This window comes from Agromyces sp. ISL-38 (genome assembly GCF_018613935.1).
GTDB lineage: Bacteria > Actinomycetota > Actinomycetes > Actinomycetales > Microbacteriaceae > Agromyces.
In genome coordinates this window covers 53,656-111,326 of the sequence record NZ_JAGGPF010000015.1, presented here as the reverse complement: position 1 = coordinate 111,326, position 57,671 = coordinate 53,656, and the positions used below count along the sequence as shown (strand labels likewise).

The 57,671-nt window shown below is 68.7% G+C and carries 50 protein-coding genes, 1 tRNA gene and 1 pseudogene (2 of these 52 only partly in view); 19 read left to right on the top strand and 33 right to left on the bottom strand.

The window, feature by feature from the left end:
* Together J7E25_RS16855 and J7E25_RS16850 are read right to left on the bottom strand one after the other, a co-directional pair.
* Window positions 1-459 carry the 5' portion of an inositol monophosphatase family protein gene (locus tag J7E25_RS16855; protein ID WP_214871316.1) on the bottom strand. It extends 375 nt beyond the left edge of the window, so the window shows 459 of its 834 coding nt (coding positions 1-459); it begins with the start codon at window positions 457-459; the stop codon falls past the left edge of the window.
* A 29-nt stretch (window positions 460-488) separates the two neighbouring features.
* Window positions 489-1,133, bottom strand: coding sequence for a TetR/AcrR family transcriptional regulator (locus J7E25_RS16850; RefSeq protein ID WP_214871315.1), 645 nt, complete (start codon window positions 1,131-1,133; stop codon window positions 489-491).
* A gap of 97 nt (window positions 1,134-1,230) precedes the next feature.
* Here J7E25_RS16850 and J7E25_RS16845 point away from each other — a divergent pair, with 97 nt between their 5' ends.
* Complete coding sequence (locus tag J7E25_RS16845) at window positions 1,231-1,965, top strand: DUF998 domain-containing protein (protein WP_214871314.1); 735 nt, start codon at window positions 1,231-1,233, stop codon at window positions 1,963-1,965.
* An 83-nt stretch (window positions 1,966-2,048) separates the two neighbouring features.
* On the opposite strand, the gene J7E25_RS16840 is transcribed toward J7E25_RS16845, so the two are convergent.
* From J7E25_RS16840 to J7E25_RS16825, 4 genes are all read right to left on the bottom strand, one after another.
* Window positions 2,049-2,130, bottom strand: a tRNA-Tyr gene (locus J7E25_RS16840).
* A gap of 72 nt (window positions 2,131-2,202) precedes the next feature.
* The gene (locus J7E25_RS16835; protein WP_214871313.1) at window positions 2,203-2,775 is read right to left on the bottom strand and encodes a PH domain-containing protein; all 573 of its coding nucleotides are present in this window, start codon (window positions 2,773-2,775) and stop codon (window positions 2,203-2,205) included.
* A gap of 11 nt (window positions 2,776-2,786) precedes the next feature.
* Complete coding sequence (locus J7E25_RS16830) at window positions 2,787-2,954, bottom strand: hypothetical protein (protein WP_214871332.1); 168 nt, start codon at window positions 2,952-2,954, stop codon at window positions 2,787-2,789.
* A gap of 178 nt (window positions 2,955-3,132) precedes the next feature.
* On the bottom strand, window positions 3,133-3,354 hold the full coding sequence (locus J7E25_RS16825) for an LPXTG cell wall anchor domain-containing protein (protein ID WP_214871312.1): 222 nt from the start codon (window positions 3,352-3,354) through the stop codon (window positions 3,133-3,135).
* A 118-nt stretch (window positions 3,355-3,472) separates the two neighbouring features.
* On the opposite strand from J7E25_RS16825, the gene J7E25_RS16820 reads away from it, so the two are divergent.
* The gene (locus J7E25_RS16820; RefSeq protein ID WP_214871311.1) at window positions 3,473-4,489 is read left to right on the top strand and encodes a LacI family DNA-binding transcriptional regulator; all 1,017 of its coding nucleotides are present in this window, start codon (window positions 3,473-3,475) and stop codon (window positions 4,487-4,489) included.
* A gap of 20 nt (window positions 4,490-4,509) precedes the next feature.
* Here J7E25_RS16820 and J7E25_RS16815 read toward each other — a convergent pair whose 3' ends face one another.
* Window positions 4,510-5,676: an ROK family transcriptional regulator gene (locus tag J7E25_RS16815; RefSeq protein WP_214871310.1), complete on the bottom strand. Its 1,167-nt coding sequence runs from the start codon at window positions 5,674-5,676 to the stop codon at window positions 4,510-4,512.
* 142 nt (window positions 5,677-5,818) lie between these two features.
* Here J7E25_RS16815 and J7E25_RS16810 point away from each other — a divergent pair, with 142 nt between their 5' ends.
* From J7E25_RS16810 to J7E25_RS16785, 6 genes are all read left to right on the top strand, one after another.
* The gene (locus tag J7E25_RS16810) at window positions 5,819-7,975 is read left to right on the top strand and encodes an alpha-galactosidase (protein ID WP_214871309.1); all 2,157 of its coding nucleotides are present in this window, start codon (window positions 5,819-5,821) and stop codon (window positions 7,973-7,975) included.
* A 78-nt stretch (window positions 7,976-8,053) separates the two neighbouring features.
* Window positions 8,054-9,370 (top strand): ABC transporter substrate-binding protein, encoded by a 1,317-nt coding sequence (locus J7E25_RS16805; protein WP_214871308.1) that lies wholly within the window; start codon window positions 8,054-8,056, stop codon window positions 9,368-9,370.
* A 2-nt stretch (window positions 9,371-9,372) separates the two neighbouring features.
* A complete protein-coding gene (locus J7E25_RS16800; protein ID WP_251039197.1) occupies window positions 9,373-10,317 on the top strand; it encodes a carbohydrate ABC transporter permease in 945 nt (314 codons plus the stop codon).
* Window positions 10,318-10,355: 38 nt separating this feature from the next.
* The gene (locus J7E25_RS16795; protein ID WP_214871330.1) at window positions 10,356-11,255 is read left to right on the top strand and encodes a carbohydrate ABC transporter permease; all 900 of its coding nucleotides are present in this window, start codon (window positions 10,356-10,358) and stop codon (window positions 11,253-11,255) included.
* 73 nt (window positions 11,256-11,328) lie between these two features.
* Window positions 11,329-12,996, top strand: a complete 1,668-nt coding sequence (locus J7E25_RS16790; RefSeq protein ID WP_214871307.1) for a glycoside hydrolase family 13 protein — start codon at window positions 11,329-11,331, stop codon at window positions 12,994-12,996.
* 69 nt (window positions 12,997-13,065) lie between these two features.
* Window positions 13,066-13,554: a YajQ family cyclic di-GMP-binding protein gene (locus J7E25_RS16785; protein WP_129519294.1), complete on the top strand. Its 489-nt coding sequence runs from the start codon at window positions 13,066-13,068 to the stop codon at window positions 13,552-13,554.
* Window positions 13,555-13,750: 196 nt separating this feature from the next.
* Here the strand turns inward: J7E25_RS16785 and J7E25_RS18035 are convergent.
* The 11 genes and pseudogenes from J7E25_RS18035 to J7E25_RS16730 form a co-directional block, all read right to left on the bottom strand.
* A pseudogene (locus J7E25_RS18035) lies at window positions 13,751-14,100 on the bottom strand (alpha/beta hydrolase); the annotation flags it as partial.
* Window positions 14,101-14,165: 65 nt separating this feature from the next.
* Window positions 14,166-15,032 (bottom strand): type II secretion system F family protein, encoded by an 867-nt coding sequence (locus J7E25_RS16775; RefSeq protein WP_214871305.1) that lies wholly within the window; start codon window positions 15,030-15,032, stop codon window positions 14,166-14,168.
* Between the two features lie 10 nt (window positions 15,033-15,042).
* The gene (locus tag J7E25_RS16770) at window positions 15,043-15,996 is read right to left on the bottom strand and encodes a type II secretion system F family protein (protein WP_251039195.1); all 954 of its coding nucleotides are present in this window, start codon (window positions 15,994-15,996) and stop codon (window positions 15,043-15,045) included.
* Complete coding sequence (locus tag J7E25_RS16765) at window positions 15,996-17,465, bottom strand: CpaF family protein (RefSeq protein ID WP_214871304.1); 1,470 nt, start codon at window positions 17,463-17,465, stop codon at window positions 15,996-15,998. The genes J7E25_RS16770 and J7E25_RS16765 overlap by 1 nt, the downstream gene beginning before the upstream one ends.
* Entirely contained in the window at window positions 17,462-18,811 is a 1,350-nt protein-coding gene (locus J7E25_RS16760) for an AAA family ATPase (protein ID WP_214871303.1), read from the bottom strand. The genes J7E25_RS16765 and J7E25_RS16760 overlap by 4 nt, the downstream gene beginning before the upstream one ends.
* Window positions 18,808-19,575, bottom strand: coding sequence for a Flp pilus assembly protein CpaB (locus J7E25_RS16755; protein ID WP_214871302.1), 768 nt, complete (start codon window positions 19,573-19,575; stop codon window positions 18,808-18,810). Before J7E25_RS16755 ends, J7E25_RS16760 begins: the two co-directional genes overlap by 4 nt.
* 59 nt (window positions 19,576-19,634) lie before the next feature.
* Window positions 19,635-20,627: a TadE/TadG family type IV pilus assembly protein gene (locus J7E25_RS16750; protein WP_214871301.1), complete on the bottom strand. Its 993-nt coding sequence runs from the start codon at window positions 20,625-20,627 to the stop codon at window positions 19,635-19,637.
* Entirely contained in the window at window positions 20,615-21,004 is a 390-nt protein-coding gene (locus J7E25_RS16745) for a TadE/TadG family type IV pilus assembly protein (RefSeq protein ID WP_251039194.1), read from the bottom strand. Before J7E25_RS16745 ends, J7E25_RS16750 begins: the two co-directional genes overlap by 13 nt.
* A 79-nt stretch (window positions 21,005-21,083) precedes the next feature.
* Complete coding sequence (locus J7E25_RS16740) at window positions 21,084-21,266, bottom strand: Flp family type IVb pilin (RefSeq protein ID WP_214871300.1); 183 nt, start codon at window positions 21,264-21,266, stop codon at window positions 21,084-21,086.
* Between the two features lie 201 nt (window positions 21,267-21,467).
* On the bottom strand, window positions 21,468-22,121 hold the full coding sequence (locus tag J7E25_RS16735; RefSeq protein ID WP_214871299.1) for a prepilin peptidase: 654 nt from the start codon (window positions 22,119-22,121) through the stop codon (window positions 21,468-21,470).
* Window positions 22,122-22,316: 195 nt separating this feature from the next.
* Entirely contained in the window at window positions 22,317-22,805 is a 489-nt protein-coding gene (locus J7E25_RS16730) for a nucleotidyltransferase family protein (RefSeq protein WP_214871298.1), read from the bottom strand.
* Between the two features lie 113 nt (window positions 22,806-22,918).
* Here J7E25_RS16730 and J7E25_RS16725 point away from each other — a divergent pair, with 113 nt between their 5' ends.
* A complete protein-coding gene (locus J7E25_RS16725) occupies window positions 22,919-23,995 on the top strand; it encodes an STAS-like domain-containing protein (RefSeq protein WP_214871297.1) in 1,077 nt (358 codons plus the stop codon).
* A 70-nt stretch (window positions 23,996-24,065) separates the two neighbouring features.
* Here J7E25_RS16725 and J7E25_RS16720 read toward each other — a convergent pair whose 3' ends face one another.
* The 3 genes from J7E25_RS16720 to J7E25_RS16710 are packed head-to-tail and all read right to left on the bottom strand — an operon-like array spanning window position 24,066 to window position 27,316.
* Entirely contained in the window at window positions 24,066-25,442 is a 1,377-nt protein-coding gene (locus tag J7E25_RS16720; RefSeq protein WP_214871296.1) for an FAD-dependent oxidoreductase, read from the bottom strand.
* Window positions 25,442-26,563: a polyprenyl synthetase family protein gene (locus J7E25_RS16715; RefSeq protein ID WP_308164632.1), complete on the bottom strand. Its 1,122-nt coding sequence runs from the start codon at window positions 26,561-26,563 to the stop codon at window positions 25,442-25,444. The genes J7E25_RS16720 and J7E25_RS16715 overlap by 1 nt, the downstream gene beginning before the upstream one ends.
* Window positions 26,564-26,608: 45 nt before the next feature.
* Window positions 26,609-27,316: a demethylmenaquinone methyltransferase gene (locus J7E25_RS16710; protein WP_214871295.1), complete on the bottom strand. Its 708-nt coding sequence runs from the start codon at window positions 27,314-27,316 to the stop codon at window positions 26,609-26,611.
* An 80-nt stretch (window positions 27,317-27,396) separates the two neighbouring features.
* Between J7E25_RS16710 and J7E25_RS16705 the strand changes: the two genes are divergently transcribed.
* The 7 genes from J7E25_RS16705 to J7E25_RS16675 all read left to right on the top strand — a co-directional run bounded on the left by J7E25_RS16705 (window position 27,397) and on the right by J7E25_RS16675 (window position 37,439).
* Complete coding sequence (locus tag J7E25_RS16705) at window positions 27,397-28,689, top strand: chorismate-binding protein (RefSeq protein WP_308164631.1); 1,293 nt, start codon at window positions 27,397-27,399, stop codon at window positions 28,687-28,689.
* 84 nt (window positions 28,690-28,773) lie between these two features.
* Window positions 28,774-29,826 carry a LacI family DNA-binding transcriptional regulator gene (locus J7E25_RS16700; protein ID WP_214871294.1) on the top strand — a complete coding sequence of 351 codons (1,053 nt, stop codon included), beginning with the start codon at window positions 28,774-28,776 and terminating at the stop codon, window positions 29,824-29,826.
* A gap of 117 nt (window positions 29,827-29,943) precedes the next feature.
* The gene (locus J7E25_RS16695) at window positions 29,944-32,046 is read left to right on the top strand and encodes a beta-galactosidase (protein ID WP_214871293.1); all 2,103 of its coding nucleotides are present in this window, start codon (window positions 29,944-29,946) and stop codon (window positions 32,044-32,046) included.
* 48 nt (window positions 32,047-32,094) lie between these two features.
* Window positions 32,095-33,444 carry an ABC transporter substrate-binding protein gene (locus J7E25_RS16690; RefSeq protein WP_215005987.1) on the top strand — a complete coding sequence of 450 codons (1,350 nt, stop codon included), beginning with the start codon at window positions 32,095-32,097 and terminating at the stop codon, window positions 33,442-33,444.
* A gap of 103 nt (window positions 33,445-33,547) precedes the next feature.
* The gene (locus tag J7E25_RS16685) at window positions 33,548-34,507 is read left to right on the top strand and encodes a sugar ABC transporter permease (protein ID WP_308164628.1); all 960 of its coding nucleotides are present in this window, start codon (window positions 33,548-33,550) and stop codon (window positions 34,505-34,507) included.
* Window positions 34,504-35,430 carry a carbohydrate ABC transporter permease gene (locus J7E25_RS16680; protein WP_214871292.1) on the top strand — a complete coding sequence of 309 codons (927 nt, stop codon included), beginning with the start codon at window positions 34,504-34,506 and terminating at the stop codon, window positions 35,428-35,430. The genes J7E25_RS16685 and J7E25_RS16680 overlap by 4 nt, the downstream gene beginning before the upstream one ends.
* A complete protein-coding gene (locus J7E25_RS16675) occupies window positions 35,427-37,439 on the top strand; it encodes a beta-galactosidase (protein ID WP_214871291.1) in 2,013 nt (670 codons plus the stop codon). The genes J7E25_RS16680 and J7E25_RS16675 overlap by 4 nt, the downstream gene beginning before the upstream one ends.
* Before the next feature lie 27 nt (window positions 37,440-37,466).
* Here J7E25_RS16675 and J7E25_RS16670 read toward each other — a convergent pair whose 3' ends face one another.
* The 3 genes from J7E25_RS16670 to J7E25_RS16660 form a co-directional block, all read right to left on the bottom strand.
* The gene (locus J7E25_RS16670) at window positions 37,467-38,324 is read right to left on the bottom strand and encodes a PPK2 family polyphosphate kinase (RefSeq protein WP_214871290.1); all 858 of its coding nucleotides are present in this window, start codon (window positions 38,322-38,324) and stop codon (window positions 37,467-37,469) included.
* 643 nt (window positions 38,325-38,967) lie between these two features.
* Window positions 38,968-40,872 carry a 2-succinyl-5-enolpyruvyl-6-hydroxy-3-cyclohexene-1-carboxylic-acid synthase gene (menD, locus tag J7E25_RS16665; protein ID WP_214871289.1) on the bottom strand — a complete coding sequence of 635 codons (1,905 nt, stop codon included), beginning with the start codon at window positions 40,870-40,872 and terminating at the stop codon, window positions 38,968-38,970.
* Window positions 40,865-41,323 (bottom strand): PLD nuclease N-terminal domain-containing protein, encoded by a 459-nt coding sequence (locus tag J7E25_RS16660; protein WP_214871288.1) that lies wholly within the window; start codon window positions 41,321-41,323, stop codon window positions 40,865-40,867. The genes menD and J7E25_RS16660 overlap by 8 nt, the downstream gene beginning before the upstream one ends.
* Before the next feature lie 72 nt (window positions 41,324-41,395).
* Between J7E25_RS16660 and J7E25_RS16655 the strand changes: the two genes are divergently transcribed.
* Entirely contained in the window at window positions 41,396-41,722 is a 327-nt protein-coding gene (locus J7E25_RS16655) for a DUF4229 domain-containing protein (RefSeq protein ID WP_215006001.1), read from the top strand.
* On the opposite strand, the gene J7E25_RS16650 is transcribed toward J7E25_RS16655, so the two are convergent.
* From J7E25_RS16650 to J7E25_RS16635, 4 genes are read right to left on the bottom strand one after another with little or no spacing between them, the layout of a single operon-like run.
* On the bottom strand, window positions 41,699-42,832 hold the full coding sequence (locus tag J7E25_RS16650; RefSeq protein WP_308164627.1) for a 1,4-dihydroxy-2-naphthoate polyprenyltransferase: 1,134 nt from the start codon (window positions 42,830-42,832) through the stop codon (window positions 41,699-41,701). The genes J7E25_RS16655 and J7E25_RS16650 overlap by 24 nt on opposite strands.
* A gap of 38 nt (window positions 42,833-42,870) precedes the next feature.
* The gene (locus J7E25_RS16645; RefSeq protein ID WP_308164626.1) at window positions 42,871-44,019 is read right to left on the bottom strand and encodes an AMP-binding protein; all 1,149 of its coding nucleotides are present in this window, start codon (window positions 44,017-44,019) and stop codon (window positions 42,871-42,873) included.
* Between the two features lie 29 nt (window positions 44,020-44,048).
* Window positions 44,049-44,966: a 1,4-dihydroxy-2-naphthoyl-CoA synthase gene (locus J7E25_RS16640; RefSeq protein ID WP_214871287.1), complete on the bottom strand. Its 918-nt coding sequence runs from the start codon at window positions 44,964-44,966 to the stop codon at window positions 44,049-44,051.
* A 42-nt stretch (window positions 44,967-45,008) separates the two neighbouring features.
* Complete coding sequence (locus J7E25_RS16635; protein ID WP_214871286.1) at window positions 45,009-45,287, bottom strand: hypothetical protein; 279 nt, start codon at window positions 45,285-45,287, stop codon at window positions 45,009-45,011.
* A gap of 114 nt (window positions 45,288-45,401) precedes the next feature.
* Here J7E25_RS16635 and J7E25_RS16630 point away from each other — a divergent pair, with 114 nt between their 5' ends.
* Both J7E25_RS16630 and J7E25_RS16625 read left to right on the top strand, forming a co-directional pair.
* Complete coding sequence (locus tag J7E25_RS16630) at window positions 45,402-46,412, top strand: o-succinylbenzoate synthase (protein WP_214871285.1); 1,011 nt, start codon at window positions 45,402-45,404, stop codon at window positions 46,410-46,412.
* Window positions 46,413-46,490: 78 nt separating this feature from the next.
* Window positions 46,491-47,090 (top strand): hypothetical protein, encoded by a 600-nt coding sequence (locus tag J7E25_RS16625; protein WP_214871284.1) that lies wholly within the window; start codon window positions 46,491-46,493, stop codon window positions 47,088-47,090.
* 217 nt (window positions 47,091-47,307) lie between these two features.
* Here J7E25_RS16625 and pulA read toward each other — a convergent pair whose 3' ends face one another.
* From pulA to J7E25_RS16600, 5 genes are all read right to left on the bottom strand, one after another.
* The gene (gene pulA, locus J7E25_RS16620; protein ID WP_214871283.1) at window positions 47,308-53,346 is read right to left on the bottom strand and encodes a pullulanase-type alpha-1,6-glucosidase; all 6,039 of its coding nucleotides are present in this window, start codon (window positions 53,344-53,346) and stop codon (window positions 47,308-47,310) included.
* Between the two features lie 561 nt (window positions 53,347-53,907).
* Window positions 53,908-54,858, bottom strand: coding sequence for a c-type cytochrome biogenesis protein CcsB (gene ccsB / locus J7E25_RS16615; RefSeq protein WP_214871320.1), 951 nt, complete (start codon window positions 54,856-54,858; stop codon window positions 53,908-53,910).
* Between the two features lie 58 nt (window positions 54,859-54,916).
* The gene (locus tag J7E25_RS16610; RefSeq protein WP_214871282.1) at window positions 54,917-56,644 is read right to left on the bottom strand and encodes a cytochrome c biogenesis protein ResB; all 1,728 of its coding nucleotides are present in this window, start codon (window positions 56,642-56,644) and stop codon (window positions 54,917-54,919) included.
* On the bottom strand, window positions 56,628-57,380 hold the full coding sequence (locus J7E25_RS16605; RefSeq protein WP_214871281.1) for a cytochrome c biogenesis CcdA family protein: 753 nt from the start codon (window positions 57,378-57,380) through the stop codon (window positions 56,628-56,630). Before J7E25_RS16605 ends, J7E25_RS16610 begins: the two co-directional genes overlap by 17 nt.
* A gap of 15 nt (window positions 57,381-57,395) precedes the next feature.
* Window positions 57,396-57,671, bottom strand: partial view of a TlpA disulfide reductase family protein gene (locus J7E25_RS16600; protein ID WP_214871280.1) — the 3' end only. It continues 396 nt past the right edge of the window; the window shows 276 of its 672 coding nt (coding positions 397-672); its start codon lies beyond the right edge, outside the window — the gene reads right to left on this strand; the stop codon is at window positions 57,396-57,398.

The window sequence follows — 57,671 nt, the reverse complement described above, 5'->3', positions numbered from 1 at the left end:
CCCGTCGAGGCGTGCTCCCCCGCCGGCGCTCGCCTCGAAGATCTCGCCCGAGACGGGGTTCACCACGACGCCGGCGAGCGCGCTCCAGCTGCCGGGATCGGCCGGCCCGTCGACGACGGCGATGCTCACCGACCACGCGGGAATGTCGTAGAGGAAGTTGACCGTGCCGTCGATCGGGTCGACGACCCAGTTCAGGCCGCTCGTGCCGACGTGGGTCACGCCCTCCTCGCCGAGGATGCCGTCGTCGGGCCGAGCCTCGAGCACGAGCGAGCGGATCAGCGCCTCGGTGTCGCGGTCGACCGCCGTGACGATGTCGGTCGGCGTCGACTTCGTCGCCGCCACGCTCACGCCGGCGGTCCGCGCGTCGAGCGCGAACTCGGCAGCGCGCATCGCGATGCTGCGAGTGAGCTCGAGCAGGGCGGCGTTGGCGGATGCGTCGGATGTCTCGTGCAGGGTCATCCCCTCACGCTACGCCGCACGCACCGGCCTCACACGCGCGCCCGTCTCGCGCCGACATACGCGCGGAGGAACACGTCGACGCCGCGCTCGGCACGGCGCTCGATCTCCGAGAGGTCGGACTGCTCCTCGAGGAACATCGCCCGATCGAGCGGCGCTCCCATGACCAGGAACGCGAAGTGCTCGGCCGCCTCGTCGGCGTCGTGGAAGTCGAGCACGCCGCGCTCACGGAATCGCTCGAGCGCCTGTGCGATGGTGCGCATGACCCGGCCCGGGGCGCGATCGTAGTAGTCGGCCGCGAGCTCTGGAAATCGCGCGGTCTCGCCGATGAGCAACCGCCTGAGGGGCACGACGCGCCCGCCGAATACGAGGCTCGCGAGCCGCACGCCGATGTCGCGAAGCGCCCCCTCGGGATCGGCGGCCTCGCCGAGCTCCACGGCGATGTCGGTCGAGAAGCGCTCTGCGGTGTCGATGGCGTTGCCGATGATCTCCCGGAAGAGCTGCTCCTTGCCGCCGAAGATGTTGTACACGGTGCGCTTCGAGACCCGCGCCTCTGCGGCGATCTCGTCGACGTTCGCGGCGATGAACCCCCGCCGGAGGAAGTGCGCCGCCGCCGCCTCGAGGATCACGGCGCGCGATCGCTCGATGCGCGGGTCGGTCGAGACCGGGACTTGCATGCGCTGTTCCTCGATTTCTTTTACTCACCAGTGTACTACTGCACTCGCGCGTGCAATAATACACGCATCAGTGCAGTTCATGAATCGGAGGTCGGTCATGTCCGCAACACCCGGCGCAGCTCGCGCCACCGGCGCCAATCGCCGCGAGGGCTTCGACGGCGCAGCCGCCGTGACGCGCTCACTCCTCGGCTGGGGTGTCGTCGTCGGCCCGTTCTACCTGATCGTGAGCCTCGTGCAGGTGCCCTTCAATCCGGGTTTCGACCTGACGCGGCATCCGCTCAGCCTGCTCATGCAAGGCGACATGGGCTGGGTCCAGATGACGAACCTGATCCTCTCGGGTCTCATGGTCATCGCCGCCGCCGTCGGATTCCTGAGGGCGCCCGACCGGCCCCGGGTCACCGGCTGGCTCGTCGCCGTCTACGGCGTGTGCCTCGTGGGCAGCGGCATCTTCCCGCCCGACCCGATGGCCGGCTTCCCAGCCGGCTCGGAGATGGCGACCACGCTCGGCGTGTCGGGCCTCCTGCACTTCGCCTTTGGCGCCGTGGGATTCGTCACGCTCGGCATCGCGGCGATCGCCTACGGCAGCCGCAGCGCTCGCCTCGGCGAGCGAGGGTGGGCGATCGGATGCCGCGTGGCCGGCGCCGTGATCATCCTCGGGTTCTTCGGCGGCGCGGCGCTGTCGGCAGGGCCCGCCGGTGTGGCGTCGCTGTGGCTCACCGTGCTCGTCGGATGGGCCTGGCTCGCAGCGGCATCCGTGCACACCTATCGAACGGTGCCGCACCCTGATGCGGCCCGCCGAGTGGCCGCCGCTCACGACGGCCCGACTCGCTGACCGGCAGGCTCCGGCGGCGCGGCCGAGGTGCCGAGGTGCGCCAGAATCACGAAAGCCCCGGTCGAGGACCGGGGCTTTTCACGTGGCGAGTGAGGGATTCGAACCCCCGAATGCTGAGCAGTCTGATTTACAGTCAGATCCCTTTGGCCGCTTGGGTAACTCGCCGTCGCACCCGACCACGTTCTGCACACGACCGGGGGCCAGTCAAGGATACCCGTCGAGAGGCGTGGCGAGAAATCAGCGCCAGCGAGCGGATGCGCGGCGCCAGCTTCCGTCGGGTGGGCCTGCATGGTCGGCCTTGGACTGGCGGACCGCCCCGCGCAGGCCCGAGCGCTGGATGACCCGCTGGATGGAGCTGCCACGCTCGTCGGGCGAGCCGACATACCGGATCTCGCGAAGCCCCTGGTCTTGGGCTGCGGACTCGAACACGAAGTGGCCGTAGCCGAAGATGCGGCCGACCATCGGCTTTCGAACCGAGATGTCGAGGATTCGCGCGATCGGCATCGTGGCGATGTGCTGCGACAGGATGCCGTGCACGCGGAACACTCGCATGTTGGTGATCACGAAACGGTCCATTCGGGCCTGGAGGATCCGCCACGTCGCGTGGCCGGCCAGCCCGAAGGCGATCACCAGTGGAACCCACCGGGCCTCGGCAGGCACCCAGAACATGATCAGCAGGAACGGCACTGCGGCGGCGAGCTCGAGCATGGGACCGACGATTGCCGCCCAGTGCTTGCGCACCTCGTCGATGATGACTTCGCCCTCGTCTGCGATGAGGTGCCGCTCGACCCGGGGGTCGAATTCGAACAACCTCAAGACGCTCATGTCGCGAGCGAGGAGAAGAACCGGCCCATCGCGTCGGTAGCCGTCCAGACCGCGCCGACGGCGCCTTGCACGGCGTTCGCGGCATCCTCAGGTCGGGAGATCATGTAGAACAGGGCGAAGACCACGACCAGGGCAATGCCGATGCCCTTGACCCACTTCATCACGGTGCTTCCCTTCGATGGCGACGGCGGGCAAGCCGCCCCCGGTGCAAGCCCTGACGCATGCCTTTCTACAGCACGAAAACGCAGCGGGGCAACGCTTGCACCGCGTGGCGCGGCAATCGTCGGTCGAAGTTCTTCCTCGATGTCGGCGGAAAACCGCGGGTGCATCGCCCCGCTCAGGTCAGCTTCGCCGTCGCCGTACGACGCCGACCAGCACCGCGGCGAGGCCCGCCAGCAACGCGACGCCGCCCGCGATGAGCCACGGCATCACGTCGGCGCCGGTCGCCGCGAGTGCCGCCGGCCCGGCAGCGGCAGCGGCCGCGGGTGCGGCGGTGCCTATTGCGGCGAACACGACCAAGGTGGCCGCGATCATTGCGGCGATTCCCCTGCGGCGCTTCGACATGCGTTCATGCTGGCAGACTTCGATTCGGTGCGCCAGAGATCAGCGGCGCGCCCCGCCGCTAGGATTCGAGCGGGGCCCGAACGCGGGAATCGCGCGGGAAACCGAGGGCGAGGAGCACATGGCCGGCATCGAAGAGGTGGCGAAGCTCGCGGGCGTGTCCACCGCGACGGTCTCGCGTGCGCTCAGCGGCCGCGGACACGTGTCGCCCACGGCGAAGGCGAAAGTCGAGGAGGCCGCCGCCCGGCTCGGCTACGTGGTGTCGTCGAATGCGTCGAGCCTCGCGTCGGGTCGCACGCGCAACATCGGCGTGGTCATTCCGTTCCTCAACCGATGGTTCTTCTCGTCAGTGCTCGAGGGCGCCCAGCAGTCGCTCCTCCGGAGCGGCTACGACCTCACCCTCTACAACCTCTCGGGCGACGGCCGTGAGCGCGCGAGCGTGTTCGAGCACTTCCTCATGCGACAGCGGGTCGACGCGGTCATCGCCGTGTCACTCGAGCTCACGGAGCGCGAGGTCACCCGCCTGCACGATCTGGGCAAGCCGCTCGTCGGCGTCGGCGGGCCGATCCCCGGCGTGCGCACGCTCACGATCGACGACGTGGCCGTGGCCCGCCTCGCGACCGAGCACCTCATCGGCCTCGACCACTCGCGCATCGCCCACATCGGCGGCGACCTCGAGTTCGACCTCGACTTCCACCTGCCGACGAACCGGCGCATCGGGTACGAGGCGGCGCTGCGCGACGCGGGCATCGAGGTCGACCAGCGCCTGTTCGCGCCCGCCGACTTCACGATCCGCGGCGGCTACCACGCCGCCAAGCAGCTGCTCGGGGTGCCACACGACCGGCCGACGGCGATCTTCGCGGCATCCGATGAGATGGCCATCGGCTCGATCCTGGCGGCCCGCGACCTCGGCCTCGTGGTGCCGCGCGACGTCTCGATCATCGGCATCGACGACTACGACCTCTCCGACTTCTTCGGCCTCTCGACCGTGGCGCAGTTCCCGCGCCTGCAGGGCGAGAAGGCCGTCGAGATCCTCATGGAGCAGCTCGAGCCCGAAGCGGATGCCCCTGCGCCCGCCGCGACTCCACTGCCCTACGAGTTGCGGGTGCGCTCGAGCACGGCACGACCCACGCAGTAGCGGCTCGAGAGGAGCGGGCGTCAGGCGCTGAGCCGCAATGTCGCGAACGCGTCCTCGATCGCGATCGCCGCGGCACCGCGAGCCCACGACACGAACCCCGCGTCGTCGACGTGCAACTGCAGTCGTGAGGCCTCGGGGTCGCGGTCGGCGGCGAGCGCCTCGCGAGCGGCACCCTCGGCGACCCGCCACAGCCCGATGCCCTCGCCCGAGAGCACGATCGTGTCGACCATCGCGAGATTCGCGATGTACGCGAGCATGCGGCCGAGCGCCCGGCCGGCGGCCGTCGTGATCGAGACGGCGAGCGGATGCCCCGACTCCGCGAGCTCGAGCACCTCGTCATACGTGACCTCACGGCCGAGGGCGATGCCGAGCTGGGCGCAGATGCTGGGGCTGGAGAGCATCGCGGTGGCGCATCCGCGGTGCCCGTCGTAGCAGAGCGGGCCGCTCGCGTCGAGCGGCAGGTGGCCGCCGAGGCCGAGCCCCGAGTCGGGTGTGACGATGACGCGATCGTGCATGACGAGGCCGTAGCCGACGCCTGCGCCGATCGTGACGACGGCGAAGTCCGGCACGCCACGCCCCGCACCGAACCACTGCTCGGCGGTGGTGAGCGCGGTGACGTCGTTCTCGACGGTGACCGGCACTCCGCCGAGCTCACGCTCGAGGAGGTCGGCGAGCGGCACGTCGCGCCACTCGAGGAACGGCGCCCGCTTCACGATGCGCCGCCCGGCCACGTTGCCGCCGATGCTCAGGCCGACGCCGGCGACGTCGGTCAGGTCGCCGGCTCCGGATGCCGCGGCGACCTCGCGCACGACGGCGGCGATCGCCTGGACCACAGCGGCTACGTCGTGCCCACCGAGCGCACGCGCGGCCCGCGCCTGCGCGGTGGCCCGGAGGTCGGTGGCCACGCCGAGGACGTCGTCGCCCGTGACCTTGATGCCGATGAACCGTCGCGCCTCGACGCGCACGTCGAGCGGCTTCGCCGGGCGCCCGATCGCGCCCTTCTGCTCCTCGGCGCCTTCGACGAAGAGCCCGAGATCGAGGAACGGCTTGCTGAGCCGCGTGAGGCTCGCGGGCGAGAGGCCGAGGCGTCGTCCGAGTTCCGCGCGCGAGATGGGGCCGTGGATGAGCACCTCACGCGCGAGCTCGCGCGCGGAACGGCTCGCCTCGGTGGTCGTGGCATCCGTCATCGGGTTCTCTTTCGGCGGGTCATCGTTGGCCTATTTCGTTTCATTGTGACATGAACCGAGCGGCGCAGCGGCGGTCTTCGCCCGGCGGACGCCTGTAAACACTGTCTTGACAGCCGGTTTATTTCTGTCGTAGAAATAACTCATGCAAGGCAGCACCACTGGGCTCTTCCACCTGCGCAATGGAGGCACGAGCGTCATTCTCGACGACCGGCATTCGCCGCTCCCCGCGATCGTCTACTGGGGGGCCGACCAGGGTGATCTCGCCGAGTCCGAGCTCGCGGCGCTCGGCGTAGCCGCACTGCCCCAACGAGTCTCGGGTGGGCTCGACCAGCCCGCCCCGCTCACGCTCATCCCGCAGGAGTCGTCGGGCTGGCTCGCGACCCCGGGGCTCAGCGGCCATCGCGACGGCCGCTCGTTCTCGACCAAGCTCGAGACCACCGCGATCGAGGTCGACGAGGCATCCGGAACCGCGGAGATCACCGCCACGGATGCCGCAGCCGGCCTCGAGGCGACGATCACCGTCGAGGTCACGCCCGCCGGCCTCCTCCGCCAGCGGATCTCCCTCACGAACCGCTCGCCCGAGCCCTATTCGCTCCTCGCGCTCGCGCCGACCTTCCCGCTGCCGCACGATCTCGACGAGCTCTTCGACACGACGGGCCGGCACCTTCGCGAGCGGTCGCCGCAGCGGCATGCCTTCACGATCGGCGGCCACGTGCGCGAGAGCCGGCGCGGCAGGCCCGGCTCCGACGCGAGCCTCCTCCTCGCCGCAGGCCGCTCCGGCTTCGGATTCGAGCGCGGCCTCGTCTATGCCGTGCACACCGCCTGGAGCGGCAACCACCGGTTGCTCGCCGAGCGCACGCCGACCGCCGAGTCCTTCTTCAGTGCGGGAGAGCTCCTCGGCCCCGGCGAGATCCTGCTCGCCGAGGATGAGACCTACACGACGCCCTGGGCGATCGGCTCGTGGGGCGACGGGCTCAACGAGCTGTCGAAGCGATTCCACGACGAGTTGCGTGCCCGCCCGCGGCATCCGCGGCGGGCCCGCCCGGTGACCCTCAACACCTGGGAGGCCGTGTACTTCGACCACGACCTCGGCAAGCTCGGCGAGCTCGCCGAGCTCGCGGCATCCGTCGGAGTCGAACGCTTCGTGCTCGACGACGGCTGGTTCCGCGGCCGACGCGACGACACCGCAGGCCTCGGCGACTGGTTCGTCGACGAGACCGTGTGGCCCTCGGGTCTCGGTCCGCTCATCGAGAAGGTGCAGGGTCTCGGCATGGAGTTCGGCCTCTGGGTCGAGCCCGAGATGATCAACCTCGACAGCGAGCTCGCTCGCGAGCACCCCGACTGGATCCTGCGCGGCCGCGACGAGCTGCCGATTCCCGCCCGGCAGCAGTACGGGCTCGACCTCGCGCACCCCGACGCGTGGTCGTACCTGCTCGAGCGGCTCGACTCGCTCCTCAACGAGTACGACATCGCCTACCTCAAGTGGGATCACAACCGCGACCTGCTCGAGGCCGGCGCCGCCGACACGGGCCGCGCACGCGTTCACGACAACGTCGCGGCGCTCTATCGGCTGCTCGCGGCGCTCAAGCAGCGCCACCCCGAGCTCGAGGTCGAGTCGTGCGCGTCGGGCGGCGCGCGCGTCGACCTCGGCATCCTCGACCACACCGACCGCATCTGGACGAGCGACACCCTCGACCCGATCGAGCGCCTGCAGATCCAGCGCTACACGAGCCTCCTCGTGCCGACCGAGATGATGGGCGCGCACCTCACGAGCCCCGACGTGCACTCGACGCAGCGCTCGGTCTCGCTCGACTTCAGCGCCGGCATCGCCTTCTTCGGCCACCTCGGCATCGAATGGGACCTCGCCGGGCTCGACGCCGAGGGTCTCGCGGCGATCTCCCGCTGGGTGGAACTCCACAAGCGGCACCGCGCGCTCATCCACTCGGGCGCGCTCGTGCACGGCGACACTGCGGATGCCACGAGCGACGTGCGCGGTGTCGTGGCCGCCGACGGGGCATCCGCACTCTTCACCTTCACCCAGGTGTCGACGAGCGTGACGTACCCGCCCGGCCGATTCACCCTCCCCGGGCTCGACCCCGACCGGCGCTACACGCTGCGCATCATCGCCGGAAGCGTCGACGCCGGGCCCGGCCAGTCGCCGCTCGCGTGGGCCCGGCAGCCGATCACGCTCACCGGCCGTCAGCTCGCGACCGCAGGGCTCCAGGCCCCTGTGCTCTTCCCGGCCCAGCTCGTGCTGCTTGAACTCGGCACCCCCGTTCCGGACGACAGCGACGCCTGACCGGCACCACTCGCATCACCGACCACCGGCACCCGGCCACTGGCCACCGACACCACCTCGAGCGCAAGGAGGCGCAACATGACGGACGACACCACCCGCCCGAACAGCCACCGGAGGCGACGCGCGAAGCGACGGCGAACGCTCGTCGCGGCATCCGTCGCCCTCGGCGGCCTCCTGCTCGCCGGCTGCGGGAGCACCGGCGACGGCGACGTCGTGACCCTCGACTTCTTCCAGTTCAAGGGCGAGGCGCTCGCCGACTTCGACGAGATCATCGCCGACTTCGAGGCCGAGAACCCCGACATCAGGGTCGTGCAGAACCAGGTGCCCGACGCCGACACGGCGATCCGCACGCTGCTCGTGAAGAACAAGACCCCCGACGTGATCACGCTGAACGCGTCGGGCAACTTCGGCCAGCTCGCCAAGGCCGGCGTCTTCCACGACTTCACGGGCGACCCCATCCTCGACGACATCAACCCCGCGGTACAGGAGATCCTCGCTGAGCTCGGCACGTTCCACGGCGACGAGGTGAACTCGCTCGGCTACGTCTCGAACGCCGACGGCATCATCTACAACCGCGACATCTTCGCCGAGCAGGGGCTCGAGGTGCCCACCACGTGGGGCGAGCTGATCGACGTCTGCGAGAAGCTGCAGGCTGCGGGCATCACCCCCTTCTACGGCACCCTCACCGACGGGTGGACGACGATGCCGGCGTTCAACGGGCTCGGCGCCTACGCGGCCGAGGGCGGCTTCTTCGACGACCTCCGCGCCGAGGGCGCTGAAGTCGGGCCGGACTCCGAAGTCTCGTTCCAGAAGGACTTCGGCGGCACGCTCGACCGGCTGCAGGAGCTGTACTCGTTCGCGCAGGACGGGTATCGCGGCCGCGGTTACGATGACGGCAATCCCGCGTTCGCCAACGGTGAGTCGGCGATGTACCTGCAGGGCGTCTGGGCACTCGCGCCGATCCTCGACGCGAACCCCGACTTCAACGCCGGCATCTTCCCGTACCCGACGGACGATCCCGACGCCCGCAAGCTGGTCTCGGGCGTCGACGTCACGGTCACCATCGGCCGCGACACCGACAAACTGGAGGCGGCGAAGCGGTTCGTCGCGTACCTGTTCCAGGCGAACGTGATGGACGAGTTCGCGGCATCCCAGAACATGTTCTCGGCACACGTCGACGCACAGCCGAGCGAGAACCCGGCGCTCGCCGAACTCCAGCCGTTCATCGACGAGGGGCGCATCACGGGATTCATCGACCACCAGATCCCGCCGGCCGTGCCGCTGATCCCGACGGTGCAGGAGTTCCTCTTCGACGGCGACGCCGACGGCGCGCTCGCCACCCTCGACAACGAGTGGCGCAAGGTCGCCGCACGCACGACCGTGAGCGGAGACTGATCATGGCAACCACCACCATTCCCGAAGTCACGGGCCGCAGGACACGCAAGGGCGTTTACGACGGCGCCGGCAGCGCGAGGCGAAAGGCGCTCGGACGAGCCGTTCCGGCCTACTACTGGATGGTCGTCCCGGCCATCGTGCTCTTCGCGTTCTTCCATACCCTGCCGGTGCTCATCGGAGTGTTCTTCAGCTTCACGAACTACGCGGGCTACGGCACGTGGGACTTCATCGGCGTCTCGAACTACGTGAACCTGTTCCAGGACGACCGGGCCCTCAGGGCCTACGGGTTCAGCTTCGGATTCGCCATCGTCGCGACGATCCTCACCAACGTGATCTCGCTCGCGATCGCGCTCGGCCTGAACGCGAAGATCGTGGCACGCAACACGTTCCGCGGCATCTACTTCGTGCCGTACGTGCTCGCGATCCTGGTGGTCGGCTACGTGTTCCAGTTCTTCTTCTCGAACTCGCTGCCGAAGCTCTTGCCCTCGATCCCGGTGCTCGCCGACAACATCCTGTCCAACCCCGACTGGGCGTGGGTCGCGATCGTCGCGCTGGCCGTCTGGCAGGCGAGCGCCTTCTCGATCATCATCTACCTCGCGGGCCTGCAGACCATCCCGGGCGAGCTGTACGAGGCGGCATCTCTCGACGGCGCGGGCGCGTGGCGGCAGTTCAGGCGCATCACGTTCCCGCTCATCAGCGCGTTCTTCACGATCAACATGGTGCTGAGCCTCAAGGGATTCCTCCAAGTGTTCGACCACGTCGTCGCGCTGACGAACGGCGGCCCCGGCACCGCGACCGAGTCCATCACGCTGCTCATCTACCGGGGCGGCTTCCAGGGCGGCGAGTTCGGCTACCAGACCGCGAACGCGGTGATCTTCGTGATCGTGATCACGGTGGTCTCGCTCCTCCAATTCCGGGTCCTTCAGCGCAGAGAGGCCGATTTCTGATGACGACCACAGCACCCAGCTCCACCACGACCGCGGGCATGATCGCCCTCGACGACGAGATCGACACCGCCGAGGGTCCTGCGGCCCGTCGTCGGCGCCGCCGCGCCGAGGACCTCGACACCCGCAAGATCAACTGGTGGGCCACCGCGCTCATCGCCGTGTGCTCGATCACCGTGCTGATCCCGCTCTACCTCGCCGTCGTCGTCTCCCTGAAGACGCCCGATGAGCTCGCAGGCGGCACCGGGTTCGAACTGCCGACGACGTGGGCCTGGGCGAACTTCGGCGAGGCTTGGGAACGCACGAACTTCCCGCAGGCGCTCGCGAACACGGCGTTCATCACCGTGGGCGCGGTGCTGCTCACGCTGCTCTCGAACTCGATCGTCTCCTACGCGATCGCCCGGAACATCCACCGGCCGTTCTTCAAGGGCGTGTTCTTCTACCTGCTCGCGGCGCTGTTCATCCCGTTCCCGATCATCATGCTGCCGCTCGTGAAGCAGACGTCGCTGCTCGGGCTCGACAACCAGACCGGGCTGATCATCCTCTACACGGTGTTCGGGCTGTCGCTGAACGTGTTCATCTACACCGCCTACATCCGCTCGATCCCGATCGAGCTCGAGGAGGCGGCGCGCGTCGACGGGGCCAGCACGTGGCGGGTGTTCTGGTCGGTGATCTTCCCGCTGCTCGCGCCGATGAACGCGACGGTCGGCATCCTCACGTGCGTCTGGGCGTGGAACGACTTCATCCTGCCGCTCGTCGTGCTCTCCGACCCCGCCGCCCGCACGCTGCCCCTGGCGCAGTACATCTTCCAAGGGCAGTTCAACACCGATTACACGGTGGCGTTCGCCTCGTACCTCATGGCGATGGCGCCGCTGCTGCTCATCTACGTGTTCGCGCAACGCTGGGTCATCTCCGGCGTGATGCGAGGCTCGATCAAGTGACGGATGCCGCGGGCCGGCCCTCCGCCGGGAGCGCCGGCCCGCGGCATCCGACCGCCCTTCAGAAAGGAACCCTGTGACGTTCACCTCCCAAGCCGAAACCGAGACGATCCTCGCGAAGGATCCGGACTGGTGGCGCCAGGCCGCCGTCTACCAGATCTATCCGCGGAGCTTCGCGGACTCGAACGGCGACGGCATCGGCGACCTTCCGGGAATCACCTCACGAATCCCATACCTCGCCGCGCTCGGCATCGACGCGGTGTGGCTCTCGCCGTTCTACCCGTCGGCCCTCGCCGACGGCGGCTATGACGTCGATGACTACCGCGACGTCGATCCGAAGCTCGGCACGCTCGCCGATTTCGACGAGATGGTCGCGGCGCTCCATGCCGCCGGCATCCGGCTCATCGTCGACATCGTGCCGAACCACTCCTCCGACCGGCACGAGTGGTTCCGCGAGGCGCTCGCGTCGCCGGCGGGCTCCGCCGCGCGCGACCGCTACATCTTCCGTGACGGTATCGGCCCCGACGGCGACCAGCCGCCCAGCGACTGGGAGGGGATGTTCGGCGGCCCGGCGTGGCATCCAGTGGGCGACGGGCAGTTCTACCTGCACCTGTTCGCTCCCGAGCAGCCCGACTTCAACTGGGCCAACCCCGAGGTGCGCGAGGACTTCCTCACGACCCTCAGGTTCTGGTCGGACCGCGGCGTCGACGGCTTCCGTGTCGATGTCGCCCACGGCCTCGCGAAGGACCTCACCCACCCGCTGCCGTCTCGAGCCGAGCTCGCCGACCGGCTGCTCGCCGCCGACGGCAAGCACCCGCTGTGGGACCGCGAGGAGCTCAGCGAGATCTACGCCGAGTGGCGCGCGGTCTTCGACGAGTACGACCCGCCGCGCATCGCGGTCGCAGAGGCGTGGGTCGCGCCGAGCCGACGCCACCGCTACGCGCGGGCGGACAGCCTCGGGCAGGCGTTCAACTTCGACCTGCTTCGCGCCGACTTCGACGCCGACGCGTTCCGGGCGATCATCGCCGACAACCTCGCCGCGGTTCGCGAGACGGGCTCGTCGAACACGTGGGTGTTCTCGAACCACGACGTGGTGCGGCACGCAACCCGGTACGGCTTGCCCGCAGGGGGCGGCGCCGATGGCGAGGTCGGCGCCGCGTGGCTGCTTTCCGGGGGGATCGTGCCCGCGCTCGACGCGTCGCTCGGCCTCCGCCGCGCCCGCGCAGCATCGCTGCTCATGCTCGCCCTTCCCGGCAGCGCCTACCTCTACCAAGGCGAGGAGCTCGGTCTCCCAGAAGTCGCCGAGATCCCCGACCACGACCGCCAGGACCCCACCTTCTTCCGCAACGCCGGTGTCGAGGTCGGTCGCGACGGATGCCGTGTGCCGCTGCCGTGGACGACGACGGGCTCCTCGTTCGGCTTCGGCGACGGCAGCGCGCACTTGCCGCAGCCGGTGTGGTTCGGCGAGTTCTCGGTCGAGGCAGAGGATACCGACCCCGGCTCGACGCTGAACCTGTACCGACGGGCGCTGTGGCTGCGTCGCGACCTGCAGGACGATGAGTCGCTCACGTGGCTCGAGAGCGGCGCGGCCTCCGTGCTCGCGTTCGAGCGACCCGGCGGATGGCGGTCGTTCACGAACTTCGGCTCGACGGCCGCGCGGCTTCCGCACGGCGAAGTGCTGCTCGCGAGCAGCCCGATCGAGGGCGACGTATTGCCGCCGGCGACCACGGTCTGGTTGCGCTGAGGCGGGCGGCGAGCGGATGCCGCGTGCAGGCCCTGCGCGCGGCATCCGCTCGTCGTTACACTTGGCGGCATGGCAGATTCAACGTTCGACATCGTTTCCAAGGTCGACCAGATGGAGGCCGACAACGCGCTCCACCAGGCGCAGAAAGAGGTCGCGCAGCGCTACGACTTCAAGAACGTGGGCGCGTCGATCGAGCAGTCCGGCGACAAGGTGCTGATCAAGGCGAACAGCGAAGAGCGTGCGAAGGCGATCCTCGAGGTATACGAGGCGAAGCTCATCAAGCGCGGCATCTCGCTGCGTTCGCTCGACGCCGGCGAGCCCTTCGCCTCGGGCAAGGAGTACCGCATCGAGACGACGATGAAGGCCGGCATCGACTCCGAGAATGCGAAGAAGATCAACAAGATCATCCGCGACGAGGCACCGAAGAGCGTGAAGAGCCAGATCCAGGGCGACGAGCTCCGCGTCTCATCGAAGAGCCGCGACGACCTGCAGGCGACGATGGCGCTCCTGAAGGGCAAAGACCTCGACGTCGCGCTGCAGTTCGTGAACTTCCGCTGAGCGGCGGATTCTCCACAGCCGCAGCCTGCTCCCCACTCTCCGCCGCAGCCACCACTGCGCAGCTCTCCGCCTGCAGCCACCGCTCCGCAGCGGAGGCCAGCGTTCCGCTGGAGTGACCGAATTCGGTACCTCCTGCGGAACTGGGTCACTCAGCGAGCGGATGCCGCTGCCACTCAGATCAGGATGATGGGCCGCCGATGTAGCCGGGCGCCTGCCACGGGCGCAGGCTGCGACCGTACTTGCGCAGGTCGAGCGCGAAGAACCGGGCCCCGGCGTTCGACCAGAACGCGGCGAGCTCGCGGTTGAAGAAGTAGCCGCTCCAGCCGTGCACGAAGAGCACGTCGGCTCCGGATGCCGCGCCGCGCCGCGAAGGAACCTCGACCAGAACTGCGGCCGATGCCGCACGAGGGTCGCGACGACCTCTCCCTCATCGTCGGTGCCGAGCGGAAGGGTGAGCTGCTCGAACCGCTCGCCGAGCACGTCGGGCCGCCAGCGCTCAAACGTTGCCAGATGGGGCTCTGCCCCCGCGTCGACCGTTTCCTTCATCATGCCCCCCGCCGCTCAGTCCGAGCCTATGAGACAGGACCGGTCGAGCGACGGATGACGCGATGTCAGCTGAACGCCCGCATCAGGCCGATCACGGCGGGGGTCATGATCACGATGAATAGGACGGGGAGGATGCAGAACACGAGCGGGAACACGATCTTCACCGGAACCTTCATCGCCTGCTCCTCGGCGCGTTGCCGGCGCTTGATCCGCATCTCGCCCGCCTGCACCCTCAGCACATCCGCCACGGCGACACCGTAGCTGTCGGCCTGCTGCACCGCTCGCACGAAACGGCGGAGATCCTCGCTGTTGGTGCGCTGCTCGAGCGCGAGGTAGGCATCCCGGCGCGTCCGGCCGATGCTCATGTCCTGCAGGGTTCTGATCAGCTCTTCGGCCAGCGGACCCCGGCCGTTCTGGCCGGCCTTGGCCATCGCCGCGTCGAAGCCGAGCCCCGCCTCGACGGCGATCGTCATCTGGTCGAGCGTGTCGGGAAGCGACCGCTGGATTGCACCCTGCCGGTCGTGTGCGCGACTGTTGATGAGGACATCGGCCGCGAAGAAGGCGAGGGCGGCGGCGCCGGTCGAAAGCAGGAAGCGCATGGGCTGCGGATCGCCGGAGATGAAGAGCACCCCGAGCAGGATCGCCACCGCGGCGAGGATGATCTTCCAGGTGAAGATCTTGGTGACCGTCCATCCGATGGGACGACCCGCCCAGAGGATCTGCCGGTCGATCCACCCCACATAGCCCTTCGGGGCGGCGGCCACGAGGCTCTCGGAGAACGTCGAGCGTTGGACGAGCTCGCCCTCCATGGTGGCGTCATCGACGCCGCCCTCCACCGCCTTCGGCGACCTCCAACCGACGAGGATACCGACGAGCAGGCCGATTCCGACGGCCGTGAGCGCCGCGGCGATGATTCCGATGAATGGGGTCATGAGAGGCTGCCTAGAACTTCACTCGAACGGTCAGGAACATCCAGATCGACCCCACGATCAAGAGGATCACGGCGAAGATCAGAGCGATGATGCCGATGGGATTCGTCAAAAGGGGCTCGAAGTAACTGGGCTGCGTCCAGAGGAGGAAGAAGAACACGCCGATCGGCAGCACGATGAGGATGATGCCCGACAGGCGGCCTTCCGCACTGAGCGCGCTCACCTGCCGTCGAATCTGGTTCCGCTCTCGAATGGTGCTGGCCACCTGGTCGAGCACCTCCGACAGGTTTCCGCCGGCTTCCCGATTGATGGCGATCGCCTGCGCTACCCACATGAAGTCATCGCTCTGCATGCGATCCGCGGTGATGGCGAGGGCATCACCGAGATCGCGGCCGAGCCGCGTCTCGTTCACCACCCGGGTGAACTCCTCGGATGTCGGGGCATCCGTCTCGTGCGAAACCGCATCGATAGCACGCAGGAGGCTGTGCCCTGCCCGGAGCCCACCGGACATTAGCTGGAGCGTGTCATCGAGCTGGAAGCCGAACGTCGATCGTCGTTGGCTGGTGCGCCATACGACGAGGATCTTTGCGCCGATCGGCGCGAGCGCAACGAACACCAGGGCGAGCGGAATCGCCCACAACGATCCGAATGCGATCACCGTGGCGACGAGGGCAAGGACCGCTGCCGCGGAGACGATCATCAGCATGAACCCCGATGGCTGCATCTTGATGCCGGCCTGCTCGAGGCGATGGGATCCGAAGCTGCCGTCCCGGCCGCGGGTGGCGGCGTCGATAGCCGCCGTCGTGCGATCGGTCAGCTTTGTGAGCGCCGAGTCGTCGTGCTCGCCAGGCGCGCTTCGGCGCGACTTGCTGACCCGTGGCGTCGAGGGGAACAGAACGAACAGCACGACGACGAGCATCGCGAGCAAGGCCATGACGATGCCGATGAAGAGGAACGTCGGGTTCATCAGAACTCCCGAATCGGCCGGTATTCGGGCAGGAAGACCGACATCGGAATAGTGATCCCGAGGTCGGCCATGTGCTCCGCGAAGCGCGGCCGCACGCCGGTCGGCGCCGCATGGCCGCGGAACCGGCCGTGCTCATCGATGCCCGCGGCATAGTCGAACGCGAACGCATCCTGGAGGGTCACGATGTCGCCCTCCATGCCCTGCACCTCGGTGACGTGCGTCACGCGCCGAGTGCCGTCCTTGAGCCGGCCGATCTGGATGATGATGTCGATGGCCGAAGCCACCTGCTCCCGGATGGCGCGGAGCGGCAGGTCCATGCCTGCCATGAGGACCAGCGTCTCCATGCGCGCGATCGCGTCGCGGGGCGAGTTCGCGTGGATCGTGGAGATCGATCCTTCGTGGCCGGTGTTCATCGCCTGCAACATGTCGAGGCTCTCGCCACCACGGACCTCGCCGATGACGATGCGATCGGGCCGCATACGGAGGGAGTTCCGCACGAGGTCGCGAATCGAGATCTCGCCGCGACCCTCGATGTTCGGCGGTCGTGACTCGAGGCGCACGACATGATCCTGCTGCAGCTGCAGCTCGACCGCGTCCTCGATCGTGATGATGCGCTCAGTGGAGGGGATGAAAGCCGAGAGCACATTGAGCAGGGTCGTCTTACCCGTGCCCGTACCACCGGAGACCAGGATGTTGAGCTTCGCGCGGACGGCGGCATCGAGGACGGTGGCCATCTCGCGAGTCATCGTCCCGAACGCGATGAGGTCGTCGACCTTGTACGGCGTCCGCGCGAACTTCCGCACGGTGAGTGATGAACCATTGACGGCGAGCGGTGGGATGACGGCGTTCACACGTGAGCCGTCTTCCAGTCTCGCGTCCACGAGCGGCGACGACTCGTCGATGCGGCGGCCGACACGGGACACGATTCGGTCGATCACCCGCCGAAGCTGCGCCTCGCTCGTGAACCGGAGGTGCGATTCGTAGATGCGGCCATCTCGCTCGACGTAGACCTGATCGTGGCGATTGACCATGATCTCAGTGACCGAGTCGTCGTCGAGCAGGGTTTCGAGTGGACCATATCCGAGGACATCGGCGGCGATCTCGTCGATCAGTCGAACCCGCTCGCTCGGCGTCAACGGGATCTGCTCTGCGGCGACGACCTGGGCGAGCTCCGAGCGGGCGAGCGCGTGAAGCTTCTCCTCCGTCATCGACGAGTCGTTCAGCCGTGATCCGATGCGCGCGAAAAGATCTTGGGCGGCTGACTCCTTGAAGGAGGCGAGCGGGTCGACGATGGGCTCCGGCACCGCCAGGAACGAACCCCGGTCGGCATCCTGCTCGGGCGAAGTGATGAGTTCCAGCGAGTCATCGGGTTCGACCGTCGGTTTCACCGTGACCGGTTCGTCAACGGCCCCTGAGGACCGTCCGGGGCGATTTCCGCGTGCGGCGTCGAGTCGTTCGTTGAGCTTCATTCTGCGACCGCCCTTCTATTGGGTCTCTTGCGCCGGGCGTGCGCAGCGGGGTCGATGCGAAGTGCGAGATCGCGCAAGGCGACGGCGGCACCGTCGCGAGCATCGGCGTGCAACAGCGGCACACCCCGATTGCTCGCAAGGAGCACGGCACTGGAGCGGGGAACGACGACGTTCATCTTCGCGCCGACGATTCGCTCGGCGTCTCGCAAGGACAAACCGCTCTGCTTCTCGCTGAAGTTCAGCACGACATGCTTGTTGTTCGGGAGGAGCCCGATCTGCAGGAGCAGTTCGAGCTCCTTCCGCATGGCGCGGAGGCTCGGAACTCCCATATTGGTCACGAAGACCGCGTCCGTGGCGTTCTCGATGACGGCGAGCGTGTGCTCGCCGAGACCAGGGGTGGTGTCGACGATCACGTATCGGAAGATCTGCGCCAGGCTGCGAAGCAGGGCGCCGAGCTGCGGGGCGGTGAGGTCGTCGCCGAGCTCAGGTGAAGCAGTACCCGGCACGACGTAGAAGCCGTCAGCGTGACGGGTCAGGTAGGTCTTGAGCACGAGTTCGTCGCCGGTGGCGGCGGCACTCGCCGCGTCGACGAGCGTGTGCGCTGGGTGCAGGTCGAGAGCGGCCGCGATGTCTCCGAACTGCACGTCCGCGTCCACGAGTACCACCGAGTTCGGGGCGGCGTCGGCGAGGGCGGCAGCGAGGTTGATCGAGATCGTCGTCTTGCCTTGGCCACCCTTCGGCGCGACGACGGCCAGGATCTCGCTCCGAGCGCCTTGAGGTAGGGCGGCCGGGAACAACCACTCGAGTTCGGGTGGCTCGGCCGGTTCGGCGGACGGCGGTCTGACCGCGATGGGCGTGACGACGGCGAGCCCGGCGAGGTCGTCGAACGACGGCGTCGATTCGCGCTCCGGCTCCGGCTCCGGGACCTCGACGGCGAACCCGCCCCAGTCTCCGGCTGCAGTGTCGGTGCCGTAGACCTGGGTGAGCCAGCCCTTCAATCGATCGAAGAGGCGGAGCGCGGTCGCATCGCTGGCATCCGGAGCCAAGACGGCGTGCAGTCGCATTCCATCGACCCAGTCCTCCAGATCGGCGCGCTGCTCTCGCACCACGATGATGCCGACCTCGGGGTACCGCTCGGTGAGGCCGCCGACGAGCTGACGGGTCTCCTCGTAGTTCAGCACCGGGCCGAGCAGGGCGATGTGCGGGGTCTCGGGGATCCGCTCGAGCACCTCATCGGTTCCGAAGGTGAGGTACTGGCCTGGGACCGCAGTCAACTCGGGGCCGAGCAGCGAGGCCAGCCGAGCCTCGTACTCGACACTTCTGCTGATCAGAGCGTAGCGAGTCACGGGAGGATATTGTCGGGGGTTACGAGTTCGGAGCCTTCTTCGCTCGCGCTGGACGGTTCGAGGGTGAGCCAGATGCCGGCGACGTTGTCCTCCTGCATCTCGCGGGCCCACACGACCCGTTCCACGTCGGGAGTGGTCAGGGCGAGGGTCACCATGATGGCCTGGACGGGGCTGCTCTCACTCTTCTCATCGGTTTTCGCGGAATAGGACTCGCCCGCCTGCACCCGGGTGACGAGCACCTTGTGGAGCACGAAGCGCGTTCCAGGTAGCGTCGTCGCAGCGCCCTCTTCGGTGGGCTCGCCCCGCTCCATCTTGTTCGTGACGACGATGCCGACGGTACTGCCGGGCCGGACGGCCCCGCCGACGACCCGCTGCACGTCGAGCGCGACCGTCACCTCCTGCATCCCTTCGGGTACTTCGACGTCCCCTTGTGCCGCGAGAACGGCAGGATCCACGAAGCGAGCCTCGAGCAGTTGCTCGCCGGGCAGCAGTGCCGCCGTGGCGACCAGCCCCTCGAGGTCGGCCAGGTCGGTGACCCGGTCCTTCGGCACCGACAGCGCGGGGAGCTCCTTCTCCGAGACGAAGTCGCCCACGGCAGCGCCCGCGGTTCCCCTCGGAATCGCTTCGTCGACGACGAAGACCTTCACGAACTCCGCGCCGTCAGCGGCGCGGGCGTCCGCGCCGCGGACGTAGCCGACGAGCACGATGGTGCCGATGATGGCCAGCACGAGGGCCAGCACAGCTCCGATGATCCGGGTCTTCATCAGGTGGTTCCTTTGCCTTGGTCGTTCTCAACTGCGTAGGGTCGGTTGGTAGGCGGGGATCAGTCGATCAGGTGTACAACGTCGAGGTCGAAGTCGCCGGTGCTCGTCCCGAGCTCCCAGTACTCCGCCACGGAGACGTACCTCTCGAAATAGCCCTGAATAAACACGCACGAAGGGTCGATCTTGCCCTTGTTGTCGAGGCACATCGGGGCTGTCTGATCGACGGTTGCGGTCTTCTTCGGGTTTCCCGGGCTCGTCTTGTAGCCGGTGATGTGGAACGCTGCGAACCCGGTGACGAGGAACTTCGTGTTCGCGCCCACACCGCTGATGTCGGAGTAGATCGGGATCAGGACCGTCGTACCCACGTAGTTGCTGAGATTGCACTGCGCGACGATACCCGTCTCACCCGAGACCCAGAGCTCTCCGCTGGCGGAAAGGTCGTAGACCGTCTCGCAGTTGGTGCCCACGAGCCAACCGAATCCGCCCTCGGGGTTGGTTCCGGGACAGTCCTTGTGCTGGTTCTCATGCCACGCGATGACCATCTTGACGGGGTTCTCGGAGCCCTCTTGCGGCGTTGCCCGGTCGAACTCGCATTCCGCAATCGCCAGGTTGAGCGTCTTCCCCGCGACTGGTACGCCCCACTCCGCTGTCGCCTGAGCATGGACCGTCGTGGCGTCGAAGCCGATCACCGCCGCCAGCGGATGCTTGATGGTGTTGTCGCCGGCGTTCGCGTCGAGCGTCTCGACCGCCACCGTCACGGATGTCGCGCTCGGAAACGTGATCGAGGTGGGAGTCGATGCGCCGTCGTTCGCATTCCCGTCGACGTAGGGCGCCGCCACGCCGAAGTTGTTGGTGCAGCCGCCCTTCGCGCAGTCTGCCGCGACGGCCAGCGCGGCCGCGTCCGCGCTGTTCTGCAGCTGGGCACGTTCTGCGTACAGCGCGCCGACGTCGACCGTGATCGCCGCCCCGCCGATCAGGGGCACGAGCAGGATGCCCACGAGGACAGCACTCGCACCACGCTCAGAGCGGAATCGACCGGTCAACCGCCACATATCATCACGCCTTTACCTTCCAATGGCAACGAAACACCGAACCAGCCGGTCATGAGCTCCACCGTGTAGTCGATCGTGACCTCGACGGAAGCGTCCTCGAGGCCGTCACAACTTGACGGGGTGATGCTCACCTGTCCGGAGCTGATCTCGGGATCGATGAGGGCAGCGGCGATGGCGGCACCGGTAGCCGCAGCGGGATCGTCATGCACGGCCATGTACCTGGCACCCTCGCGCGCTGCATTCGAGAGCGCGATCTGGATGTTGAACACTCGGCCGAACTCGAGGATGCCCAGTACCAACACCAGCAACAGCGGCAGCACGAGCGCGAATTCGACCGCGGCAGCACCTCGGTCGTCACCTCGACGCTTGTGCATCATGAGAATGCTCCCTCGAGAGACGGCAGGCGGGGTCGTCCGAAGACGACCCCGAGCCGGAGTCGACGATCGTGGCCTACGCTTAGAGCGCGGCGGCGACGGCGTCGAAGATGAGATCGAGGTTGACGCCGATGGCGGTCACGGCTGCGATGATCACGACGGCGATGAGCGAGACCATAAGTCCGTACTCCACCGCGGTGGCGCCGTCTTCTTCGCGGCGGATGGAGTTCATGAGGGACTGAGTGCGTGCGATTGTCTTGAACATTTTTCTGAATCCTTCGGGTAGCAGGAACACCGCGCCACCCCTGCGGGTACAGGAGTAGCGCGGTTGCCGGATCGGATGCGGCAGGTACCTGAAGATATCGGGGAACGATCCGGAGGCACATGCCCCATTTCGGGGGATGCTCACTTTTGGGGCCAGACTACGGGCGCGGCATCCGTTTCCGGGCCTTCGGATTGTCACCGATCATGGCCCGACGAACAGCACCGCCAGCAACGCCCCCATGAGCATCGACGGTCCGAACGGGATCGATCCGCTCAGCGTCACGCGGCGCAGAGTCAAGGCGATCAGCGCGATCACGCCGCCGACAACGAATGCGGCGAGCAGGCCGACGAGCCATGCCGTCAGCCCGAACCAGCCGAGCAGCAACCCGATGAGCAGCGCCAGCTTCACGTCGCCCATGCCCATCGACGACGGCGAGATGATCGCGAGCAGCAGGTAGACCGCGAACATCGCCGCCGCCCCGGCAATGGCGAAGACGGGGGACAACCAGTCGCCCGTCACGACCGTTGCGGCAGCGAGCAGCACTCCGACGGCCAGGAGGGCGGGGAACACGACCGCGTTGGGCAGGCGTTTCTCGGCGAGATCCACGATCGAGAGCACGGTGGTGGCGGCGGCGAATGCGAGCAGCGGCGCGAGCGTCGACGTGGGGCCGAAGCGCAACGCCAGCGCGCCGAAGACCACAGCGGCGGTCGCGGCGGCGACGATGCGCACCGTGAGCTGCTGCGGCATCCGCTCGCCCTGCATCGACCGTCGAGCCCAGTCGGCGAGCGGCCACCAGCCGAGCGCGGCACCGGCGACGACCGCGAGCACGGCGGTGATCACGGTCGCGAGCGGCATGGTGTGCAGCGTAGCGGGAACAGCGGCATCCACCGGTCAGCTCTGCACATCGCGTCGAGACGGCACACCACGACGGGCACCGAGGAGCGTGGCGCTAGATCGACTGCCTGAGCTTGCCCTCGAAGTCGGGAAGGTCGTGTTCCACCGTGTCGCGGATGATGCTCAGGTCGCTGACGAGCTCATCGTCGGTCCTGCTCACAGCGGCACCGCTTCGCCCAGTACTCGCTCGGAGACGTGCTCTCGGAGGGTTCGGGCCGGTACGACGTCGACCTTGGCGTGCAGCAGCTCGGAGAGGTCGTTCTCCAGCCGGGCGAGCGCGAACAGGCCCGTTCCGGGTGCGAGGTCGACCAAAAGGTCGATGTCGGAATCAGGACGGTCGGATCCCCGCGCGACGCTGCCGAACACGCGGACATTGCGGATCCCGCGACTGGCGGCGAATTCGAGGATCGCCTTGCGGTTCCGGGTGAGCTTGCGCCCGAGTTCCGAGCCGCCGTGGAATCGCAAGAGCCGCGAGACCTCGGGTTGACTGCGACCGATGGCGGCCGCGATCTGACGCTGGGAGAGCCCGGCCGCTGCGCCGGCGCGGACAGCGTCGACGAGCAATGTGCGGGAGCGTTCGTGAAGCTCGTCTGCGGCGCGCGCATCAGCGCGCAGACGCTCGGAGGTCTCCGCCGCTTCCTTCATATAGCAAATGCTATCATCGGCCCGGTCGCGGAGGCGGAGCCGACCCGTGTTGAGTGCCGGTGTGGAGTGTCGCAGGAGGAGGTTTTGTAAGAATTGAGGCCGGTGAGCATGGTGTGCCCGAGTGGTTTTCTTACAATACCTACCCATATTGTGAGATAATTCCTGTAGCTGCAAACTTCGTTGCGGCTGAATCTCACATTGCGAGGGCCTTGATCTTGGATTTGATCAGCATTGGAAAGGGCGCCGAGCTTCTTGGTATTCCGGTCCACACCGTGCGCCGACTCGCGGACTCCGGCATCCTGCGTTCGCACCACACAGAGGGTGGACACCGGCGATTCCGGCGCGGCGAGCTGAGAGATGACTATCGCGCCTACGATCCCGAATGGGAGCCGCGGGCAACCTTCGATGCGGTGTATCCGCTGAACGGCCTCGCCGAAGACGCCGTCTGGCGAGAACTCGATCAGGCCGTGAACCTCAGCGGAAACGCGCGACGGATCGCGGGGTACACCGTCACCGAGATGGTGAATAACGCCATCGACCACTCCGAGGGGACTGAGGTGCGCGTGACCTCTCGAGACGGTGATCGAATCACGGTCTCGATCGCCGACGACGGAGTGGGGGTGTTCGAGAACATGCGTCGCAAACTCGACCTCCCCGACCTGTTCGCCTCGATCCAAGAACTCTCCAAGGGCCGGCGAACAACCGATCCGTCACGTCACTCGGGCGAAGGGATCTTCTTCTCATCGAAAGCTGTGCCGAGGTTCTCGATCGAGGCGAATGGGTTGATCTGGACCGTCGACAACGATCTGGACGACATCGCTGTCGGCACCAGCGACGTTCAAGGTACTCGAGTGCGGCTCGACCTCGAGCGTGACACCGACCTCACGCTCCGAGAGCTCTTCGGTCGTTTCACGGATGACGACGGGGCATTCACCCGCAGTCGGCCCGTCGTGAAACTGTTCGAACTGGGCACCGAGTTCATCAGCCGAAGCGAAGCGAAGCGACTGACGGCGGGTCTGGAGCGATTCACAGAAGTCGAGCTCGATTTCCGAGGGGTCGACGTCGTCGGTCAAGGGTTCGTCGACGAGGTCTTCCGGGTCTGGGCGGGCGAGAATCCGGGAACCGCGCTGCTGCCCACCCGCATGAACGACGCGGTCGAGTTCATGGTGCGCCGAGGGTTGCCGAGATAGCAAGACGCGTCCGGCTTCGCCGGGCGCTACTCAACCCGCAGGGGTTTCGACAGGCTCAACCCGCGTGGTGCTACGCGTCGTCGCGCGAGAGGTCGACCATCTCGTCGCGGGGCACGACCTTGACGCGCATGCGGCCCTCGGCCGCACCGAGCGCCTTCTCGTGCTCGTCGAGGCGATGCCAGCCGTCGAGATCGGTGTAGCTGATGCCGCGCGACTCGAGCAGCTCGATCACCGACTCCTCTGACGGCGCCTCGGGCCGCCACCAATTGCCGAGGTCGTTGATGACGTGGCGGATGGTCTCCATCGCGTCGGACTTCGTGTGCCCGATGAGCCCCACCGGCCCGCGCTTGATCCAGCCGGTGGCGTAGACGCCGTACATCTGCCGGCTGTCGCCCGTCTCCTGGTCGTGGAGGAGCACCTGGCCCTCATGGTTCGGGATGACGCCGAAGTCCTTGTCGAACGGGATGCCCGGCAGCGGCGTGCCGAAGTACCCGACCGCGCGGTAGACGGCCTGCACGGGCAGCTCGCGGATCTCACCGGTGCCCACCACACCGCCCTCGCCGTCGGGCGCGGTGCGCTCCCAGCGGAACGCGCCCACCCTGCCGGTGCCATCGTCGACGATCTCGAGGGGCTTCGCGAAGAAGTGCAGGTGCAGGCGACGCGATGCCTGGCCGACCTCGCGCTGGCGCCACTGGTTCAGCACCTTGTCGATGACGAAGACCTGCTTGTTGCCGGCGACCGCAGCGCGCGCGGCGTCGTCGTAGTCGAAGTCCTCGTCGTAGAGGATCATGTCGACGTCGCGCAGCTCGCCGAGCTCGCGCAGCTCGAGCGGCGTGAACTTCACCGAGGTGGGGCCGCGCCGGCCGAACACGTGCACGTCGGTGATGGGCGAGGCGGCGAGGCCGGCCGCGACGTTCGCCGGGATCTCGGTGGGCATGAGGTCTTCGACGTGCTTGGCGAGGATGCGCGACACGTCGAGCGCCACGTTGCCGTTGCCGATGACGGCCGCCTGGCGGGCCTCGAGCGGCCACGTGCGCGGCACGTCAGGGTGCCCGTCGAACCAGCTCACGAAATCGGCCGCGCCGTAGGACCCGTCGAGGTCGTGCCCAGGGATGTGCAGCGAGGCGTCGCGCACCGCGCCGGTCGCGAAGATGACCGCGTTGTAGTGCTTCTTCAGGTCTTCGAGCGTGATGTCTTCACCGAAGCGCACATTTCCGAAGATGCGGATGTCGCCACGGTCGAGCACCTCGCGGAGCGCCGTGACGATGCCCTTGATGCGCGGGTGGTCGGGCGCGACGCCGTAACGCACGAGCCCGTAGGGCGCCGGAAGGTGATCGAACAGGTCGATCGAGACGTCGAAGTGGCGCTCGGCCTTCAGCAGGATGTCGGCAGCGTAGATGCCGGCGGGGCCGGCTCCGACGATCGCCAGTCTCAACTTGTTCTTCACTAGCTCTGTCTCTCCACGATCGTTTCGGCGAAGCGCGTGAGCGCCTTCTTCACGCTGCCCTCGGGCAGCGGGGCGAGCGCCGCGACGGCCTCTCGCGCCCAACGGTGCGCCTCAGCGAGCGTAGCGCGGGTGGCCTCGTGCTCGCGGAGCTCCGCGACGATCGCGTCGACGGTCGCACGCGACGGCACGATGCGCGACGCCTGCGTGTTCGTGTCGATCGCCTCGGGGGCGGTCGGGTCGGTCACGATGATCACGTCACGCTCGATGCGTTCGAGCAGGGCAGCGGATGCGGCATCCGACTTCGCATGCTCTGACAACCTCAGCAGCGGCAACGTGACTACGCCGGCGCGCAAGTCGGTGCCGGGCACCTTGCCCGTCTCGGCGGGCTGCGGCGAGAGGTCGATGACATCGTCGACGAGCTGGAAGGCGACGCCGATCTTCTCACCGAAGGCGATGATGGGCGCCTCGAACGCCGGGTCGGCGCCCGAGAAGATGATGCCCGCTTGCGCGGCGGCCGCGATGAGCGAGCCGGTCTTGTCGGCGAGCACCTGGATGTAGTGGGCGATCGGGTCTTCGGCAGCGGCCGGGCCGACGGTCTCGTGCAGCTGGCCGAGCACGAGCCGCTCGAACGTGTTGGCCTGCAGTCGGATGGCGCCCTCGCCGAGGCTCGCCATGAGCTGGCTGGCACGCGCGAACAGCAGGTCTCCGGTGAGGATCGCGACCGAATTGCCCCACACGGTCTGCGCACTCGGCACGCCCCGGCGGCGGTCGGCCTCGTCCATGACGTCGTCGTGATAGAGGCTCGCGAGGTGCGTGATCTCGATCGCCTGGGCGGCGGTGACGACGTCGTCGGTGACGCCCGCGCCGAGCTGCGCCGTGAGCAGGGTGAGCATCGGGCGAACCCGCTTGCCGCCCGCCTCGAACAGGTAGCGCGTCGAGACGTCGGCGATCGAATCGGCGAAGCGCACCTCGCGTTCGAGCCCCGACTCGACCCGATCGAGCCCGTCGTCGATCGCCTTCGCCATCGCGCGATCGGCTGACGTGGCGAAGACGCGTTCGCTCAGGCCGAGGTTCGCAGCGAGCGAAGAGCCTCGACGGGCGACCGGGTGGCTCGGATTCACGCCCCCCAGCCTACCGGTGAGGTTTCGAGCGGATGTCGCGTGGTGTCAGGCGGCGGGCTTGCGGCCGCGGTGCAGGGCGACGACGCCGAGGGTGAGGTTGCGCCACGCGACCTCCGTGTAGCCGGTCTCGCGGATCCAGGCGGCGAGCGCGCGCTGGTCGGGCCACGCGTTGATGGACTCGTTGAGGTACTCGTAGGCGTCGTCGTTCGAGCTCGAGAGCTTCACGAGCGAGGGCATCACGTAGCGCTGGTAGGCGTGGTAGCCGGCGCGCACGGCCCCGAGCGGCGGATGCGAGAACTCGCATACGACGAGGCGACCGCCGGGCTTCGTGACGCGGGAGAACTCGGCGAGCGCCTGCTTCGGGTCGTTGACGTTGCGCAGGCCGAACGAGATCGTGACGGCGTCGAACTCGTCGTCGCCGAACGGGAGCTTCGTGGCATCCGCTTCGACGAAGACGAGATTCGGCACGTTCGCCTGGCGCCGCCGGCCCACCTCGATCATGCCCGGCGAGAAGTCGGCTGCGACGACGGATGCGCCCGACTTCGCGAGACTCGCGCTCGACGTGCCGGTGCCCGCCGCGACGTCGAGGATGCGCTCCCCCGGCTTCGGCGCGACGGCCCGCGTGGTGGCCACGCGCCAGAGCGGCGCATTGCCGACCGAGAGCACGGTGTTCGTGCGGTCGTACCGGGCCGCGACCCGATCGAACATCGCCGACACCTGCTCGGGCTCCTTGCCGAGGTCTGCGCGCATCATCCTTCGAGTCTACGGTGCGGATGCCGCGTGGGCTCGGGTCCGGAAGCGGCTGCGCATGGCCCCCGGCGTAGGCTGATGCGGTGAACCACACGGATGCCTCGGCGCCGCATGCCGCTCTTGCACGGCTCGTCGTGCGCACCGAGCCGGTCGATGAGCTCGCTCCGCTGATCCCCCGCGCCGACCCGCGGCATCCGCTGCTCTGGATGCGCCGCGGTGAGGGCATCGTGGGCCTCGGCGAGACGCTGCGCATCGAGACCAGCGGGCCCGACCGGGTCGAGGACGCCGCCGCCACCTGGATCGAGCTCGCTGCACTCGCCGACATCGACGACCGCGTGGGGCTGCCCGGCACGGGGCTCGTCGCGTTCGGCGCGTTCGCGTTCGCCGACGAGTCCGCCTCGACGAGCGTGCTCGTCGTGCCGGAGCTCGTGCTCGGCCGTCGCGACGGTCGCGCGTGGGTCACCCGCATCTCGCTCGCGACGGGCGACGACGAGGCAGCGGATGCCGCGGCATCCGTTCCCCTCGCGATCCCCGCGCCGGCGCCGAAGCGTCGCGTGCCCCGCGTCACGTTCGCACCCGGCGCCGTGCCCCCCGAGGAATACGAGGCGGCCGTCGCCGAGGCCGTGCGCCGCATCGACGCCGGCGAGCTCGAGAAGGTCGTGCTCGCCCGGCAGCTCGTCGGTGAGCTGCACGAGGAGGACGGCCTCCGCGCGACCATCACCCGCCTCGCCGAGGACTACCCCGACACGTGGGTGTTCGCCGTCGACGGCCTCATCGGCGCGAGCCCCGAGACGCTCGTGCGCGTCGATCACGGCACCGTCTCGGCGCGCGTGCTCGCCGGCACGACCTCACGCGGCGCCGGCGAGGCATCCGATCGCGAACGAGCCGTTGCCCTCGCGGCGTCGGCGAAGGACCGGGCCGAGCACGCACTCGCCGTTGCGAGCGCCGTGAAGCGGCTCGCGCCGCACACCGCTCGCCTCGACACGAGCCCCGAGCCGTTCACCCTGCAGCTGCCGAACCTCTGGCACCTCGCGACCGACCTGAAGGGCACGCTCGGCGACGGTTCGAGTGCGCTCGACCTCGTGCGCGCGGTGCACCCGACCGCTGCCGTCGCGGGCACGCCGCGAAGGGTCGCGCTGCCCGCGATCGCCGAGCTCGAGGGCTTCGACCGCGGGCGATATGCGGGGCCCGTGGGCTGGATCGACGGCGATGGAGACGGCGAATGGGCGATCGCGTTGAGGTGCGCGCAGGTGGACAGCGACGGCACGGTCACGGCATATGCCGGTTGCGGCATAGTGCACGATTCGGTGCCGGCCGATGAGCTCGCCGAGACCGTGATGAAGTTCCGGCCGATCGTCGAGGCCTTCGGCGGCTGAGGATTCCTCCATATGCTCAATGCTGGGGGTAGAGTCCTACCGACGAACGCCGAACCGCGAGCAAGGCGTGCGGGAGGAGGACCGGTGAGCGACGCGAAGGCGGCGGAAAGCGCCGCGTTGCCCTCGACTTCTCGTGCCGAGAGACCAGCCACGATCTACGACGTCGCACGCCTCGCCGGCGTCTCCCACCAGACCGTCAGCCGGCACCTGAAGGGCTTCGCGGGCATCCGGCCCGAGACCCGAGAACGCGTCGAGCGTGCGCTCGAGAGCCTCGAGTATCGACCCAACATGACGGCGCGAACCCTCGCGACGAACCGTTCGCACCGGGTCGGTGCGCTCACGCACGAGATCTCGCAAGTCGGACCCAGCAAGATCATGCAGGGGGCATCCGCAGCCGCGCGGGAGGCGGGCTACCTGCTCGACATCGTCTCCCTCGACGTCGAAGACGCCGACGCGGTGCAGCAGGCACTGACGCTCATCACGCAACAGGACATCGCAGGGCTCATCGCCTTCTCCTCGACGGATGTCATGACCGACGCCTTCGTCTCGAGGGAGTTCCTCGTGCCGACCCTGATCGAGGTCGAGGATGACGACCTCGTCGGCGGGCACCCGACGAGCCTCAACTTCCGTGGTTTTCGTGCGGTCGTCGATCACCTCGTCGGCCTCGGCCACACTCGCTTCTTCCACATCGCCGGTCCGCCCGGATGGGTCTCGGCCCGCAACCGCGAACTGTCGTACGAACGAGCCCTCGCCGAACACGGCCTCACCTCATTCGGGACCGCGCACGGGGACTGGTCGTCCGCGTCGGGCTTCGCGGCGGCGGAACAGATCTCGGCAGCACTCGGGGTCACGGCGATCGTCGTCTCGAACGACCAGATGGCGCTCGGCGCGATGCTGTCGTTGAAGCGGCGGGGCATCCGCGTACCCGACGACGTCAGCGTCGCCGGGTTCGACGACATACCCGAGGCGGCGTACTTCCAGCCGCCGCTCACGACCGTCCGGCTCGACTTCGACACCCAGGGCCGGGCGTCGTTCCACCGGCTGCTTCGACTCATCGAGGGGCCGTCGGCTTCGCCGCCGCCGCCGCTCACCATCGAGCTCATGGTTCGGGAATCGACCAGCCGACCGCCAAGGTGACGTTTTGGGCAACGAATTCATCACGGGGTCTTGTTACCGGTAACAAAGACGGGTAGCTTTCCTCGCAACCGCCGACGATGGCGGAGTACCTGCGAGACAACGGAGTTCACCGCACGCATGGAAGCGACCGCGCCGTACCAGCCCACCCGCATCCTCTTCGGCGCCGCCTATTACGCCGAGTACCATCGCGAGGATCGTACGGCGAGAGATCTCGACCTCATGAAGGATGCGAAGTTCTCGGTCATCCGTGTCGGCGAATCGGTGTGGTCGACCTGGGAGCCGCGTGACAACGAGTTCGACCTCGACTGGCTGCAGCCGGTGCTCGACGGCGCACACGAGCGGGGCATCGCCGTCATCCTCGGCACCCCGACGTACGCGGTCCCGCCGTGGCTGCAGACGGCGTACCCCGAGATCGCCGCCGAGCGCCGCACCGGCGAACCCGTGCCCTGGGGCGCGCGCCAGGAGGTCGACTACTCGCACCCGGCGTTCCTCTTCCACGCCGAGCGGGTCATCCGGGCTGTCGTGGCGCGCTACGCCGACCACCCTGCGGTGATCGGCTACCAGGTCGACAACGAGCCGGGCATGGAGCTCTTCTACAATCGCGGCTCGTTCCAGCGGTTCGTGCGCCGGCTCAAGGCGAAGTACGGCGACGTCGAGACCCTCAACCGCGAATGGGGGCTCACCTATTGGTCGCATCGGCTCAGCGACTGGTCGGATCTGTGGACGCCCGACGGCAACACGCTCCCCCAGTACGACCTCGCCTGGCGCCGGTACCAGGCCGACCTCACGACCGAGTTCATCGCCTGGCAGGCCGGCATCGTGCGCGAGTACGCGCACGACGAGCAGTTCGTCACCACGTGCATCGCCTATCCGCGCCCCGCGGTCGACGACGAAGCGCTCGTGGGCGCCCTCGACATCACCGCGGGAAATCCGTACTACGCGATGCAGGACCACCTCGATGCCGAGCTCGAGCTCGACGCCGTGACGGACTGGACGACCTCGGGCGTGGCGGGACTCTTCCGCCAGGCCGACCGGATCTTCTCCTCCAAGCAGTCCCGTTTCCTCGTCACCGAGACCAACGCGCAGTCCATCGGCGGGTCCAACTTCAACCTGCCGCCCTACCCGGGCCAGCTCAAGCAGTCCGCCCTCGCCTTCGTGTCGCGAGGGGCCGCCATGATCGAGTACTGGCACTGGCACACGCTCCCCTACGGCACCGAGACCTACTGGGGCGGCGTCCTGCCGCACAGCCTCGTTCCCGGCCGGGTCTACGCGGAGCTGTCCGAGCTCGGCTCCGATCTCGCGGCCATCGGCGAGCAGCTCGACGGGTTCGAGCCCGACGCGGATGTCGCGATCCTGTGGTCGACCGACAGCCGCTTCGCGCTCGAGTTCTTCCCGCCGTTCCCCACCTCGGACGGCGCACCTGACCGGGCCTCCTACGCACGCATCATCGACGCGTTCCACCGCGGCGTCGTCGACGCGGGCGGGCAAGCGCGCATCCTGCACACCGGCCAGGCCCATGGGCTCGGGGCCGCCGAACTCGCCGCTCGCTTCCCGGTGCTCATCGCGCCGGGCTTCTATGCGGCATCCGATGACGACCTCGACCTGCTCCGCGAGTACGCGGCGGCAGGAGGTCACCTCGTGATCGGTGTCCGCACGGGATATGGCGATGACGAGGCCCGCGCCCGAGTCGCGATCGCACCCGACCGACTGTACGAGGCTGCGGGCGTGCACTACGAGGAGTTCTCGAACCTCCAGCAGCGCGTCGCGGTCACGGGTGAGGGTTCGCTGTCGGTGTCGACGGATGCCGCAGCCGATCTCTGGGCCGACGGCCTCATCAGCGATGGAGCAGAGGTGCTCGCGCGATACCGCCACCCCCGATTCTCGGACTTCCCCGCCGTCACGACGAACAGCCACGGCGACGGGCGCATCACGGTGGTGGGCTGTGTCCCGTCGCCCACGCTCGCCGCCGATCTCGTGCGCTGGGCCGTTCCGGCGCCCGTGGCCGACGGTCTCGCGCGGCGTCCCAGCCCCGCCGTGACGATCGCCTCGGGCACGCTCCCCGACGGCCGCAACGCCTGGTTCGTCTTCAACTGGAGCTGGAACGAGACGACGATCACGCTCGCGCGTCCGGTCGTCGACGCCGTCACCGCCGCAGCACATGCGGCCGGCACTGAACTCCCCCTCGCCGCATGGTCGACGCAGACCCTCATCGATGGGTGAGACGACCGGGACGACACGTCTCGGCCTTCACGAGAGAAGGATAAGGACATGAGGAAAGCACCAAGAACAGCACTGGCGCTGGGCTCCGGCGCCGTGGCCGCAGCATTGATCCTCTCGGGTTGCGCTCCCGGCGCGAACGAAGGGGGCGGCGGCGGCCCGGTCAGCCAGGACGAGATCGACAAGGCGATGACCACCCCGACCAAGCTCACGTTCTGGACGTGGGTGCCCGACATCGAGAACGAGGTCAAGCTCTTCGAGGAGAAGTACCCCGCGATCGACGTCAAGGTCGAGAACGTCGGCCAGGGACTGGCGCACTACCAGAAGCTGCGCAGCGCGATCGAGGCGGGCGAGGGCGGGCCGGATGTCGCACAGATCGAATACCAGTACATCCCGTCGTTCGTGCTCCCCGAGTCGCTGCTCGACCTGACGCCCTACGGGGCCGACGATCTCTCTGGCGACTTCGTGGACTGGGCCTGGAACCAGGTGTCGCCGGCTGACGAGGTGTGGGCGATCCCGCAGGATGTCGGCCCGATGGGGAACCTCTATCGCGAGGACCTCCTGACCCAGGCAGGCATCACCGAACCGCCGGCGACGTGGGACGACTACGCGACCGCCGCCAAGGCGGTGAAGGATTCCACGGGCGCGTACATCTCCAACCTCGGCGCCACCCAGGCCGGCCAGATGATCGGCTTCTTCTGGCAGGCCGGCGTCAAGCCGTTCGGCTATGACGGCAAGGAGACCGTGACCATCGACGTCAACAGCGACGAGGCCAAGCAGGTCGCCGACTACTGGACGGGCCTGATCCAGCAGGATCTCATCTCGACCGACGTCGACTTCAACGACGAGTGGTACCAGGGCCTGGCGAGCGGGAAGTACGCCGGCTGGCTCACCGCGGCGTGGGGGCCCATCTTCCTCCAGGGCACGGCGGAGGGCACCTCCGGCCTCTGGCGGGCAGCTCCGCTGCCGCAATGGGAGGCGGGCCAGGATGTCTCGGGCAACTGGGGCGGCTCGTCCGACGCGGTGCTCGCGGACAGCAAGAACCCCATCGCCGCCTACGAGCTCGCGAAGTTCATCAACGACGACGAGGAGTCAGCGATGAAGCTCGCGACGGAGCAGTTCCTCTTCCCGCCGCAGGTCTCCGTGCTGGAGGATCCCGCGTTCGTCGATCAGGAGTCGGAGTTCTACGGCGGCCAGCAGGTCAACAAGCTGTTCTCCGAGATCTCCGAGACCGTGGACACCGACTTCCAGTGGCTGCCCTTCATGGACTACGTGTACTCCAGCTACGAGGAGACGATGGGAACGGTGATCGCCGCCAAGGGTGACATCTCCGGCGCGCTCGACACGTGGCAGGACCAGCTCGTCAAGTACGCGAAGGACCAGGGCTTCACCGTCAAGTGAGTCCCGTGGGGCGCCCGCCGGACTCCATCGGCGGGCGCTCCGCGTCGGCCCAGGGGCCGGCCCTCAGCGCCGAGCCCACCATCCACCAACAGAAGGAGTCGCCGTGTCGCACTCCCCGGCGCTCACCGCCGAGCGCCTCTCAGCAACACCACCGCCGACGCACCGCACGAGCACGTCGCGGCGCAAGCAGAACCTCGCCGCCTACCTGTTCATCCTGCCGTTCTTCGTCGTCTTCATCGCGATGCTCATCGTGCCCCTCGTCTATTCGGGGTACCTCAGCCTCTTCGAGAGCAAGCTCATCGGAGGCGATGTCTTCGCAGGTCTCACCAACTACGTCCGAGCGCTCCAGGACTCGGCCTTCCTCGCGAGCCTCGGTCGGATGGGCCTGTTCTTCATCATCCAGGTGCCGATCATGCTCGGCCTGGCGCTGTTCCTGGCCCTGGCGCTCGACAGCCGTCGCGCCCGGGGGTCGAAAGGCGTCCGGCTCCTCGTCTTCATGCCTTACGCCGTCCCGGCCGTCGTCGCCACGCTCATGTGGGGCTACCTGTACGGATCCGACTTCGGCCCCATCGCCCAGATCGCGCGCGCGGTCGGCTTCGGCACGCCCGATTTCCTCTCGCCTGCGAACATCCTCGGCTCGATGATGAACATCGTCACGTGGGAGTTCGTCGGCTACAACATGATCATCATGTACGCGGCCCTGCGGTCCATTCCGGGTGAGCTCTACGAGGCGGCGGAGATCGATGGGGCCGGCCAGTTCCGGATCGCGTGGAGCGTCAAGATCCCCGCCATCCGGCCGGCGATCCTGCTGACGGTGATCTTCTCGATCATCGGCACGTTCCAGCTCTTCGCAGAGCCCAGCCTGCTGAACGTGATCGCGCCCGACGCGATCACGAACTCGTTCACGCCCAACTACTACGCCTACAACCTCGCGTTCATCAACCAGGAACTGAACTACGCGGCCGCGATCGCCTTCCTCCTGGGGGTCTTCATCGCGATCGTGTCGTACATCGTGCAGCTCAGTACGCAACAGCGCGAACGTCGTGAACGGGGGACGGCATGACTTCCATCGACACCCGGGCGGCCGTGACCGTCGGAGCAGCGACCGGCTCGCGCCGCGCCAAGCGCGGCTACGTGCCCGAGCGACGGCGGAGCCTGCTGCTCACCGTGCTGCTGTGGCTCCTCGTGCTGTACTTCGTGCTGCCGTTGTGGTGGCTCCTCGTTTCGGCGACGAAGGACAACGCCGCGCTCTTCTCCACCTTCGGGCTGTGGTTCGGCGGTGACTTCTCGCTCCTGGAGAACCTGCAGACCCTGTTCACCATCCGCGACGGCATCTTCGCGCGATGGCTGCTCAACACGGTCCTGTATTCGGTCGCCTCCGCGGCCGGCGCCACGCTCCTGGCCACGATGGCGGGCTACGCATTCGCGAAGTACGACTTCCCGGGGAGCAAGGCGCTCTTCAGTGTGACACTCGGCGCGATCATGATCCCGCTCACGGCACTCGCCCTGCCGACCTACCTGCTGTTCTCCCAGGCCGGTCTCACCGATACGCCGTGGGCGATCATCATCCCCTCGCTTGTGACACCGTTCGGTGTCTACCTCATGCGGGTGTACGCGGCCGACGCGATCCCCAACGACCTCATCGAGGCGGCCCGCGTCGACGGCGCCGGCGAGTTCCGCATCTTCTGGCAGGTGGGCCTGCGCCTGCTCGGACCCGGACTCGTCACGGTGTTCCTGTTCTCGCTCGTGGCGACGTGGAACAACTACTTCCTGCCGCTGATCATGCTGAACACCTCGGAGCTCTACCCGATCACGGTGGGTCTCGCGCAGATCCAGGCGGCGGCCTCGGCCGGCGGCGGTTCGCAGGCGCTGTTCTCCACCGTCACCACGGGGTCGTTCGTTGCCGTGCTCCCGCTGATCATCGCCTTCCTGTTCCTGCAGCGGTACTGGCAGTCGGGCCTCGCCACGGGAAGCGTGAAGGGATGACCATCTGGTACGGCGGCGACTACAACCCCGAGCAGTGGCCGAAGGAGGTGTGGCACGACGACGTGCGCCTCATGAACCGCGGCGGCATCACGCTCGCCACGGTCGGCGTGTTCTCGTGGGCGCACCTCGAGCCCCGCGAGGGCGAGTACCACTTCGGGTGGCTCGACGAGGTGCTCGACCTCCTCCACGCCAACGGGGTGCGGGTCGACCTCGCCACGGCCACCGCGTCTCCTCCGCCCTGGCTCGCCATGAGGCATCCCGAGACCCTGCCCGTGACCGCGGAGGGCGTGCGGCTCTCAGTCGGCAGCCGGCAGCAGTACTGCCCGAGCTCGCCCGTCTACCGCGAGAAGGCGCGCGAGCTCGTGCGCCGCATCGTCGAGCGCTACGCCGACCATCCGGCGCTCGAGCTCTGGCATGTGAACAACGAGTACGGATGCCACGTCAGCCACTGCTATTGCGACGTGTCGGCGGCCGCGTTCCGCGACTGGCTCCGGGCGAAGTACGGCGACGTCGACGAGCTCAACCGGGCCTGGGGAACTGCGTTCTGGTCGCAGCGGTACGACTCGTTCGACGAGATCACGCCGCCGCGAGCGGCGCCCACGTTCCGCAATCCGACCCAGCTGCTCGACTTCGACCGCTTCTCGAGCAGCGAGCTCCTCGCGTGCTACCGGGCAGAGGTCGCGGTCATCCGCGAGCGCTCCTCGGTGCCGGTGACCACCAACTTCATGGGCTTCTTCAAACCGGTGGACTACTGGGCGTGGGCGAAGGAAGTCGACATCGTGACCGATGACACCTACCCCGACCCCGCCGACCCGATCTCGCCGGCGTACGCCGCGATGGTGCGAGACCTCATGCGCTCGCTCGGCGGCGGAGCCCCCTGGATGCTGATGGAGCAAGCGACGAGCGCGGTGAATTGGCGCCAGCAGAACGCCGCGAAGAGCCCAGGTCAGATGCGGGCGTGGTCGTACCAGTGCGTGGCTCGCGGCGCCGACGGGATCCTCTTCTTCCAGTGGCGGCAGTCGGCCGCGGGGTCGGAGAAGTTCCATTCCGGACTCGTGCCGCACAGCGGCACCGACACTCGCGTGTGGCGGGAGGTCGAGCAGCTCGGCCAGGAGCTCAAGGCTCTCTCCGATCGAGTCGGCGAGGCGGCGATCGAAGGCAGTCGTGTGCCGTCGTCGGTCGCCATCACGCTCGACTGGGACAGCTGGTGGGCCCTCGAGCAACCCGCTTCGCCGACGGATGTCTCCTACGTGCAGACGCTGTTCGCGTGGCACCACGCCCTGACGTCGCTGGGGCTCGCGGTGGACTTCGTGCGCGCCGACGGCGACCTTTCGGGATACCGCGTGGTGGTGGCACCGGCGCACTTCGTCGCGACCGACGGGCAGCTCGACAACCTCGCGTCGTTCGCCGAATCGGGAGGCGCGCTCGTGGTCGGGTTCGCCTCGGGCATCACCGACGAGCACTTGCACATCCGATTGGGCGGCTATCTCGGCGAGCGACTTCGCCGGACGCTCGGCGTGTGGATCGAGGAGTTCGCCCCGCCGGCAGCTCCCGACCTCGCCGCCAGGGGCAGTGGCATCGCCCCGCCCGTGCAGCTCTCGGGTGACGTGTTCGGCGGCAGCGCCGAGGCACGCGTGTGGAGCGAGGTCGTGCGGGTTGAAGACGCCGAGACGCTCGCGCTCTTCACCGGCGGCGCACTCGACGGGTGGCCGGCGGTGACGCGTCGCGCGGCCGATGCCGGCACCGCCTGGTACGTTGCAACGCTGCCGGAGCATGGTGCGCTGCGGCGGCTCTGCGAGTCGATCCTCAGCGAAGCGGGCGTCGAGATGCCTGGCGACGGCAGCCTTGGCGAGCACGTCGAGCTCGTGCGCCGCGGGGCCTTGCTGTTCGCGATCAACCACGGCCCCGACAGCACACAGCTGCAGTTCGACGGCAGCGACATCCTGAGCGGCGAACCCGCCCGCGGGCTCGAGCTTCCCTCGCAGGGCGTCGCGATCATCGAGGCTTGACCGCGCGGCGAGCTCATGCCACTCGCGTCAGCTCGCCGCGAGGCGCGCCTTCTGCTCGGCCACGTCGTAGTCGGCGACCGGCCACTCGAGCTGCATCGCCTCGAGCGCCTCGACCAGCAGCTGCTGCACGGCGAGCCGCGCGTACCACTTGCGGTCGGCCGGAATCACGTACCACGGCGCGGTCGTGGTCGCCGTTCGGTCGAACGCGGTCTGGAACGCCTCCATGTAGGCCGGCCCGAGCAGTCGCTCGTCAATGTCGGCAGGGTTGAACTTCCAATGCTTCTTCGGCCGGTCGAGGCGCGCTTGCAGCCGCGCCTTCTGCTCTTCGGGCGAGATGTGCAGCATGATCTTCATGATGGAGATGCCGGATGCCGCGAGCTCGGCCTCGAACGAGTTGATCGCGCCATAGCGACGCTCGATCTCCTCAGGCGGCGCGAGCTCGCGCACCTTGCCGATGAGCACGTCTTCATAGTGCGAGCGATCGAAGACGCCGATCATGCCCGGGCCGGGTACCTCCTTGCGGATGCGCCAGAGGAAATCCTGCTCCAACTCCTCGGGCGTTGGCTTCTTGAACGCGGCGAGGTGCACGCCCTGCGGGTCGACCGACCCCATGACGTGTTTGACGATGCCGCCCTTGCCCGCGGTGTCGAGGGCCTGCAGCACGATGAGGATGCGTCGCCCGTCGCCGCCCATGCGGCTGTTGGCGAAGAGCTGCTCCTGCAGTTCGGCGAGGATGCGCGCGCCCTCGGCCAGGGCCGTGACACCGTCGGACTTGTCGCCGTCGAATCCGGGATGCGAGCGCGGGTCGACGTCGGCGAGCCGGAACCCCTCGCCCACGCGCAGCAGTTCGCTCGGATCCGCGGTCCAGTACGACTCCCGGCTCATGCCACGCTCCCCTCGGCGACGCGCCCCGTCGCACAGGTCAATCCTGCCACCGGCGGCACCGCGAACAAGGGCGCGCGTGCCCGTGCCCGCGCTCGTCTCCCGTGCCCGCGCTCGTCTCCCGTGCCCGCGCTCGTCTCCCGTGCCCGCGCTCGTGGAGCGGATGAGGCAGAAACGCGCCTCTCCCGGCGCGTCGCCGCCCCCGCGCCGGCGCGTCGCCCGATTCTGCCTCATCCGCGCTTGGCTCGCGGGCGGAACTCGGCGCGGGCGTCAGTCGGACGAGTGCAGGCTGACCAGTCAGTGCAACCTGACGCGCGGCCGATCGTGCAGCGCGCGGCGAGCAGCGCGATCCACACATCGGACAGCGGATGAGGCAGAAACGCGCCTCTCCCGGCGTGTCGCCGCCCCCGCGCCGGCGCGTCGCCCGATTCTGCCTCATCCGCGGGTTGGTTCGCAGGGCGGAACCCGGCTCGCAGCGTGGGTCGAGCAAGTCGGGACTGGCTCGCGGGCAGAACCCGGCACGCAGCGTGGGTCGTGCAAGTCGGGCGTGGCTCGCGGGCAGAACCCGGCGCGGCGCGCGTCGAGCAAGGTGGGGGGAGGCGCCGCGGGACGGAATCGGCGCGGGGCGTGCGCGAGTGCGCGCCGCTCAGCGCGGCAGCGGCACCTCGAGCAGCTGCGGGCCGTCGATGCCGCCCGTGAGCGCCTCGTCGAGCTCGCCGCGCGTCGTCGCGCGCGCATACTTCCAGCCGTATGCCGCCGCGAGCGCGGCGAAGTCCACGTGCTGCGGGGTGAACTGCACCCGATCGAACGCCTCGGGCGGCGCCGAGCCCGCCACCTCGAGCGCGTCGAAGATCGAGCCGCCGCCGTCGTTGCCGACGATGAGCTGCAGTCGCGGCATCCGCTCTCCGGCGCCGAGGAGCAGCGAACCGACGTCGTGCAGCAGCGTGAGGTCGCCGATGAGGGCGCGCGTGACGCCGGCGTGAGTGGTGACGGATGCCGCGCCATCGGCATCGGCATCGGTGTCGGCGCCCGGCGGCGAGACCTGGCTCGCGATCGCGATGCCGAGCGCGGTGGCGACGGTGCCGTCGATGCCCGCGAGACCGCGGTTCGCGTGCACGGTGATGCGGCGGCCGGGCACGGCGCGGTCGGCGTCGCGGATCAGCCGAGACGCCCCGAACACGAGCCGATCGTGCGGCCAGGTCGCCGCCCACACGGCGTCGACGAGCGCACGGCGCGTGATCGGCGCGCGCACCGAGGCGAGTTGGGCGCGCATGTAGTCGCGTTGCGCGGCGAAGTCGGCGACGTGTCCGTGCTCGCCGATGCCGCTCTGCGACGGCCCGGCCTGTGGCAGGCCCGCCTCGACGAGCGTGCGGCTCGCGTGGACCCAACGTCCCACCCAGGCGCGCTCCTCGGCGGACGGCGGATGCTCCTCGGCGCGCACCGCGCGCTCGAACCGCCGCACCCGGCGGCCCGGGTTGAACCACTCGATGCCCGAGGGAGCGACGGCGATCGTCTCGACGCCCTCGCGCTGCACGAGCGCGGGCACCTCTCGGGAGAGCGTCGGATGCCCGAACACGACGACCCGCTCGACGAGGTCGCCGAAGCCCGGCTCGGCGAGCAGCTCTCGATAGGCGACGACGAGGTTGGGGCCGAAGTGCGCGCCGCTCGTGACCTCGGCGAGGAGCGGCCAGCCGCCGTGTCGAGCGAACTCCTCGGCGGCGGGACCCGCGCCTGCCCCCGCGACGACGACCGTCGCCGGGCCCGGCTCGATGAGCACAGCATGCCCGCGATCGCCGTCGGCGTCACGGCTGTCGTCGTCGCCGTCGGCGTCACGGCTGCCGTCGGCGTCGGCGTCGGCGTCGGCGTCGACCCATAACGTCCGGCCGACTGCCGCGGCATCCGCCCCCACCACCGGCTCGTCACCGAGCAGCGTCCGCTCGTCGAGCGTTATCGCGGCCGACAGCGGCTCGCGAAGCTGGAGGTTCACGTGCACGGGACCTGGCCCCGGATGCGGCACGAACGCCCCGGAGTCGTCGCGACCGAGTGCCGCAGTGACGGCCTCGCGGGCGAGGCGCGCCGCGGCATCCGTCTCGCCCGGAAGCCCCTCGGGAGCGACGACATCGCGCTCCAGCCGCACCGCACCGGCGAAGATGCCCGGCTGCATGGTGGTCTGGTTCGAGCGGATGCCGCGAAGCTCGGCCGGCCGATCGGCTGAGAGCACGATGAGCGGCACCCCAGAGTGGTGGGCTTCGAGCACCGCAGGGTGCAGGTTCGCGACCGCGGTGCCCGACGTGGTCACGACGAGGGTCGGGCGACCGGATTCGACGGCGAGGCCGAGGGCGAGGAAGGCCGCGCCGCGCTCGTCGATGCGCACGTGCAGCCGCATGGCGCCGACGCGTTCGAACTCGGCCGCGGCGAGGGCGAGCGCTTGCGACCGCGAGCCGGGGGCGACCACGACGTCGATGACTCCGGCCCGCACGAACGAAGCGAACAACGCCATGGTGGCATCGCTCGCTGGGCTCTTCCGGCGCTGGGGCGCCGGTTCAGCCATTCGGGCGACCGGATGGGCCGGACTCACCCGGCGTCTCTGGGGTATCGGGGCGCTGGCGCTCGGTTCCGAGCGCGTCGCCGCTCGCTTCGGGGCCGCCCGTGTCGCCCGTTCCGGCTGCGCCGGGCTCGTCGGCGTCGAGCTCGGCGAGCTCCTGCTCGAGCCGACGGATGCGCTCGTCTTGCGCGGCATCGTTCTGGAGGCGGCGCAGGAAGTCGGTGTCGTCGTCGGGGGCGACCTCGCGGCTGCGGCCGGCCGGGATCCTGCGGGCACGACCGCGCCCGATGAGGAACCACAGCGCCGCTCCGATGACGGGCACGAACAGGATCACGACGATCCACCAGCCCCGACTCAGCCCGCGGACGCGCGTGCGATCGAAGAACGCGCAGTCGGCGACGGCGTAGACCATGAAGATCACGGCGGCGACGCCGAGTCCGAAGAGCAGCCGGGCCATGACCACAGTCTAGGCGCGTCGGGCTGCACTAGGGCTGGGAGACTCCACAGCCGCCACGCCTACACTTGCAGGGTGAAATCCGTGCCCGTCTGGATCTGGTACACCCTGCTCCGCATCACCTTGTTCGCCGCGCCGCTCGCGCTGTTGCTCCTCGCCGGCGTGACCCCGTGGATAGCCGCCGTCGTGGCGGCGGTCTTCGGGCTCAGCACCTCGCTGCTGTTCCTGCGCCGCGCGCGCGAGTCGATCTCGAGCGACCTCTACCGGGCGCGACACCGTGAGCAGCCGGTCACGAGAGAGGATGACGAAGCCGAGGATGCCGCAGTCGAGGCATCCGTGCGCCAGCCGGCGGCAGAGCGGCCAGAGCAATCAGTCCGGTCAGAGCGCGAAGACGAGTCCTAGCCCCACGCCGTAGAACAGCGCCGTGAGGCTTGCGAGCTGCAGTGCAGTGAGCAGTTCGCGCGGCGTCTTGCCCCACAGCACGATCACGCACGCGGGCAGCGCCGCGAGCAGTGCGAAGAACACGAGCGTGGCCGTCGGGTACAGGAACGCCCAGAACCCGACGATGCCGAACGGCGCGAGCATGAAGATCGTGAAGAGGATGCGCCCCGCGAGCGGGCCGACGAGCACCGCGAGGGTGCGCTTGCCCGCCGCCTTGTCTTGCACGACATCGCGCAGGTTGTTGGCCATGAGCACGGCGCACGCGATGAGGCCCACGCCGACACCGCCGAGCCACGCCTCGAGGTTGACGGTGAGGGCCTGCACGAAGGCCGAGCCGGCGGTGGCGACGAGGCCGAAGAAGACGAAGACGAACAGCTCGCCGAGGCCGTAATAGCCGTACGGATGCCGCCCGCCCGTGTAGAACCACGCGGCGACGATCGCCACCGCGCCCACCGCGAGCAGCCACCACTGGCCGGTGACGATCGTGAGCGCGAGCCCGGCGAGCGCCGCGAGGGCGAAGAAGCTCAGCGCAACGGCGAGCACGTGCCTCGGCTTCGCGGCGCCCGATGCCGTGAGCCGCGCGGGGCCGACGCGGTGGTCGTCGGTGCCGCGCACGCCGTCGGAATAGTCGTTCGCGTAGTTCACGCCGATCTGCAGGGCGAGGGCGACGACGAGGGCGAGCACGGCGCGAGCCGGATGCCACGGCCCGTCGGCGATCGCGACGACGCCTGCGCCCGTGCCGAGTGCGACGGGCGCGATCGCGAGCGGGAGGGTGCGCAGGCGTGCTCCCGCGATCCAGTCGGCAGCGGTTGCCGGACGCGGGGGCGCCTTGGGGTTGCCGCGCGCGGCTTTCGCCGGGTTGCCCGAACGGCTGCGCGGCGGTGCTTTCGGCGCTGAGCCGTTCGCCGCCTTCGGCGCTGAGCCGTTCGTCGCCTTCTTGGCGGAGCCGTTCGCCGCCTTCGCGGCGGAGCCGTTCGCCGCTTTCGGGGCGGAGCCGTTCTTCGCTCGAGCTGCCTCACGCTTCGCGAGCTCGTCGGCAGGGTTCAATCTCTGGGGTTTCGGGCGGGCCACGCCACCATGCTAGACGGATGCGAGGCCGGTCGCCCCCGTCACCCCTCGCGTTCGAGGAGCACCGAAAGAGCCTGGCGATCGGGCTTGCCCGAGTCGAGGCTCGGCAGCTCGTCGACGACGAGGAGCCGGGCCGGGCGGGCGGCGGGCGTGAGGCCCGCGGCATCGGTCGCAGCGGCCAGGGTGCTGAGGGCATCGGATGCCGCAGCGGCATCCGTGCCCGGAGCCACCACTGCTGCCCGCTCTCCCCATTCCAGGTCTTCGACCCGCAGCACCACAGCGTGCTCGAAGCCCGGCACGGCGCGTACGGCGCGCTCGACCTCGCCGAGCACTACCTTGATGCCGCCCGAGATGATCACGTCGTCGGCACGTCCGGTGATCACGAGACGGCCGTCATCGTCGTCGATCGAGCCGAGATCGCCGGTGCGGTACCAGCGGTTGCCGGCGGCATCCGTGGTGAACGCCGCCTCGGTGAGCTCCGCGTCGTCGAGGTACCCCTCGGCGAGCATCGGGCCCGAGAGCTCGACGACGCCGTCGACGATGCGCACGCCGACGTTCTCGAGGGGCCGGCCGTCGTAGACGCATCCGCCGGCCGTCTCGCTCGACCCGTACGTGCGCGTGACGAGCGCTCCCATGGCGCACGCGCGCTCGACGAGGCCCGTGGGCGCCGCCTGGCCGCCGAGCAGGATGCGGTCGAAGGAGCGCAGCGCCTCCGCCACGGAAGGGTCGGTCTCAGCGGCGTCGACGAGCCGAGCGAGCTGCACGGGCACGAGCGAGGTGAAGCGCAGGCCGGCCGGGTCGAGTCGGGCGGATGCCGCGGCGAACGCTGCGGGATCGAACCCCTCGCCCTCGAGCACCACGGGAGTCGTACCCGCGATGATCGACCGGATCAGCACCTGGGCGCCCGCGATGTAATGCGCGGGCAGGGCGAGCAGCCACTGCCCGTGTCCGCCGAGTTCGCGCATCACCGAGCGGGCGCTCAGGCGCAGCGCCTCGGACGAGAGCGCGACCCGTTTCGGCGACGCCATGGACCCGCTCGTCTCGATGACGAGCGCGATGCCCTCGGGTTCGAGGGAGATGACGGGGTCAGCGGGAACGCGCTCGCGAGGCATCGGCAGCACGGGCATGCCGTCGAGCAGCACCGCGTCGCGCAACTGCGCGATGAGCGCGGGAAGATCATCGGACGCCACCGCGAGGAGGGGCCAACTGCCCCGAGTGCTCAGTAGTGCCATGGGTACGGCCCCCAGTCGGGGTCGCGCTTCTCGAGGAACGCGTCGCGACCCTCGACCGCCTCGTCGGTGCCGTACGCGAGGCGCGTCGCCTCACCGGCGAAGACCTGCTGTCCCACCATTCCGTCGTCGACCGCGTTGAAGGCGAACTTCAGCATGCGGATCGCCGTCGGCGACTTGGTGAGGATCGTGCGCGCCATCGCGATCGCCTCGCGCTCGAGGTCGGCATGCGGCACCACGCGGTTCACGGCGCCCATCTCGTACGCGCGCTCGGCCGAGTACTCCTCGGCGAGGAAGAACACTTCGCGTGCGAACTTCTGTCCGATCTGCCTCGCGAAGTAGGCACTGCCGTAGCCGGCGTCGAAGCTGCCGACATCGGCATCCGTCTGCTTGAACCGGCCGTGCTCACGACTCGCGATCGTGAGGTCGCAGACGACGTGCAGCGAGTGGCCGCCGCCCGCCGCCCAGCCCGGCACGACCGCGATGACGACCTTCGGCATGAAGCGGATGAGGCGCTGCACCTCGAGGATGTGCAGGCGCCCGAGGCCACCCGGGGCTACTCGACCACGGGGATCCTCGTACTTGTACCCGTCGCGGCCGCGGATGCGCTGGTCGCCGCCGGAGCAGAAGGCCCAGCCGCCGTCTTTCTCACTCGGTCCGTTGCCGGTCAGCAGCACGACGCCGATGCGCGGGTTGATGCGCGCGTCTTCAAGCGCCCGATAGAGCTCGTCGACGGTGTGCGGTCGGAACGCGTTCCGCACCTCGGGCCGGTGGAACGCGATGCGGGCGATGCGGCCGTCGAGCGAGTGGTGATAGGTGATGTCGGTGAAACCGGATGGTCCAGTTATGCCGGTCGCGGCATCCGTCCACTCGTTCGCATCGAACAGTTCGGATACGTCGGCCGCCATGCGCCCAGCCTATTCCGCGGGGGCGTTCGCGACGTGCGCGACTCAGATACCGCTCGGCGCCCCGTCGAAGAAGGACACGGCGCTCGCGATGACGAGCGAGCCCGCCCAGAGCACGGCCGCGCTGATCGGGATGAGCGCGGCGATGATGATCGCCACGCCGATGACGCTGATCGCGATGTTGCGCGGCGTGGACTCGGGCGCCACCTCGCCAGCCTCGATTTCGCCGCCGAGCAGCTCGTCGAGTTCGCTTGAGGATGCGTCGACGGATGCCGCGCGCGTCGTCGCGTCGGCGCCCATTGAGTGCGTGCCCTCGCCTGCCATACCCCGAGCCTACCGCCGACTGGTTCGCCGATGCCGGCGAGCTTGCGACGCCGCGCCCTCGCGGCACCGCGCTCGGACTCGGAGCCGATCCGCTCGGCGTGACAGACTGGACGCGTGAGCAACGACGTTCCGACCCTTGATCATCTGCTCGGCTCGGCGCGCGTCGTGGCGCTGCCGCTTGTGACACGATTCCGCGGCATCGACGTGCGCGAGGCGGTGCTGCTCGAAGGCCCCGAGGGCTGGACCGAGTTCTCGCCGTTCGTCGAGTACGACGACGACGAGGCATCCGCGTGGCTCGAAGCGGCGATCGACTACGGATGGAACGCGCCGCCGCCCACCCTGCGCGACCGCATTCCGGTGAACGCCACGGTGCCGGCCGTCGACCCCGACAGCGTCGCGGCCGTGCTCGCGCGCTTCCCCGGTTGCCGCACCGCGAAGGTGAAGGTCGCCGCGAGCGACCAGACCCTCGCACAGGATGTCGCCCGGGTTCGCGCCGTGCGCGAGGCGCTCGGGCCCGAGGGCCGCATCCGCGTCGACGCGAACGGCGGCTGGAACGTCGACGAGGCCGAGCACGCGATCCACGCGCTCGCGCCGTTCGACCTCGAGTACGTCGAGCAACCGTGCGAGACCGTCGAGGAGCTCGCCGAGATCCGCTTTCGCACGAAGTACATGGGCATCCCGATCGCGGCCGACGAGAGCGTGCGGCGCGCGGCGGACCCGCTCGAGGTCGCTCGCCTCGGCGCCGCGGACCTCCTCGTCATCAAGGCGCAGCCGCTCGGGGGAATCCGCCGAGCGCTCGAGATCGTCGAGTCCGCCGGCCTGCCCGTGGTGGTCTCGAGCGCACTCGACACCAGCGTGGGCATCGCGATGGGGGCGCAGCTCGCGGCATCCGTTCCCGATCTCGAGTACGACTGCGGGCTCGGCACGGCGTCGCTGCTGTCGGCGGATGTCACGCGCTCGCCGCTCCTGCCCGAAGACGGGTCGATCGCGGTGCGACGAGTCCTGCCCGACCCCGAGTTGCTCGATCGGTACGCCGCGAGCGCCGAGCGCACCGAGTGGTGGCTCGACCGCCTGGGGCGCGCGCACGCGGTGCTCACCGCGGGTGCAACGGCATCGGTCGAATGACCCGCGCGTACGCCCCTCCGGAGCATTCCCTCCGATAGCGTGGGGCCACCTTCACCGACGATCGCTCGAGGAGCACGTGTGCCGCGACCCCACCGCCTCCCCCCGATCCTCCACGTGACGATCGCCGCGGCGATCGGAGCCGGACTGAGCGGATGCCTCGCGGCTCCCCCGCCCGTCACGGATGCCGCCGCGGCGACGCCCGAGCCCGAGGCGTCCTCGGCTGCTGCCTGCATCCAGCGAGCGCGGGTCATCGACGTGGAGGAGGCGCGCGAGTATCACGAGCAAGCCCTCGTCGGCCTGCGAGCCGAACAGCAGTACATGCACACCTTCAACGGCCGCTATGTCATCGGCTTCGATGAGGAGACGTTCTGGGTGGAACCCGCCTACGACATCTGGCTGAGCGACGGCAGCACGGTCGTCGACGTGCGGCAGAGTGGCAGGCTCACCGGTCGATACACCATCGACGACGGCGTGCTCTCGACCTCAGAGGTCGTGGATGGGCGCACCACGGATCCCGCGGTCGACGCGGCGGCGGGACCCACCGCGGCGATCGTCCGGAAGATCATGGACCACAATCCGATCGAGGGCGCCCGCGCCTCATGCGACGGTGACGACCTCGTGCTCGAGCTCAGCGAGCCCGACAGCGGCCACACCACCGTGCACCTGCCCGCCGCCTGACGGCCGGTTCGCTGCCCGCGCGCAGGCGCACGATGGTGACGGCGCGGCATCCGCCTGAACGGGGTGGTGGTCGCGGGTGAAGCTACTTGGTTTCCCACAACCCCTCATGGGTGACCCCGGCGACTGATCGGAATCAGGTTCACGACGCGAAATCAGGCAGGGAATCCGAAGTTCTGCCTGATTTCGCGCCGTTTGCCTGATCTCGAGTGTGCCGCGCCTACCAGAGCACGATCACGATGGGCACCGATTGCGAATCGGCATAGCCCTCGCCACCGTCGAACGCGACCGTCAGCACGTGGATGCCGGCCCGGAGCTTCGGCAGCTTGACCTCGAACCGTCCCGTGCCGTCGGCCGCGACCTGCGACGTGGCGATGGCGTTGTCGCCGTCGAGAATGGTGAGGGTGCCCACCGCGTCGGTCCCGTCGGCGGCGGTCACCTGGCCCGTGAGCTTCACCGAGGATCCGGCCTTCGCGAAGACCTTGTTCGGCACGGCGACCACCGAGGTTCCCACTTCCGGCGGCTCCTGCCCGTCGACGAGCACTGCGGCGGTGCGAGCCGGCACGGTGAGCGCGCCGCTCGCGGCATCCCACTCCGTCGCCTTCACGACCGGGTCGGCACCGTTCGCGAGCGCGTCGGCGAGCGCGAACTCGCGGCCCGCCATCCCGTCGACCGTCTCGGTGATCGCCTCGGGCGATGCGTTGAACACGACGAGCGCGCCGTCGAGCTCAGGATCGACGTCGACTCCCACGAGGTCGTCGATCTGCATCACGATGAGACCCGGCGTGGCATCCGGTCCGCTGATCGGGAACGACACCTTCTCGTCGATGAGCTCCGCCGAGCCGAGCTGCAGCAGGTCGACCTCGTCGCGCACCCGCAGCAGGTCGAGCGCGGATGCCTCGGCAGCGGCGATGTCGGCAGCGGCCGGCTTGAGCGCCGGGTTCGCGAGCAGCGGAGCCATGATCGACCACTTGCCGCCGTTGTCGGCCTCGTTCGGCAGACCCGAGCCGAACGTCGACTCCTGACCGGTCCAGTCGATGCGGTTGAACCAGTCACCCGAGTTGTAGCTGTTCCGGTCGAGCGACTTCGAGCGCAGGAGCTCCGTGCCGGCGTGCCAGAACGAGGGCGACTGCGAAAGGGTCACCGTCGCGAGCGACAGCGTGTTCATGCGCACGCGGTCGGCCATCGGGGTGTCGGTCGGGAGTTTGAACACAGAGAGGTCGTAGAGCGTCTCGTTGTCGTGGGCGTCGACGTAGTTGATGACCTCGTCGGGCTGGTCGGCGTAGCCGGCCGGCGATCCGCGGTAGTCGAGCTGGTCGCCGCGCACCACGTCGCCCGAGGCATCCGTCAGCTCGTAGGCACGCAGGTTGCCGGCGAGGCCGAGCTTCACGAGATCGGTCTGGTGGCCGAGGTCGGCGAACGCCTGCTCGGACGTGCCGTTGATCGGGTCGCCGTTCGGGTCGGTCGCAAGGCCGGTGCCGTAGCCCTGCACGAACGTCGACGCGCCGTCGACCGGGCTGCCGCCGTGCACGGCGTCACGCAGTCGGTCGTTGAATGTGCCGATGCCCGTTCCGCCGAGCTGCCCCTGCGTGGCCTGCTCGAAGAGCGCGTTGTTCGCGACCTCGCCGAAGTTCCAGCCCTCGCCGTAGAGGTACACGGCTGAGCCGTCGACGCCGTCTTCCGCGAGCGTGAGCTCGTCGAGCGTAGCGCGCACCGCGAGCATGTTGGCCTTCGAGTGGTGGCCCATGAGATCGAAGCGGAAGCCGTCGACCTTGTACTCCTTCGCCCACAGCACCACGGAGTCGACCATGAGCTTCTGGGCGACCTCGTGCTCGGTTGCGACGTTCTGGCAGCACGTCGAGGTCTCGACGTTGCCGACGGCGTTCAGGCGCTGGTAGTAGCCGGGCACGATCTTGTCGAGCACCGACTTCTCACCCTGGCCGGATGCCGCGGTGTGGTTGTACACCTCGTCGAGCACGACCTGGAGGCCCGTCGCGTGCAGCGCACCGACCATCTCGCGGAACTCGCTCACGCGGGCGCCGCCGTTCGGGTCCACCGCATAGGAGCCCTCGGGCGCCTGGAAGTGGAACGGGTCGTAGCCCCAGTTGAAGCCGTCGAGGTCGCGGATCGACTCGAGACAGGCCTGCTGCTCGGCGGATGCCGGGCCGAAGCTCGCCAGGTCGCACGACGGGGTCGCCTGCTGGTCGCGGCGCTCCTCGATCGTGGCGATGTCGAACGTCGGCAGCAGGTGCACCGTGTTGATGCCGGCCTCGGCGAGCTGCTCGAGTTGCGCGGTGCCCGCCGAGTCGCGGGTGAAGGCGCGGTAGGTGCCGCGCTCCTCCTCGGGCACGGTCTCGTCACTGATCGAGAAGTCACGCACGTGCAGTTCGTAGATCGCGCGGTCGACCGCACGCTCCACGACGGGCGCGGGCGTCTCCTCCCACTCGGCGGGTCGCAGTGACTCGTCGTCGAGGTCGACGACGACGGTGCGCACCGAATTCGTCGTGAGGGCTACGGAGTACGGGTCGGTGACCGAGCTCGTCTCGATGGCACCGGTGGTCGGTGCGAACACCTGGAGCGACCAGCGGTACTCGTCGCCGGCGCCGAGGCCGTCGACGTTCCACGTGCCGTCGGCTTCGTCGAAGGTCGCCTCGATCACCTGGGGGTCACCGGATGCGCCGGCATCCCAACGCTCGAGCGACACGGCCTGAGCAGTCGGCGCCCAGAGCGTGGCGCTCGCGGCGTCGCCCTGCCAGCTCACGCCGAGCGGCACGGATGCCACGGCGTCGGCGTAGAGGTCGTCGAGCACGCCGGGCACCTGCACGCCCGTGAACGCGCTGAGCGCATCTTCCGTCGTCTGCGACACCGCGAGCTGCTCGGTCAGGAGCTGCTGCACCGCAGCACGATCGAGCCCGATCGGACGTAGGGCGAGGAAGCCCTCGAGCGCTGGGAATTTCGCAAGCTGCGCGTCGGAGAGGCCGGCCGGGTCGAGCGTCAGCTCGATCGGCTCACCACCACCGGTCACCGCACCCTCGGCCGCTGCGAGCGTGGCGTCGGCCGAGTGCTCGAGCGTCCAGGTCGCAGAGTCGGCGGATGCTCCGCCGAGCAGTTCCGCGGGCCACGCGAGCGTGTCCTCGCTCACCCAGTGCGCCCGCGATTGCCCGGCGCCCGCGAGCGGCGGGTCGGTCACGACGATCTCGAGCACGTGGGTCGCGATCGTGTACCGGAACTCGATGAGCTTGCCGCCCTCGGCCGTGAAGGTGTAGTTCGCACCGCCGGGCGCACCGCCGACGCCGTAGTTCTCGTTCCAGTTCAGGCCGTGGGCGACCTTCACCTCATACGAGCCGTCGGGAATCGACGAGGTCGACCACGTGTAGACGCCGTCCTTGTCGCCGTCCTGCATGAGTGAGGCGAGGCACTCGGGCTGCCAGTCGCCGGGGCATCCGACCTCGGACTGGAAGCTGCCGGGCAGCGTCACCGTGGGCCCCTCGGCGGTCGACGAGACCACCTTGGTGTTCGGGTTCCAGTAGAACGTGATCGGCCCACCGGTGTGAGAGTACGAGACGTTCGGCCCGTTCTGTTCGCCGTTCGCGCCGTAGTTGACGTCCCAACTGCCGTTGAGCGCGACCTTGTACTCGTAGTCGCCCGCGGGCAGGTCGAACGTGCCGGCGTAGATGCCGTCGGCGCGGAGCGTGAGCTTCGCGGCATCGCAACCGGGCGTCCAGTCGCCGGCGCAGCCCATCTCGGAATTGTGCGAACCCGGCACGGTCACGAGTTCGATCGGGGGCTCGGGGTTGTCCTCCTCGACGAGGTTCACGGCGTTGCCCACGGACGCGTAGGTCGAAGCGGCCGAGCGGTGGCCGGCGGCATCCGTCGACACCGCGCGGTACTCGAGGAGCGTGCCCTTCGCGAGGCCGGCCGTGTCGTGGAAGACGCGGGGGCTCGTGTCTTCAGCGGTGCCGAGCGCGTGCCAGTCTGCGGAGCCGGCGACGCGCCAGGCGAAGCTCGTCTCCTGCCAGGTGGCGTCGTCGACATCGGCGGCGACCGGGCTGACCCCGGTCACGCCGGCACCCGCGACCGGCACCGAGACCGAGATGGCGGATGCCGCGTCGGGCGCGCTCACCGTGCGGTCGGCCTTCCACACCACGGCGCCGAGCGCCGGCACGGTGACGGATGCCAGGCCCGCGGCATCCGCGGTCGCTGCCGTGCCGTCGCCGTAGAGCACCTGGAACGCGCCGCCCTCCGTGAGCGTCGGCACGTCGACGGTCTTCGCCGCGTTGGAGTTGTTCAGCGCCACGAGGTACTCGGTCTTCTCGGTGCGATCGACGCGCGAGAAGGCGTACACGCCCGCGCCGCTGTCGACGTAGCGCTCGAGCTGCGCGCCCGTCTCGAGAGCCGGGTGCGCCTCGCGGAGGGTCGTGAGGGCGGCGATGTGCTCGTAGAGCGGGGCATCCGTTGCGAAATGCTCGCCGGTGCCGAAGGTCTCACCCGTGACGAGCGGCTGGTTCTGGAACTCGGTGACCTGCGTGGGGAAGAGCGTCTGCCTGGCGCTCTGGTCGCCGCCGATTCCGGCGAAGCCCTGCTCGTCGCCGTAGTAGACGACCGGCTGGCCGCGGGTGAGGAACATGAGCTCGTGGGCGAGCTCGTCGCGCTGCAGCGGCTCGGCCGTGGAGTTCAGGAAGTAGCCGACGCGACCCATGTCGTGGTTGCCGAGGAAGGTGGGCAGCGCCGTCGCCGACGAGTCAGGCGTCGTGTAGTAGTCGTCGCCCGCGAAGAGGGACTGCAGGCCCTTCGCCGAGTTGCCCGCCGCGAAGCTCACGGCTTGCGACTGGAACGTGAAGTCGAGCACCGAGTTCATGTCGCTGTTGCGCACGTACGGGCTCAGCTTGACGGGGTCGGCGTCGTAGACCTCGCCGAACATGAAGAAGTCGGGCTTGCCGGCTGCGTGCGCGTAGTCGAGCACCTGCGTCGACCACTGCTCCCAGAACTCGAAGTTCACGTGCTTGGCGGTGTCGATGCGGAAGCCGTCGATGCCGAGGTCGATCCAGTTCTCGTAGACGTCGACGAAGCCGTTCACGACGGTCGGGTGCTCGGTCATGAGGTCGTCGAGGCCGACGAAGTCGCCGAGCGTGACCGACTCGCCCTCCCACGTCGAGTCGCCGCGGTTGTGGTAGAGCGTCGGGTCGTTGAGCCACGCCGGCACCTTGAGGTCGGCGTCTTCGGGGGTGACGACGGGCGTGTAGGGGAAGCTCGTGGCCGGGTCGAGGGCCGGGAACGGCTGGCTGCCGTCGGCGTAATCGGCCGGGTCGAACGCGTTGCCGTCGGCGTCGCGGTAGGGCTCGGTCGCCGTGTCGATATACGAGTTCTGGCCCTCGGCGTAGTCGATCACGTCGGCGGTGTGGTTCGTGATGATGTCGAAGTAGACCTTGATGCCCTTGGCGTGCGCCTCGGCGATGAGGGCTTCGAGCTCGGCGTTCGTGCCGAGGTGCGGGTCGATCTGGGTGAAGTCGGTGATCCAGTAGCCGTGGTAGCCGGCGGACGCGTTCGCGCCCTCGCCCTGCACCGGGCGGTTCTTGAAGCTCGGCGTGAGCCAGATCGCGCTCGTGCCGAGCCCATCGATGTAGTCGAGCTGCGAGCGCAGGCCGGCGAGGTCGCCGCCGTTGTAGAAGCCCTTGTGGGTCGGGTCGAATCCGGTCGTGAGCGCGTCGCCGGTGAGTCCGCCCTGGTCGTTTGTCGCGTCGCCGTTCTCGAAGCGGTCGGTCATGACGAAGTAGAAGGTCTCGTCGCTGCCGGGCTGCCGCACTGGGTCGGACACGAGGGCGGCGTCGGATGCCTCGTCGTAGGCGCCGCGGAGTCCGGTCGCCTCGAGGCCCACGCGCTTGAGGTTGTCGTCGAACACGACGCGCACGGGAGTGTCGCCCGCGACGGTCAGCGGGATGTTGTCGCCGCCGCCGTTCAGGCCGTACGCCTCGTCCCAGGTGTCGTTGACGGCGACCTTGTACTCCCAGGCGCCGGCGGGCACAGTGAACTCGGCCGCGAAGACGCCGGGCGTGCCGGTCGCGGTGAGCTCGGTCTCGGCGCACGCGGGATCCCAGTCGCCGGGACATCCGAGCTCCGACTGCAGCGAGCCGACCAGCGCGAACGTGCGCGGCTCCTCGGCGGCGGCCGCAAGGCCTGGAATCACGGCGATGGCGGATGCCGCGAGGGCTCCCGACACCACGAGGGCGAACCATCTGCGTGCGCGAGCGCCTTGCGTCATCCTTGACTCCCGATTCCTCGGCACGACCGCGTGCCACCGACTTGGAGCGACCGTATCAGCGGCCGTCACGTTAATGCAAGCGTTTACAGCCACGCGGCCACCGCGACGACGGAGTCGACGGATGCCGCGTCATCTCGCTCCTCACAGCGCGACCTGCGCTGCAAACGCTCTCATTGGATATGCCGCGTTCGCGGGGCGACGGGGAAATGGTCAAGCTGTCGGCCGGTGCATGCTCAGCCGATCACCGCCGCTCGCCGGCTTCGCCGCGCGACTCCAGCAACCTCATGCTCGCAGATGTTTCGGCACCCAAGTAGAGAACCTTTGCTCGCCATTCACCGCGCACCCGATGACGCATCCTCCGCGGGAAGTGGTACCGAAGTACCGAAGTACCGAAGTACCGAAGTACCGGGATAACCGAGTCCAAAGGGAGCACCGAAGGCTCGGAACGTGTTACGCCGTAGGGCCGGCCCCGAGCCCAAAGGTGGGATACCAGAGCGCCCTGAAGACCCTGAGACCCGAGGCCATGGAGACCCGAAGACCGAAACGAACGTCGACGCCTGCCTAGAGTCCCGAGTACGCGTGCAATCCCTTGAAGAAGAGGTTCACGATCGTGAAGTTGAACAGCACCGCCGAGAAGCCGATGATCGCGAGCCACGCCGATCGTGAGCCGCGCCAGCCGCGGGTCGCCCGCGCGTGGATGTACCCGGCGAAGATGACCCAGATGATGAAGGTCCAGACTTCCTTCGTGTCCCAGCCCCAGTAGCGGCCCCAGGCCTTCTCGGCCCAGATCGCTCCGGCCATGAGCGTGAAGGTCCAGAGGATGAAGCCGATGATGCTCACGCGATAGGCGAGGTTCTCGAGGGTGAACGAATCGGGAAGCGTCGCGAGGAAGTTCTGCTTCACGGCCTTCGCGGTCTCGGCGATCGACTCGCGTCGCGACTGCAGGAGCTGCACGACCGAGAGGGCGAACCCGAGCGCGAAGAAGCCCACCGCCGACGATGCGACGAACACGTGGATCACGAGCCACGGCGACTTCAGCGCGGGGGGCAGCGGCACGACGCCCACATAGAAGTTCACCGTCGCGATGCCGAGCAGCACGAGCACGAGGCCCGTCACGAAGGTGCCGAGGAAGCGCAGGTCCTGCTTCACGAGCACCAGCACGAGGAGGAACACGGTGATGATGATGAGGGTGCCCGTGAGCGCGAACTCGTACATGTTGGCCCACGGCACCCGCCCGGCGGCGAGACCGCGCAGCACATCGGCGGTGAGGTGCAGCAGCCAGGCGACGACCGTCATGGCCACGCCCACACGCAGTGCCGGCGAGCGACCGTAGACGACGGATGCCGCAGCGCCCGCCCTGTTCGCAGGACGCGCGACGCCGTCGGTGCTGCCCACCGCCGCTGCGCCCACCGCGACCGGCGCCTTCGACTCGTCGACGGCGCGCGTCGCCGCAGCGGAGCGCCTCGCGAGGTCGATCGCGTACGCGATGAACGCGATCGCGTACACGGCCATCGCCGAATACACGCAGAGGATGGAGATCTCGTCGAGCGTGAACGTCACGGCTTCTACCTTACGTCGAAGAGGAATTGCGGTCGTGTGGCGGTTCGGCGGCCGAGAGCCCGGCCACGTGCCGGTCGGCGAACGCCGTGACCGCGGCCTCGAGCCCCGGGTCCTCGCCGCGGGCGAGTGCCGCGTACTCGAGCACCACCCGGCCGTCGGCGTGCGACGCGGCCTTCACCCACATGCGCCGGCGCGGCACGAAGAGCGAGACGAGGAGTCCGGCGAGGATGAGGATCGCGAACGCGAGCACCCACAGTTGCGACGGGTCGTGGTGGATGTCGAAGGACGCGAATCGCGGCACGCTCTGCGAGAGGTCGCCCTCTGCGGCATCCGGATCAGCATTGTCGAAGGAGACCGAGCCGAGCCCGTTCGGCAGTTCGGCGGTCTCGCCGGGCTTCAGCTCGATGGAGTCGACGCCCGTCGAACCGCCAGTGAGCTGCTCCATGCTCGACGGGTCGAGCGTGTACACCGAGGTGGGCTCGCCGCCGTCGATGCCGAGGTCGCCCTGGTACACGTTGAGGGTGAGCACCGGGAAGATCAGGTCGGGGTAGCTCGACGAGTAGGCACCCGAGGAGAGCTCGCTCTGCGTCGGGTAGAAGAAGCCGACCATGCCGACCTGCTCCTCGAGGCCGTCGGGCACCTTGACGACGCCGATCGAGGTGAGGTTCGCGTCTTGCGGCAGGAACGGCACCGAGTCGGTGAAGACCACCTCGCCGTCGGGATCGCGCACCGTGATCGTCGGCGCGTAGCCGTTGCCGAGCAGGTAGATGTCGGTGCCGTGGGTGTAGAGCGGCGCGTTGACCTTGACGACGTCGTCGACCGCCTGCTCGCCCTGACCCTGCACGGTGACGTGCGCGGTGAAGTCGATCGGCTGCCCGATCGCGTCCTGGTTCCGCGTCTCGTAGACGGCGTCGAGCTCTTCGAGTGAGATCCGGTAGGGCTTGAGCGACGTGTCGTCGAAGAAGCGGCCGGGGTTGAACGAATCGTAGGCCGCGAGCGTGTTGACGAACGACTGGCCCTCGACGATCACGCGCTGCCCCGCGAAGCCGAACCCGCCGCCGATGCCCACGGCCACGAGCACGCCCACCAGCGCGGTGTGGAACACGAGGTTCCCGGTCTCGCGCAGGTAGCCGCGTTCGGCGGAGACGGATGCCTCGCCGCGCACGTCGAAGCGCTCGACCCGGTACCCCGCCTGGCGGAGCTGCTTCGCCGCGGCGTCGATCGCGGCATCCGCGGCCGCCCTGCTGTTGGTTGAGCCTGCCGTAACCGGCAGCGGCCGTTCGGTGTAGCCGGCGAGCCGCGAGAGCCGCACCGGCGTGCGCGGCGGGCGGGCTCGCAGCGCCTCGAGGTGGTGCTTCGTGCGCGGGACGATGCACCCGATGAGCGACACGAACAACAGCAGGTAGATCGCGGAGAACCACGCCGACGTGTACACGTCGAACATCTGGAAGCCGTCGAGCACCGGCGCGAGGCGGGGCTTGTCGGTGAAGTACTGCACGACGCCGTTGGGGTCGCTCGAGCGCTGCGGCACGAGGGAGCCGGGAACCGCGGCGATCGCGAGCAGCAGCAGGAGGAGCAGGGCCGTGCGCATGCTCGTGAGCTGCCGCCACGCGAAGCGGATCCATCCGACGAAGCCGAGCTTCGGCTGGGTGACGGATGCCTCGTCGGGCGCACTCTCGACGGAGTCGATGTGATCGGCGGGACGCGACGGCGCACCCGGATCAGATTGCGGGGACAAAACCGGTGATCACCGCCTGCAGCTCGTAGATCCAGACGGTCCAGAGGCCCGACACCATGAGCACGCCGATGAGCATGAGGAGCGATCCGCCGATGATGTTGATGGCCCGGATGTGCCGGCGGAGGAACGCGAGCGAGCCCGTGACCCAGCCGAAGCCGAGGGCGACGAGCAGGAACGGGATGCCGAGGCCGATGCAATAGGCGAGGCCGAGGAGCGCCCCGCGGCCCGCCGAGGCGGAGTCCGCGCTGAGGGCGAGCACGACGGCGAGGGTCGGGCCGATACACGGGGTCCAGCCGAGTCCGAACACGATGCCGAGCAGCGGCGCGCCCGCGAGGCCGGTGGCAGGCCGCCACGAGGGCTTGATGGTGCGTTGCAGGAACGTGAACTGCCCGATGAACACGAGCCCCATGACGATGAGCACGATGCCGAGCACCCGCACGAGCACGTCGGCGTAGACCTGGAGCCACGCTCCGATCACGCCGAACGTGGTCGTGAAGATGAGGAACACGAGCGTGAAACCCGCGATGAAGAGGAGCACGCCGAGGAGGAGGCGTCGACGGTTGCGGCGCTCCTCCGCGGGGTTGTCAGAGGCATCCGTGAATCCGCCGACGTACCCGAGGTAGCCGGGAACCAGCGGCAGCACGCACGGCGAGAGGAACGAGACGATGCCCGCGGCGAGCGCGATCGGCATCGCTGCGAGCAGTTGCCCGTTCAGCACGATCTCGCCGACGCCCATGCCCCGCCGCCCGGCCTACGCCTGCTCGTCGAGCAGTTGGTCGATGATCGACTCGAGGATCGACGCGCTGTTGAGCTGCCCGAGCACCCTCGCGGCCACGCGGCCCTCCTGGTCGAGCACGATCGTCGTCGGCACGGCGGCCGGCGGCACGGGGCCCGAGAACGCGAGCTGCGCCTCCCCCGAGTTGACGTCGAGGATCGACGGATACGTCACGCCGTACTTCTCCTCGAAGGAGGCCGCGGTGCCGGCCTGGTCGCGCACGTTGACCCCGACGAATCTCACGCCCTCACC

Coding starts and splice junctions, on each gene's coding strand:
- ccsB (WP_214871320.1), bottom strand. CDS start 54,858: ATGGCCGTGTACGCGATCGCGTTCATCGCGTACGCGATCGACCTCGCG.
- J7E25_RS16675 (WP_214871291.1), top strand. CDS start 35,427: ATGACCATCTGGTACGGCGGCGACTACAACCCCGAGCAGTGGCCGAAG.
- J7E25_RS16770 (WP_251039195.1), bottom strand. CDS start 15,996: ATGAACCCGACGTTCCTCTTCATCGGCATCGTCATGGCCTTGCTCGCG.
- J7E25_RS16635 (WP_214871286.1), bottom strand. CDS start 45,287: ATGGCAGGCGAGGGCACGCACTCAATGGGCGCCGACGCGACGACGCGC.
- J7E25_RS16730 (WP_214871298.1), bottom strand. CDS start 22,805: ATGAAGGAAGCGGCGGAGACCTCCGAGCGTCTGCGCGCTGATGCGCGC.
- J7E25_RS16820 (WP_214871311.1), top strand. CDS start 3,473: ATGGCCGGCATCGAAGAGGTGGCGAAGCTCGCGGGCGTGTCCACCGCG.
- pulA (WP_214871283.1), bottom strand. CDS start 53,346: ATGACGCAAGGCGCTCGCGCACGCAGATGGTTCGCCCTCGTGGTGTCG.
- J7E25_RS16750 (WP_214871301.1), bottom strand. CDS start 20,627: ATGTGGCGGTTGACCGGTCGATTCCGCTCTGAGCGTGGTGCGAGTGCT.
- J7E25_RS16660 (WP_214871288.1), bottom strand. CDS start 41,323: ATGGCCCGGCTGCTCTTCGGACTCGGCGTCGCCGCCGTGATCTTCATG.
- J7E25_RS16815 (WP_214871310.1), bottom strand. CDS start 5,676: ATGACGGATGCCACGACCACCGAGGCGAGCCGTTCCGCGCGCGAGCTC.
- J7E25_RS16805 (WP_214871308.1), top strand. CDS start 8,054: ATGACGGACGACACCACCCGCCCGAACAGCCACCGGAGGCGACGCGCG.
- J7E25_RS16605 (WP_214871281.1), bottom strand. CDS start 57,380: ATGGGCGTCGGCGAGATCGTGCTGAACGGGCAACTGCTCGCAGCGATG.
- J7E25_RS16670 (WP_214871290.1), bottom strand. CDS start 38,324: ATGAGCCGGGAGTCGTACTGGACCGCGGATCCGAGCGAACTGCTGCGC.
- J7E25_RS16795 (WP_214871330.1), top strand. CDS start 10,356: ATGATCGCCCTCGACGACGAGATCGACACCGCCGAGGGTCCTGCGGCC.
- J7E25_RS16775 (WP_214871305.1), bottom strand. CDS start 15,032: ATGACCCCATTCATCGGAATCATCGCCGCGGCGCTCACGGCCGTCGGA.
- J7E25_RS16695 (WP_214871293.1), top strand. CDS start 29,944: ATGGAAGCGACCGCGCCGTACCAGCCCACCCGCATCCTCTTCGGCGCC.
- J7E25_RS16735 (WP_214871299.1), bottom strand. CDS start 22,121: ATGCCGCTCGCGACCGTGATCACCGCCGTGCTCGCGGTCGTCGCCGGT.
- J7E25_RS16825 (WP_214871312.1), bottom strand. CDS start 3,354: ATGTCGAAGCGCCGCAGGGGAATCGCCGCAATGATCGCGGCCACCTTG.
- J7E25_RS16785 (WP_129519294.1), top strand. CDS start 13,066: ATGGCAGATTCAACGTTCGACATCGTTTCCAAGGTCGACCAGATGGAG.
- J7E25_RS16680 (WP_214871292.1), top strand. CDS start 34,504: ATGACTTCCATCGACACCCGGGCGGCCGTGACCGTCGGAGCAGCGACC.
- J7E25_RS16765 (WP_214871304.1), bottom strand. CDS start 17,465: ATGAAGCTCAACGAACGACTCGACGCCGCACGCGGAAATCGCCCCGGA.
- J7E25_RS16850 (WP_214871315.1), bottom strand. CDS start 1,133: ATGCAAGTCCCGGTCTCGACCGACCCGCGCATCGAGCGATCGCGCGCC.
- J7E25_RS16640 (WP_214871287.1), bottom strand. CDS start 44,966: ATGGCGGCCGACGTATCCGAACTGTTCGATGCGAACGAGTGGACGGAT.
- J7E25_RS16690 (WP_215005987.1), top strand. CDS start 32,095: ATGAGGAAAGCACCAAGAACAGCACTGGCGCTGGGCTCCGGCGCCGTG.
- J7E25_RS16755 (WP_214871302.1), bottom strand. CDS start 19,575: ATGAAGACCCGGATCATCGGAGCTGTGCTGGCCCTCGTGCTGGCCATC.
- J7E25_RS16800 (WP_251039197.1), top strand. CDS start 9,373: ATGGCAACCACCACCATTCCCGAAGTCACGGGCCGCAGGACACGCAAG.
- J7E25_RS16845 (WP_214871314.1), top strand. CDS start 1,231: ATGTCCGCAACACCCGGCGCAGCTCGCGCCACCGGCGCCAATCGCCGC.
- J7E25_RS16745 (WP_251039194.1), bottom strand. CDS start 21,004: ATGATGCACAAGCGTCGAGGTGACGACCGAGGTGCTGCCGCGGTCGAA.
- J7E25_RS16710 (WP_214871295.1), bottom strand. CDS start 27,316: ATGATGCGCGCAGACCTCGGCAAGGAGCCCGAGCAGGTGTCGGCGATG.
- J7E25_RS16810 (WP_214871309.1), top strand. CDS start 5,819: ATGCAAGGCAGCACCACTGGGCTCTTCCACCTGCGCAATGGAGGCACG.
- menD (WP_214871289.1), bottom strand. CDS start 40,872: ATGGCTGAACCGGCGCCCCAGCGCCGGAAGAGCCCAGCGAGCGATGCC.
- J7E25_RS16740 (WP_214871300.1), bottom strand. CDS start 21,266: ATGTTCAAGACAATCGCACGCACTCAGTCCCTCATGAACTCCATCCGC.